Raw genomic sequence first — 57,671 nt, forward strand, 5'->3', positions numbered from 1 at the left:
GAATAGGGGGTCGCGGGGGTCTACACCGCGGGGGCGGGCGGCGGGGGGGCCGCCGGCCAGCCCGCCTCCACACCCGAAGCCGACCCCGACACCAACCTGCCAGCCGCCGCCACAACGATCACGTCCGCCTGACTCGGCACATCCAGAACAGGCCCCGCCGGCCGCCGTGCCCACGCGCCCTCGGCTGGGCGCGGCCGGCCCCGGGCGACGTTAACGGGCTCGTCTGGCCAGCCGGTCGCGGTCGAGTAGCACCACGGCCCGGGAGTCGAGGCGCAGCCAGCCGCGGGTCGCGAAGTCAGCGAGCGCCTTGTTGACCGTCTCCCGGGAGGCCCCGACAAGCTGGGCCAGCTCCTCCTGGGTCAGGCCGTGCTCGACGCGGATCCCGGCGGCCTCGTTACCGGGCTGCGCCGGCTCACCGAATCGCACCGCGAGGTCGAGCAGCGCCTTGGCGACCCGGCCGGGCACGTCGGTGAACACCATGTCGGCCATGGCGTCGTTGGTCCGGCGCAGCCGGGCGGCCAACACCCGCAGCAGCAGTGAGCCGGCATCCGGCCGAGACCGCAGCCACGGGCGCAGCGCCGAGTGCTCCAGCGACACGAGCGAGGCGTCCGTCACAGCGGTAGCCGTCGCGGTCCGCGGGCCAGGGTCGAAGAGTGACAATTCCCCGAAGATGTCCCCGGGGCCCATGACATACAGCAGGTTCTCGCGCCCGTCGGCAGACTGGCGTCCTATCTTCACCTTGCCGGACAGCACCACGAAGACGCGATCACCGGGCTCGCCCTCACGGAACAGCACGTCACCACGGGTGACGTCCCTCCGCTCCAGGTGGCTGGAGAGCGCCTGGCGGTCCAGGTCGGACAACCCGACGAACAGCGGAACGCGAGCAAGCAGATCGTCCACGGTGTGAGCATGCCAGGACAGCGCGCGTAGAGCACGGCCAGGGCACCCCGAGGCCGCTCGCGCCCGCCCAAAATGACCAGATCAGCGACGGAGAAACACGATAAGTAACCAAGCCCGTCAGGGCTGAGACGACGGCCCGCGCGGCCGTAGCATGGCCAACGTCACTGGATGCTGTTGCGACACACGGTGCGTGACACGCCCCACCCCACGTTTCACGCGCGGGCGCGCGTCGTCCACCATGTACTCGTCATGTTTCTCTTCGCCGCCATCGCGTTCCCCGTGGTGCTCCTCGGGCTTCTGCTGGCGATGGAGCGGGTCGAGCGCCCGCTGAACGCCGCGGACACCCGCAAGGGCATCGAGGGCTTCCTGGACAATGCCCGCCCTGACGAGGTGAACACCTTCGTCAACCAGGGCATGGCCGCCGCCCTCGATCGTTACCGCAGGCGCCTGCGCCGCCAGCCTCCCGGCAAGCACCGGGCGGCTTGACCGCGACGGCCTGGCCGGTCGGCCAGGCCGTCCTCAGGCAACCCGCCAACTCTCGCCGGCGCTGGCGCCCCACCCGATCGAGCCAGGCATCTCAGGGCCCCGTCGCCAGGGGGAATAGGCTCGGGACATGCCGGCCATCGTCGACGCGTCTGCCGAAACCGCGCTGGCGCGGACCAGGCGGGCTCGGCGGATCGTCCGGATCCTCGGCGAGATGCATCCCGACGCGCGGATTGCGTTGAACTTCTCCAACCCGCTCGAACTTCTGGTCGCGACCGTGCTGTCCGCGCAGTGCACCGACAAGAAGGTCAACGAGGTCACCCCCGCGGTCTTCGCGAAGTACCCCACCGCCGCGAGCTACGCGGGCGCCGACCGGGAGGAGCTCGAGCAGCAGCTGCGCCCGACCGGTTTCTTCCGCGCCAAGGCGAATTCGCTGATGGGGCTCGGGGCCGCCCTGGTCGACCGCTTCGGTGGCGAGGTGCCCCACACGCTCGACGAGCTGGTCACCCTGCCCGGCGTCGGCCGCAAGACCGCCAACGTCGTGCTCGGGCACGCCTTCGACACGCCGGGCATCACGGTCGACACCCACGTCGGCCGCCTCGCCCGGCGGTTCGGCCTGACCACCAACGACGACCCAGTCAAGGTCGAGGCCGACCTCGCCGCGCTGATCGAGCGCAGGAACTGGACGATCGCCTCCGATCGAATGATCTTCCACGGCCGGCGTGTCTGCCACGCCAGGCGGCCGGCATGCGGCGCCTGCGGCGTCGCGAAGCTGTGCCCGTCGTTCGGCGAGGGCCCGACGTCGGCCGCCGACGCGGCCCGGCTGGTCCGCGGCGACGCCGAAGCGGCCAGATGACGGATCCCGACGGCCTCCCGCGCGACGGCGGGCCGCCCAGTTGGCTCACCGCGCTCGCGGCGGCGGTCACGCGCGACGGCCTGCCGGTCCGCGAGGAGGGCTGGCCACCGCCGCCCCCGGACGCACGGCCCGCCGCGGTGCTGATCCTGTTCGGTCGGGGCGAGCACGGCCCGGACGTACTGCTGCTCGAGCGGGCGGCCGACCTGCGCAAGCACGCCGGCCAGCCGGCCTTCCCGGGCGGTGGCGCGGACCCGGCGGACGGCTCGGCGATCCACACGGCGCTGCGCGAGGCCCGCGAGGAGGTCGGGCTGGACCCGGAGGGCGTCGAGATCCTCGGCGCCGCGCCACGGCTCTACCTGCCCCACAGCAACTACCTGGTGACGCCGGTGCTGGCCTGGTGGCGCGTGCCATGCCCGGTCTACCCGGTGGATCCCGGCGAGACGTCGGCGGTCGCGCGGGTACCGGTCGCGGACCTCGTCGACCCGGCGAACCGGGTGCGGCTGCGCCACCCGCGGACCGGGCAGCCAAGCCCGGCGTTCCGCGTCGCCGGCATGACGACGGTATGGGGCTTCACCGCTGGCATCCTCGACGCGCTGCTACGCCTCGGCGGCCTGGAGCGGTCGTGGGGGGAGGGCCCGCCGGTGGAGGACCCGGCCGTCAACGCCTCGATCGCCCGCGCCGCGGCCGAACTGGCGCAGGCCGGCGGCGTGGACGCCGCCGGCGAGATCGACCCCGACGACCTCACCCCGGACAGTGCCGAGCCCGACGGCCTCGGCGCGGCTGAGTTGAGCCAGCCCGGCCACGACGTGCCCGACCGGAGCGCCGTCGGCCTCGCCGCTCGCGGCCCCGGCACGGCACACGCCGGGGCACCCGCCCAGGGCGATAGCCGGCCGGCCGGCGGCGTGCCGCCCCACCAACCGGACGCCCCCGGCGACCGCGACCGCACCGCCGGCACCGGGACTGGTGCCGGCCCGACGAAGGGCTCGGCGGCTTGAGGATGTCGACGGCGGGCAGGCGGCTGGCCGTGACGGTGATCGGGGCGCTGACGCTGGCGACGGCCGGTGCCGGCTGCACGGCCGAGCACCCGGACACGCCGAAGCCCACCGCCGTGCTGGCCCCGACGACTGCCGGCGGTGTCCAGGTGTTCCACCTCGTCGGCCTCGCCGACCTGCGGTTCTCCGCGGCCACGTTGAACGCGAAGCCCGGGAAGATCCGCGTCGACTTCTCCGTCGCGGACGGCTCGGCGTCTCACAACTTCGTGATCCCGAAGATCCCCGCGGCGCGCACCGACATCATCGGCGCCGGCGCGTCACAGTCGGTGACCTTCACCGTGACGGCGCCGGGTGACTATCCGGTGATCTGCACGCTGCACCCGAACATGTCCGCCACGCTGCACGTCGCCTGACACCGACCGAGACACCCGAGACGACCGAGACCGAGACGACCGCCGTTCGTGATGAACATCCTGGATATTGTCCTGCTGCTCGTGGTGCTGGCGTTCGCCGTGTCCGGGTACCGGCAGGGCTTCGTGGTGGGCGCGCTGTCGTTCATCGGATTCATCGGCGGCGGCATCCTCGGTGCCCAGATCGCCCTCCCGCTCGCCAAGTTGATCGGCCAGCGTGAGCATGGCGCGGTCATCGCCCTGGTCACGGTCCTGACGCTCGCCTGTCTTGGCCAGGTGGCCGGGACAGGCGCCGGCGTCGCCCTGCGCAGCCGGCTCACCTGGCGGCCCGGCGAGACCGTCGACTCGCTGGCCGGCGCGGTCCTGTCGGGGCTGTCTGTGCTGTTGGTCGCCTGGCTCATGGCGACCGCGCTGGAACGGTCCCCGTTCACCACCGCTGCCCGCGAGGTCCGCGATTCGGCGGTGCTGACGACAGTCGACGACGGCATGCCCGCGAGCGTGCGGGACACGTTCTCCAGCCTGCGCCAGCTCGCGGACGGCAACGGCTTCCCGGCAGTGTTCTCCGGCCTCGGCAACGAGTCGATCGTCGCCGCCGACCCGCCCGACCCCGCCGTGGTGAACGCCGCCGGGGTCACGTCGGCCGCCGCCAGCGTGCTGAAGGTCCGGGGCATCGCGCCGTCCTGCTCACGGCAGGTCGAAGGCACCGGATTCGTGTATGCGCCCCAGCACGTGATGACCAACGCGCACGTGGTGGCCGGGGTCCGGGAACCGGGAGTGGAGGTCAGCGGGCGGCTGTTGCCGGCACAGGTGGTGGTCTTCGACGCCGCGCGCGACGTGGCCGTGCTCTACGTCCCCGGCCTCAACCGTCCGCCGCTGCGGCTGCAGACCTCGCCGCCGGGACACGCCGACGACGACGCCGTCATCGCGGGCTTCCCGGAGGACGGCCCATACCGGACGGAGCCGGCGCGGATCCGCAACCACCAGAAGGCCAGGGCGCCTGACATCTACTCCCAGGGCAGCGTGGTGCGCGACATCTACGCCGTGCGCGGCACCGTGCTGCCGGGCAACTCGGGCGGGCCGCTGCTCTCGCCGGGCGGCAGCGTCTACGGCGTCGTCTTCGCCGCCGCGACCGACGACAGCGACACCGGATACGTGCTGACGGCGGCCGAGGTCAGCGGCGCGGCGCAGGCGGGCGAGCGCGCCACCACCCCGGTCAGCACCCAGGGCTGTCGCTAAGCCCCTTCCCCGTCCCCACCTTCCCCACCGATTGGCTAGACGGGGACTGATACTCACCCCTCAGGTTCGACGCCGATCCCGGCTTGGCAGCCAATCCGGACCTCCCAGCAGACCTCCCAGATCGCCGATCCGGCAGGGACCCCGGCTTCGCGATCCGGCAGGGACCCCGGGGGACCCCGCGGGCAGCTCACCGCAGAAGAGGCGCCGGGGTGGGCCGTCAGGGTGGGGTGGGGAGCCAGCGCAGGAGCAGGTCGCTCACCAGGTCGGGAGCCTCCTCGGGCAGGAAATGGCCGGCGCCGGGAAGCAGCTGCCAGGTGTAGAGCCCGCTGACGTAGCGGCCCGAGCCCTGGGCCGTGTCCGGCAACAGGAACGAGTCCGCGCCGCCGTGCAGATGCAGAACGGGGCAGGTCACCGCCCGTCGCAGCGCCTGCGCGAACCGGGCACCATCGGGCCGGAACAGCGAGCGGAACACCCAGCGGTGGTACTCCAGCGAGCTGTGCGCCACGCCAGGAATCTGCATCGCCGCGCGGTAGCGCCGTTCTTCCTCGTCGCTTGGGAATCCCGGCCCGCCCCAGTCGCGCAACAGCTCGCCGATCCGGGCCGCGCCATCGGCGGTCAGATGGCGCTCAGGCAGCCAGGGGAGCTGGAAGGCGAACAGGTGCGCCCCGGCCAGGCCCTGTCCCCGGGGGCTCACCGCGTACTGGTGGCGGACCCGCAGCGGGTGTGGCATCCCGAGAACCGCTATCCGGCGAACCTGCCGAGGCCAGAGGGTCGCGGCCGTCCAGCAGGCGAGCCCGCCCCAGTCCTGCCCGACCAGGACGGCGTCGCGCTCACCGAGAGCGCGGATCAGCCCGGCGACGTCGTCCGCGAGGGTGAACGCGTCATACCCACGCGGTGGCTTGTCGCTCCCCCCATAGCCGCGCAGGTCGGGCGCCACCACCCGGTAGCCGGCTGCGGCCAGCGTCACCAGCTGGTGGCGCCACGCCCACCAGAACTGCGGGAAGCCGTGCAACAGCAGCACCAGCGGGCCCTGGCCCAGCTCGGCGACGTGCAGCCGGGTGCCGTTCGCGGAGACGTCGCGATGCCGCCACGGCCCGTCGATCAGCACGCTGGCGGGCTCCGACGCGAACACCTCTCCCACCGATCGGCTCCCGAAGGTTCAGCGCCCACCCGCACGTTCGGCGGCCCCCCGGGTGACAACCACGTTCGCGGGCCCAGCCCTAAAGACGTCGCTCACAGGCTAGCCGGGCGCAAGGCGGGGCCGGTCGGTGCGCACAGCCGAGAGCGGTCCTGGGCCCGCGCCGAGGAGGCGGTCAGCCTCACGGCTCGCGCCTGCCGGGACGGCCTGGTTGACCACCCTCCCGCGACGGCGGGATCGCCGGGGCCGCGCCGACCGGCGCGCTGGCACCCCCGGCACGGCCCGCCGCGCTGGTCCCGACGGGGTGCCGCAGCAGGGCCACGTCCTCGCGGACAGAGGAGATCGTCCGTCGCGGCGGCCGCAGCTTGCGCAGCCGCATCGCGCCGACCAGCACGAGCAGCCCGGCGAGCGCCAACAGCAGCACCGCCGTGATCAGGAAGGACCAGAACCGCTCGAGCCCAGCCCAGGTGAACAGCTCACCAAGGAAAATCGTCAGCGCGATCAGCGCGCCGAGCCCCAGCCCGGCGGCGGCACCGATCAACCCGGCGCCGACGGCGGCCGACGCCGCCTGACGGCCAAGCTCCGCCTTCGCGAGATCGATCTCCTGGCGGACGAGCATGGACATATCCCTGGTCGCGATCGCGACCAGCTCGCCCAGCGAGGCTTCCTTCCCCGCGCGGCGATCCCCGTTCTCGAACGTCACCGAAGTCCCTCCCCATCCCCCGGCTCCGGGAAGGCATATGCCGGCCGGTCACCGCCAGCCTGCTCACGCCCGTGGGGCCGCGCTCGCGGGCGACCGACCCGCCCCCTCGCCCGGTCCGCTCCCCGGTCCCCTGCCTTCAGTCTGACGCCCTGGGCACGCGCACGGGGGCCGTAGCGACGAGTGGGCGGGCGTGTGGCCCGGATTACCACTTTCCCCCCGATTGGCGGGACCTCGCGGAAGCCACGGAGCGGACGCCGGCCGGTCGGGGCGGAGCAGGCGCGGAACGCGGGTCACCCAGCTGGACGGGTAGCGTCGGCCGCGTGTCGACAGCGCCCAGCCCACACGCCGGTATCGAGGCTGACCCGTTCGCCAGGGTCGCGGCACTTCCCGGTGTGGACGAGGCGGTGGCGGCCGCCCGCTCGGCGGTCGACGCCCTGCTGCGCCACCGGGTGCTGCGGCGGCGCAGCGCTGAGGTCACGGCCGAGGCGTCGCTGCGCTCCGCCCGGGCGAGCGCGGCGCTTGAGGGCCACGGCGTCGCGATGGAGACGCTGCGGGAGCGCCTCACCGCCGGGGAGGACGGGGACAGCCACGACGACGCCCCCACAGCGGTCGGCCGGCCACCCGCTCCCGCCGACGATGACCTCGCGGCGACCCTGGGGGCGGTCCGGCTGTACGCCGAGCTGGGCGGCCTCAGCGCGGCCTGGGAGCGGGCCCCCCGCCAGGCGCTCGCCCGGATGCACACCCTGCTCGGCCGGGGCATCGTCCCGGACAGCGAACTTGGCCGGCCGCGCGCGGGCGCGGCCGTTGCCGGCCTGCTCGGGCTCGGCCCGGCTCCGGGTCCGGCCGAGGTGTCCGCCCGGCTGGACGGGCTCGTCGGCCTGCTCGTCGGGCGAACGGCGGCACCGGCGATCGTGGTCAGCGCCATCGTGCACGGCGAGCTGCTCGCGCTGCGCCCCTTCGGGAGCCTGGACGGGATGGTCGCGCGGGCGGCCGCCCGGCTGGTCCTCGTCGGACGCGGCCTGGACCCCAAGGCGGTGACGGCGAGCGACGTGGGCCATCTGGAGGCCGCGCTCGGCGACGGAGATGCCGGCTCCGCCGCGCCGGACGCCGCCTACCGGACCGCCGCCGCGGGCTACGCGCACGGCGGGGCGGATGGCGTGCGCGTCTGGCTGCTGCACTGCGCCCGCGCCGTCGAGCTCGGCGCCCGCGACTCACTCGCCGTCTGCGAGGCCCTCAGCAGGTCATGAGGGACGCCCCGGGCACCCCTCGGCGGAGGCCCGGGCCCGGCCGGCTGAGCCCGGTAGGCATCCCGCAGGGCCCGTTCCCGGTCCGGTGTGGACGACGTGGGACGGGCACGGGCAACCCTCCTTCGTACCGCGCCGGATGGCCTGTGGATGACGCTCATCCACAGGTGCTCCGGCGGGGCACGGTGGTGCGCGACCGAACCGTCCGCTCCGAAGGGACCAGGGCGCCATGGCCACCGGCCCACCGATCATCCTCGTCGCACCCACCGCCGCTCCGCCGGGTATCGCCGCTCCACCGGGTATCGCCACTCCACCTGCCCGCCGGGCCGCGCCCGCGGCCGGCCGGTGCTGGCGACCGGCCGGCCTGGCGGCGTCACCGGCGCCGGTGGCCGGCGAGCTGGTCCGATGACGGCCCCCGTCCGTGGCGTCCCAGCGGCGACGATCGACGGGGTGCGCGACCGACTGGCCGACGTGGTCCACCCGCCTACTCGGGCGGACGTGGCCCGGGCGCTCGCCGAGGTCGCCGGGCCGCTGCGTGAGGAAGATCGGGAGGCGACCCGGCGGGTGGTCACCGCCGAGCTGCTCGGCGCCGGCCCGCTGGACGAGTTGCTCGCCGATCCGGCCGTGACCGACGTGCTGGTGAACGGCCCGGCCGAGGTTTGGGCCGACCGAGGCGGGGGGCTGGAACGCGCGGACGTCTGGTTCGCCGACGACGACACGGTGCGCCGGCTCGCGACCCGGCTCGCGGCCAGCGGCGGGCGGCGACTGGACGCGGCGGCGCCCTTCGCGGACGCGCGGCTTCCGGACGGCACCCGGCTGCACGCGGTGCTCACGCCGGTGGCGATCGGTGGCACCTGCCTGTCGCTACGCCGACCGCGCCGGGTGCCGATCGGCCTCGCCGAGTTCGTCACGGGTGACGCCGGGGACGCCACCGGAACGCCTCCCCGGCGATCCGCCGGCACGGAGTCCCCGGAGGCCCACGCGGCGACAACGAAGCCCAGCGCGGCCGGAGGCCGGTCCGCCGGCATCGCCGCGAGGCGTGACGGAGAGACGCTCGTCGACGTACTGCGCGCGCTCGTCGACGCCCGGCTCGCGATCGCGGTCACCGGCGGCACAGGCACCGGCAAGACGACGCTTCTCGCCGCGCTCCTCGGCTGCGTGAGCCCGGCCGAACGTGTCGTGATCGTGGAGGACACAACCGAGCTGGCACTGGAGCGCGACAACCTCGTCCGACTGCAGGGCCGGCCGCCCAACATCGAGGGCGCGGGCGCCATCACCCAGCGCGACCTCGTCCGGCAGGCGTTGCGGATGCGCCCTGACCGGCTGGTCGTCGGCGAGGTCAGGGGACCTGAGGTGCTGGACCTGCTGGTCGCCTTCAACACCGGCCACGAGGGCGGCCTGACGACTTACCTCAACTGACGAACATCAGTGGAGGCACCAGGATGACCAGGACCGATGAGGTCCGCCCGGTGATTGACGATCACCAGGAGCGCGCCAACCTAGACGATCTTGAGTCGGGCATGCCTACCGATCTTGGTTGGCTGGACTCCGTCAGTCGCCACCCCAGCGGAGCAGTCGTGTACTTCCGGCCCTTCGACCAGTCAGACCTGACGTGCCGGGGCTACGGGCATGACGGGCGGATCACGCTGGTCCCCTGCCCGCACATCGAGTCGATCACTGACAAGCTGTTCGGCCTCCCGATCACCTGCGCCCACTGCGGGGTGTCACTGTGATCTTCCCCCGTCGCTACTCATACCGCCTGGAAGCGTTCGACCCTCGCAGGCCGATGGCCCCGGTCGTGATCAAGAGTCGGGAGCCGATCGACCAGGAGCTAGCGGACCTGCGGACACAGGGTTACGTGATCACGTCCTACCGTGCTCCGGGCATGACGATCACTGGGGCTCAGAAGCCCGAGAAGCTCGCAGGTGAGGCAAGGACACCTACCGTGATGGGAGACGCTCCTGTGGCCGATCTGGACGCCACTGCGCCGGTGTCTGCGCCGTTGTCCAAGCGGGCTCAACTCGCGGCTCTGGTCAAGGACATGCCTGGTGACGGCCGTAGCGATGCGGCGTTGGCCAGAGAGCTAGCCCCCAAGATCGGGGCACATGAGAGCACCGTGCGCAAGTACCTGACTCAGTTGCGCCGCGATGGCTCAGGGGCGGCGCAGGCCGCATAGACGATCAAGAACGGCTGAGGGCTCCCCGATGATCGGGGAGCCCTTCGTCATGAGATGACCTCACCGTGGCCCGAGGATCCTGAGCAGAGTTCGGGGGGTCCTGGTGGTCCTCATCGGTTCCGTGGGTGGTCCGGGGTCCTGCTCGTCCTGGTACCAGCCTCGGAGATCGGCAGGGGTCCATATGCGCCCGGGGCCATGAGCGGGATAGCTCTGGTCGATGGCCTGGTGTAGAAGCTCCCGGACATCAGAGGGGAGCCTGTCTCGACTAGTCACTACCGGCCCACTGGTCGATCTGGGCTGATCGGTACCAATCTCGTCATCTGGCCTGCCTATGGGCTCCTCAGCGGTTCCCATGTCGGCTAGACCGGCGGGGTGTCGCCGTAGTGAGCGGAGCGCCAGGGTGGCACGGTCGAGTCGTTCACAGATGCGGATCTCCAGTCAGTGATCCATCCCGGGGGTTCCGGGGTCGGGGTATCCGCGATCGCTTCCAGGCCGGCTTCTAGATCAAGGATCGTCGCGACGTCGGCCACGTAGGCGTCATGCGATGCCTGTAGGTCGTCGTCCACGGGTGCTCCCTGGACTCTGCTGGCATCGGCGTCAGGCTCGTCTAGAAATGATCTACCCGAAGTCCAGATGCGAACCCGCGTCACACCCGGCAGCACCATGAGCACTCCGGCAGCCACTTCCGCAGGGGTGACGTCGTGCGGATCGGGCACAGTGGTTTCCATCTGCGCGCCGGATTCGTGGTTCATCCGGATGATCACGTTGCCCCCGCCTTGCCGTGGTCCTGGTGGTCGGTCATGACCCCGTCCCTCCCGTGCTGTGGCGTAGCGCGTAGGCACGCCTAGGCCCTGCCAACATACGTGCACGTACATTGGCAGAGCCAGTGTCGGGTACGTGGCGCCATCTGACAACAGGCCAGAAGTGGCCACCGTCGGCGCTGTCGCGACCGTGCTGGGCCTCACGACGCACCGGGCGGATCAGCTCACCCGCGTCAAAGGCTTCCCTGAGCCGCTCCCGTCGCCGGACGGCGGTAACCGCGTGTGGCTCGTCAGCGAGATCAGGGAGTGGGCGCACCGAACCGGGCGCATCCTGCCAAAGCCGTAGATGCCTCGTGTGCGCGCCGTCGGCATGGAGTTACGATCATGCTAAGCGACGCAAGATAGGGCTTCGGGGGATACGGTGCCGCCTGATTCACGACCATCACGATCAGAGATACCAGCACGATCAGAGATCAAGCAGAGGCGGTTTCGGCCAGCCGGTCTCGTGGCAATATTGCTCGCAATTTCTGGAGTAGCTGGTTTGCTATTCCTTGCACGATCGTCCCCCAGCGGGCCATCGGCTCAATGCCGAGATCCGCACCTCTGCCGTAACCTCGGCGACGCCGCGACTTCGGGACAGTTTGAATATCAACAAAGAATCGCTGGCGACCGGGCGGATCTCATATTGGGATGGATTTATTACCCAAAGGAAGTTGTCGCCCCGCCCGCCGAAGACGTTCAGGTGATTGCGCGGATATCTGGCGAGAGACTGATCTGCAACTTTCGTGCGCATCTTTGCCCGTCAGGCGACGCACCCTCCCCCACTGGAAGTATCATCCAGGTAGGAGGACTTCTACGAGTGAGCCTTCTTTCGGTTGCACAGGACGGAGTAAGCATCCAACCGCTGTCCGCCAACGCACAGAACGTTATAGGTGTCGGCGACTCAGCCGAGTGGAGATGGTCAGCCAAAGCAGCCGCGCCTGGTTCGTACAGTCTGGTACTAAAAGTCGATATCGAGCAACAGGATAGCGACATTCCTTTAGAGTCCATACACCTTGATCTCGTTTTGAAGGTGCACGGATCCTTGAAAAATTCCGCGAAGTCCTGGTGGGGCAAGTTTGGAGGGCTCGTCGCGGCTGTCTCTGGAGCCGTAGCCGGGCTCGCCGGGATAGTGGCCTTCCTACTGGTTGTGCCGAACCGCATATCGAGTTGGCGCAAGCAGCGACGCCTCGATAAGGCCGCCCAAGAGGAAGATAAAGCCGCGCGAGAGAAGAAAGATGCTGACGAACGCTATCGGCAGACAGGCTATCTATAGATCCCCGGCTTCCCCTACGCAGGATCCATATGCATGAGTCGATACGGCTCCGCGTGAACCACTACCTGGACAGACGCCCAACCCCGCACATCGGGTAGCCCGCGCCCCTCAAGAGGGTCCTGTCTGGCCGAAGCTGGCATGGGCGTACAACGATGACATGAGCAACGGGGGATCTGCTCGGCCTCAGAGCCGACGTCGGACGCTTTGGGTGCTGGCTGGGGTCTCGCTCGCCCTGGCCGTGATCGCCGTCGTATCGATCTTCGTTCTACCCAGGTGGATGTACGGCTCTGGAGCAGAGGATGCCCGAGCGACGCTGCAAGGCGGGCTCCTGACAGCCGCTGCGGCTCTGCTCGCGGTCGCGGGTGGCCTCATCGCCCTAGACGAGACTCGGCAGGCCAACGCCGAGGTACGGCAGTCGAATGCGAACACCCACGTCCGGGAGCTGTACACGTCCGCAATCGAGCTGCTCGGACACGATAGGGTCGATGTCAGGCTTGGTGGGCTATACGCGTTGGAGCGCGTCGCCAACGACTCCCCGGATGACCAGCGCACCGTGGTCGAGGTGCTCTCAGCATTCGTGCGGGAGCACTCTCCCCAGAGAATACTATCCCAAATACTGCCGCTGCAGCTAGCTACCGACATCCAAACAGCACTGACGATTCTCGGGCGCCTTCCTTCTTTGCCGGGCGTCTCACGCGCCGATTTACCCCAAAGGCATCTAAATGGCGCCGGCCTATTCAGAGCTAACCTGGCCGGCGCGAATCTATTGGCTGTGAACCTAATGAATGCAGTGATGACCGACGCCAATATGACTGGCACCCTAATGGCTGGCGTAGATCTAACCGGTTCATACCTTGACGGTTGCAACCTATCCGGTGCAGACCTGACAGGAGCTATCTTGCAACATGCCGATATTTCCCGTGCCAACTTGCGGGAAGTTGTCGGTCTAACCCAGGTGCAGGTCGATAGTGCCAGAGGTGACGAGCAAACCCAACTTCCAGACGGCCTAAATCGCCCCGCGCATTGGATCTCATCCCCGTGAGGCCACTGCCTGACACTGCCCTGCTTGGTTTCTGGAAATCCTACGCGAGAACCCTGGCAGCCTTCCTCCCCGCAAGATCATTTAACTATGGGGGGTCCATTCTCGGGAAGTCAGAGCCAATTACGGAATTGTCAAGACCCAAGAATGAATGCCTTTCTTGTCACATAACTGAGAGTGACAGTCATGCGCAGTGTTCCTACGCGGCCGTCAGACGGGCCAGGCAGCGAGCCACGGTCGTTGGGTGCCAGCGATCTCCGCGCTTGGGCTTGTGGCCTGCGGCGTGCAGTGCGTCAACGATCTCCCGCAGCGACGCTCCATCAGTGTGCTTGGCCTGCATGAGCGACAGCGCGGCCTGCTCGCTGTCGACGGGAGCCAGCTCCTTCTCAGGCGTGGTCTGCTGGCCGTACGCGGGGGCACCGTAGGCGTACCCGCCCCTGCTGGACTTAGCTGCGCGGCCCATCCGCAGACGTAGGGCAATGACCTCCCGTTCGTACTCGTTCACGGCACCAAGGACTTGCCTGATGAGCTTCCGCGACGGGTCGGCCTGGTCGTCAACCAGAAGCTCAGCTTCACCAGGCACAGCCGAAAAGATCAGCTTTCCGGCCTTCCAGATGTCCCCGATGATCGTCTCCTGAACGATCAAGTCACGAGCAAGTCGGTCAAGCTTAGGGACGATCAGCCCGTCGGCCTGGTTGGCCTTGAGTGCTTCCATGGCCTCAAAGAGCGCCGGACGGTGCTCTAGATCCTTGGACCCGCTGATGCCTTCCTCGCGGTAGATGTGGATCAAGCGGTGCCCGTTGGCGCGTGCCCAATCCTTGATCGCTTTCGCCTGGACGTCCAGGCCGAACCCATCAACCTGTGTCTCCGTGCTGACCCGAATGTAACCGATCACCTTCATGGAGCTACCCCCCGTCTGACCTGCTCTGTTACCGTTACTTCAGTAAGTGTAACAGCTTGATCGGGTCGGACAGCACAACCGAGGGACAACCAGACGGATCGACGCACAGGGAGTAGCGGATCGTCGCTCGTTGTAGTGGGCCGGATAAGGCCGACCGGACGATCAAGGTCGAATAGACCCCTGTGGCGGTCTCGCGCCCTTGCCGCCTGGCAGTGGAGACCACGGCGGGGAAGCCGAGTAGCTGGCATATCTGGACTACCGATCGGCCCGAATTGGCAGTAATTTTGTGATCTGCGACACACAATGAGAGCTTGATCGACAGGCATTAGAAATGCCATCCGCGCAGGTCAGGCCAGGTCTCCAAGAATAGTAGGTATTTGCGTCAAATAGCTACGTCGGGGACTATCTAGATAGTCTGCCTACGGACCGTCAGATATGGTCCTCCCGAACGATCACAGAGGCCCCCGAGTAGGGGCCACGAGCGATGTAGGGAGTACCGCATGGTGTGGCCTGCGCGTCTGCACGATTCCGAGAGGGACCTCTACCAGGCAATGATAGTGCTGGTAGAAAGGGGGGCGCCCTTCATCCCCACGTGGTATTTGATGGACGACAACGAGATCTTCCCCTGGTGGGAGACCACCTTGGAGGGTCGGGACACCGACGATGTCATGGATGACTGGCGGCCCGCGCTGTACGAAGTCATGAAGGAGCTGAGGGAACTAGCAGGGGACTCTGTTGTAGCCCCAGGTTCACAGATGCCCAGTTCTGGCTCTGAGTGCCCTACGGCCTCGGTAGAACCCTTGACGACAGGCTGAGCCAAGGGGGGTGCACCGGTCTATTCTCCGAGAGAATTGGCCACTGCCCTCGGGGCCATTCCTTGTGATCATGGCAGTGAACCCAATGATACACAGGCGCTAGATTCGAAGGTAGTTGCTACATGATGAGTGGCCTAGCTAGCTGACAGATCGTGGAGATGTTGCCAGTGCCGACCGGTTCTGATCCGATTGGCTGTTGAAGTGGCTATTTCATAAATCCTCGCTATCGCAGCGCCAGAGAGATTTCCCCGATCAAATAGCCGCCGAATTTCGTACACCTGTTCTGGTGTCAGGCGACCGCTGGGAGAGCTACCCCGTCCAGCCATTTCACGATCGGCTACGTTCTCCCGATTGGTGCCTTCGCGAACATGCCCAGGATGGACACACCCAGATGCCCCCGACCCACCTCCGCAAATGTGAAGGAGGTACTTTCCTGGTTCAATCTTTCTGCCCCAGAACTTCTCATATACGTAGCGGTGTGCCCGCTCAGGCTTTCCCGTCGCTGGATCGTAGAGGACCCCGTAACCCTTCCTGTTCCTACCGAACGGGTAGATGATGCAGTCGTTGCCAAGTTCATCCAAGGTCTTGGACAGGATGGTCTCCTGTGTCCAGCGGAAGGCCGATCCCCTCTTTGCTCTAGTCATGATTCTATTTTCGATCAAGCAGAGGGTTTTATTGCACTTCTGCCCCTCACGCTCGCTCCGCTCACTGAGGGGACGTCTGTGCTGGAATGGGTGACTCCAGGCTAGGTAAGCTGCCGCACTTCTTACCAGAAAGACAGATCCCCCGATCGGCTCGTCAGAGCTTGTCGGGGGATGTCTTCGTTGGAGAATGGTTGGCGTTCCTAGGTACGCCCATGGGACCTACATGAAGTAGCGGCCAGATCCACCTGCGAACTGAGCAGGAGCAGGCCAGGTGCAACCGCTACAGCGAACGCGATAGGAGTTGTCCTGGCGAGGATCAGTCTTGTACATGTACGCCGCGTAGCCCGTGTCCGTGGTCGGCCTGTAGCTCGGATCAGGCTTCATGCCGTACTCGAAGACGGCGGACCCACATCTAGGACATACGCCTTCCTCGTGTTCCTTCGGGTCTGGGCGGAATCCCAGACGACGCAAGGATAGCTCCCGGTGGTCTATGGCCTGAATCTGCGCCAGGGTGGCCTCTCTTTCCCGCATAACGGTGGCCATTCTTGCCTCTAGTTCGGCGATCCGCGATTCGTTCTGCTCGTACATCTGCTACTTGCCCACTCTCATACTGTGTCGTTGGACTTGCTGTTCCGTGCACTCGATAGTCGGTCGGAGTTACTGGGACCTAGGCTCCCGATAGCTAAATGTGCTGGTAGATCGCCTGTTCACCCGTTCCTGATACGGCTCGGGGTTCCATCGTTCGGTGAGGGTCATATCAACTCGAAGATCGAGAAGTTCCGTGTTCTCGCCCATCGCGTATTCAAGGTCCTAGTAACTCAGGTGCGATCTTCTATGGTGATCACGCCTGATCGGGCGCACGGTATCCGGACGAGTAATTGACAGCTGCCGACTTGAAGGAAACCGGTGTGTACGTAGTGGTCGGGAGACTGGCAACGCGAGTAGAACCTCCCGAGCCAGTGGATCCCCCGCCTCCACCGCTACTGGACGACCCGCTGCCGAGCTGCACGTCTACGCCAATACCTCGGCCTTTGTTCGGCTTATTCAGCTCAGCCGTCAAACCAATCTCGAAGCGGCCCGGTCGTCGGTACGTTCCCGAAACGCGAGTCGACGACGCCCACTCGGGATGGAGTGATCCACCCCCTAGAGCACCAGCCCGTTCCCGCTGTAGGTCATGGGGGGTCTGAGGGGCCTCACTGTAGCCAGATAGGTCGTTTGTCCCGCGAACTTGCTCTGTCATTATCCTCGCCCCTGCGTTGCTCCCGGACTTACCCCTGGTTGACCAAGTGCCCAGCCAAAAGCTGCTCCTGGCTGCTGGTTTGCCGGCCCTGATCCCAACGGTGGTGACAGGTCCCCGTTTACGAAGAATCTGTTACTGGAACCGGCGGCGTTCCACGGGTTTTGCTGGACATTAAAAGTGATCGACGCTGTGGCCCTCATCGGCACCATGTCTGCGGACCAATGCGTGTACTGGATTCCAAGGCTGGCAATAAATCCGTAGTACGACATCCCCCACAATCCTGTGCCCGCGTTGAGAAGCAACCAGGAGTAGGTCGGGATTAGAGGACCGATGTCGCCGGAGGACGTATGGCCCGAGGGAAGAATACCCGCCACGTTGTAGAGCACGCTGACGTCGTGCCAGACTCCGTCTGACCCAAGGACGTTGTCCCATTTCTCATACGTACGATCGATGAGTAGGTTCATCGATAGGGTGGTGTTTGTTGGCGATGTTGGTCTGTCGATGCCGCTGTCTGGAGCTTGCCCAGCAGGGAGGACCGCCGCATCGCCCGAGAAGTCCGCGGCATGAGACAGCGAGATAGCAGAGGGGTTCATATGGAAGTGGAAGGTGTGCTGGTCGTCCACCGTAATGATCCTGCCGATGTACGACGGACCATTGGCATTCGGACTCCAGCCCGTTCCCTCCCGTGGGGTCATGGGAGCGGACAGCCTGGGGTCGGGGAGTTTGTTCTCGATTACATCCACCCCCCTGCCGACGGACTGTACTTTGCCCCGGCGTAAAAGGCTTGGATTCGAGTCTCGTTAGTGGGCAGGTGTGGCTTGGTATCGATCCTGTCTCGCTTCATAATTGCTGGCAGGCGCGGTGCGGCTCGCGCTCCTGGGTTGACTCTCGTTCGCATTAATGTCCTTTCCGTCAGGGAACTTCTCCTTGAGATTCAGTGTCGCACGAATTGCAATGCAATTCGTACATCAGATCTACGATGGAGGAAACGAAAGCTCGACGAAAGGACTTATGCATGCGGCAGAACAGGGAATCGAATAGACGGCTCTACAGGGCGTACTCGGGCCAGGTGGTGATCCGCATGACGGCCCCGCAGATCGAGTACTTGAACAGCTTGAAGAGGGACAGCGGATGCTCCACGTCCGATGCGGTGCGCGGCCTGGTGGAGGCTGCCCGGACCGGTGGTCAGGCGACAGTGTGAGACGCACCCGCGAAGCTCAGCTCCAGGCCGACGTAAGCGGTGCCCACAGGCCATGGAGGACCAGGCGAACACGCGCGGAGCTAGCTGACGGTGGAGCACTCTCGGGCAGGGAAGTGCTCGACGCTGGAGCCGAGACGGTGACGCTGATGATCACACTGCCCGCTGATACGTACGGCTGGTTGATGGAGCAAGCGCGGGAGACAGGCGCCACGGTGTCTCAGGTGACCACAGAGGCCCTTGAACTCCTCAGTGCGTGCTTGGACTACCCCGCCGTCTCCAAGGTGCTGGGAGCCCGAACGGGGCAGTAAACAAGATCACCCCGGCTAAGGAAGGCCGGGGTGATCTGTGGGGCGGGTCGACACGTGCGAGCAGCGTTTCTAGATCAAGTGTAGCCCGGATGGACCCACTGATCGTTAATGAACCCGCGTGAGGGGCGCCCATAGAGATGGCTCCAGCAGCCACGTAGAGCCCTCAGAACGGCTTGCCGGTACATCGGGGTTGCCCCGAGCATCTGAGAGCCCCAAACCTGCTCGATCGTAGGTTGGGGGTCCCCGCTGTCCTCAGCTTCGTGGATCTTCCCGCATGGCCCAGGTCGCCGTACACGGCGTGGCCGGGCCGATCGGGGTAGCTGGTGGCGTGATCCAGGAGCCCGGGGAATTAGTCACTCCACCAGGAATAGATCCCCAAACAACTACCGAGAGTCACCAGCGGACCGAGCGGTACTCCAGTGAGGTCACCAGTGGGGTCAAACTTCCCTATCAACCTCAGATTTGGTCCAACTGGACTGTTCAGAGCCGAAAAGCCTTGTGCCACAGGCACTCTCCAGTTGGACCAGGCATGAACCCACTGGATGGTCCAACTGGAGAGCAGTAACCAGGAACTGACTACCGAGAGTCACCGGTGGTGAATACCGGGGACAACCCGCTAAACCACTGGCCTCAACCTTCTATTCTTAGTTTTAGTCCCTATACGTAGTATCTTCTAGTATTCTAATGATTCCTTAGCGTTATCCCTGGTTCCCTCAGTGGGATCAGTGGGGCCAGTTGGACCATCCAGTTGGACCAAGCATGAACCCACTGGAAAGTGCCTGCGGCACAAGGGATATCGCCCTGGATTCCTCCAGTTGGACCAAGTCTGAGGTTGATAGGAGACCTGGTCCCACTGTGAGCCGACTGCGGGCTATGACGCCCGCTTGGCGTTGAGTGCCTCCGCAAAATCCTCATCGGAAGCCGTCTCAAACGGGTTGCTCAGCTTCCACACGGTGCCGCTCGGGAATTCCTTCTTCTTCTCCATCTTCACCCCGAGATTCTGTGCGGCCCTCTTCAGAGTCATCTCCGAGATCCCAGCCTTCTTAGCGTCTTCCTTGACCTGCTTGGATGAGGCACCGTCGGGCTGGTCTCCCAGGTAGGCAGTCAACCATTCCTCGGCGCGATCGCCCTTGCTCTGAGACTTCGGCCCCGCCACCAACTCGTCGGCCGTAAGGTGCCATGGACCGATCCAGTCAACCCGCCCAACGCTCTTATCTGGGTCGCTCACCAGGCGGTACGCCATGGCTGTCGGTTCGGGACCAACGTTGATCTTGGCACAGGCCATAACCCGGATATCTGGGTCTCCAGGGTCACGGCCGATGATGTAGCCAGCACGGGCAGCGCCAATGATGCCGATGGAGCCTCCCCCGGCATAAATGGCCTTGCCACCGCTGGAGTTCTTGGGCATGTGTCGGATGACAACGAATGTTGCCCCGGTTTCCTCAGCTAGCTTGCTCATCCGGCTCAGGATCGGTCGCATGTCTTGGTCCTTGTGGCTATCGATCCTCCTTCCTGCGCTCTCCAGGAAGGCCATCAGAGGATCGATGATGACCAGCCCGACACCGCGCTTTCGGATCACCCTTTCGATCAGCTCAACGTCGTTCTTCAGGCTGATTGGCCGTTCCCCACTCTCCTCATCGGGCACCATCGACAGGATATGGACCCGCGAGACGTTAGCACCTGCGGCATCTAGTCTCGGGCGGATTACCTGTGCTACAGGGTCCTCCACGTTGATGAGCAGCACGTCTGCTGGCTGCCTCCGCCCACCGGAACCATCCGGCATTGTGGCCCCAGTCGACACACGAGCGGCAAGATCCAGGGTGAACGTCGATTTGCCGGATCCGGGGTCACCATCGATGACGGACAACATGCCCTTTGGGAAGAAGCCGTCCCACAGCCATTCCACCGACTCGGGCTCGACATCGGACAACGTCACGAGTCCGCCAGTAGACCCCCGGTCTCCGACCAGGTCTAGCCCTTCCTGCATGGCCCGGCGGGCAGCGGTAGTGTTGCCCCGGTCGTACTGTTCGACACTCTCGGCGAGTGTCCTCTCCAGGATGGACCGATCCCGCATGTCCTGGATCTCATCGATCAGTGCGGCGTACGGCTCCTCAGCAACGGAGATCAGGTCATAGCGTGGGTAGTCTTTCTTGACCCGCCGTACTTCCGGAACCGCTCCATACTCTGCGTGGTAGCCGACGATCAGCTCGAAGACCTTGCGGGCATCCGGATCTGGGAAGTAATCCCGAGTGATCCCCGCTTCCAGAACTGGCGAAATGTCTCTCGTCTCAAGGATCTTGCAGATGATGAACTGCTGGTAGTCCATCAGATCCGCCGTCCATCCTGGTGACGGGCGGTCCGATTGTGTACAATGTTGTAAGGCATTTTGTTCTTTCTGTCGCGGCCGAGCCGGTTACTCGGACCATTTGGGTTACTTTCAACATCGTTCGCCCTCTCCCTCTGAGAACCTCTCCCGCTTGATCGGGCGGGGTTTTCTCATCTCTCCCTGAGGACTGCTGTACTACTACTCGCTGGTCTGTCTGGCGAGGTCCAGTGCGTATCGGATGACCTCGCCTACCGAGCAATCGTTGGCCCGTGCGTAGGACTTCAGCCACTCGTCCTGGTCCTTGGTTACGCACACGCCCCGCTGTGCGGTGAAGATTCCGTATCTCTTGCCGTACTCTCGCCTGGTCTTCGTGCTGTCCATCGGTGTCACCTCCAATCCGTGCTCTGTTGATCTTGCATATTCAGTATGACATAGGCAGCGAGATGCTTACGCATCGGGGATCCTGGTCCTGGAATCTCCGAGGATCTCGGCCCACCGTTTTCTCGGTCCGATCAGGGGCCACTGTTCCCTTCGACCGGCCGCAGGTCGGGTACTGACCCACAGAGAGCCCGACTCCCGTCGTTGGTTCCCAGAGTGCCGCTCCACCGCTGCCTGCCAGACCTCCCGTAGTCGATCAGGCGCGTTCAGTAGCGGAGCTAGCTCCCGAGCCTGGGACTCACGGGTGGGCTTGAGCGCAATTGCGCTCAAACGATCTACAACCTCAGCACCCTGGATGAACTGATCCGCCGATCGTCGGGCCATGTCCCACCGGTCACGGCAGTAGTCCTCGAAGGTCCCGTAGCCAGCGATCTTGTAGGCCCGCTCGTCCCGGATCGAGGGCAGGATCTCCGTCGTCACGAGCGTGATGAGGGGCTCAGCCTTGGGCGAGTCCGACCGCAGGACCACGCGGTAGAAGCCGGCCTCGTTGATGATCGTGGTCTGCTGACGATGCCCACGAGCATCCTGGATCGCAGCCTGACTGCGGTCTACCTCAGGTAGTCGCCTTGCCACCATGTGTGGCGTTACGATCCCCAGCACTGCACAGACATCCGCGAGCACGAACCACGGCTCGCCGTCCTGCATGACCAGTCGTACGGACTGGTCGTTGAAGGCACCATCCACGGGGCTCAGATCGACGCTGAGCCTGTTTCAGCGCTTCGGGGTACCTCATGTGGGTCGACTCGTACTCGTAGATCTGCCGCGCCGTGAGGATCAGCTGACACTGCTCGGACTTCGGGTAGGCACGTGGGATACCGGCACTGTCCAGATCGATCAGACGTGGCTGGGTGGCATGGCCCCGATAGCAAAACAGGCCCCCGAGTGGGGGCCTGAGGCTCTCTACGCGGCTACGGCCAGCGCGCGTGTTCTGTCTGCTCGGGGGATTGGACCGAGGATGCGGTTGATCTCTGCTACCTGCTCATCCGTGGGATCGGGTGCCTTCTGGATCAGCCAGCGGACGTACATGCGGGACTCCCAGGTAGCCACGCGGGACTCCCAATCTCCCCATCCCGATCTTGTTGGTCTCTCTGCCACAATCCTCCCATGTGATTTACATCACCCGATATCGGTCACTTCGACCTCTAGACCATACCAGACACTGCGTGATAGAGGGGGCAGTCGAATCTGCGCCATCACTCGTAGTCGGCGAGCCACTCCGCGAAGTCTTCACGGCTCTTCTCAATCCCGCCCGTCAGGGCACCCTGCGTCTGGTCAGTCTCTGGCTGTAGCAGTCCTCGGGATCGCTTCCGCTCGAAGTCCACGTCGATCAACGTCTTGTCGAACTGAGGCTTCTTGTTCGCAGCGAAGATCGTGATGTCCGCGAGTGCCTTGATCAGCTCCCGCTTGCGCCCGAGCACCAAGCCAGCCCAGTACGCATCGATGTCGATCACGGCCACCAGGTCCCCGAACACCGACGCCTCGGTGGCTTCAGCCCTCCGACGCTGGAGGTCCTCCAGCTTGGCCAGGAGCTTGGTGTTCGCCGCCCGGAACTGCTTCTTGCCGATCTCGTCCGTGCGGTCCGCAAGCTCCTCGGCGATGTTGATCAGAGCGTCCTCGGTCTGCTTGATCTCCCGCTCCAGCTTGATCAGCTCACCCGCATCGGGGGCATCGGCGGAGATCAGCTTCTGCCGGAACCTGCGGTCCTTGAGTCGGGCCTTGATCACGCTCTCCACGTGATCGTCGGTCTTCTCGATCGACCGGAAGACCTTCTGACATCCGCCTTCGACCTTGGGGACACAGGCGTAGTACAGGTACCTCTTGCCCCTGATCTTGGTGGACTGGCTCCACATCTTGGCCCCACACGTGCCACAGCGCGCGATGCCAGCGAGGAGGTACTTGACCTGGTTGGAGTGGGGCGCCCGGTTCGGGGCGAGCTTGACCCGTACGGCCTGCCACGTGTCGTCATCCAAGATCGCGCCGTGGTTGGCCACTCCTACCTCGACACCCTTGTGGAGGCGCTTACCGGCGACGTGAGAGGCCGTCAACACGTTCCGCAGGCTGGTCCTCTGCCACCGCTCAGCCTTGGGGGGCTTGATCCCCTGATCGTTGAGCCACCGCGTGATCGCAGAGAGGTTCTCTCCAGCGAGTAGCCGACGGGCACACTCCCGGATGACGTCAGCTTCCTCGGGCTTGATCTCCATGCCGTGGGCAGTGAAGCCGAACCGTCGGGTACCGCCGTTCGGCCTGCCTTCCTCCGCCCGCTGCCTGGCTGCGCGTTCCACCCGTTCGGCCATACGTTCAGTTTCGGCCTGGTCAACCTCACCGACGATGCCCGCGAGCATCCGGCCGTCCGCCGTGTCGTACCGGAACTCGGCGCCCTGCGTCGGAATGAGCCGCGCACTCTTGGCCGTGAAGAGGTTGTTTACCCGAAGCCTGTCCTTGCGGGAGCGGAGGAACCGCCCAGTCTTGTAACAGATCACAGCGTCGGCTTGTCCCGACTCAACCATGCGCATGACGGACTCAAACCCGGGGCGAGGTCTGTCCTTCGTCGCACTAGTGTCGTTGTCGACGACCGGCGGAGCAACGAGCGTCCACCCAGGGTTGCGGACTAGTAGCTCTTGGCAGTCCTCTTCCTGCCGAGTGACTCCCGCCTCCACACCCTCCCGATCTTCACTGATCCGACAGTAGACGGCTACCCGCAGTGTCCTGGTGTCGATGTTCGCCATGTCGTACAGTTTAGTCATTCGCGGTAAGTCGGACTGACGACCGTCCACGGGAACGCGCCCGGCGCGCTGCCGGCCAGGATGGAGGCGCTGGGGGCGCTCGCGGGCCTGTCCCGGCCCGCCCTGCACAGCCTGCTGGCGGCCGCCGTGCAGGTCACCGTCCACCTGCGCAGGGATGACGCCGGCCGGCGCGTTGTCGCCGCCGTGGGCGTGCTGCGCCAGGACCCGGGCGGGCTCGTGCGGGTCCGCCCCGCGCTGGTCGCGACGCCGCCCGCACCGCCCGAAGCGCCCGGCGGGCGCATGCTCCCGGCGGACGGCCTGCCGTGGCTGCGCGACCTGCTGCGTGATCGCGGCGTCGCCCTTCCGCCACCGTTCGGGTCACGGCCATGAGCACCACAGCGAGCGTGCCACGGCTGGCCGCCCGGCTGGTCGGGGTGACGGCCGTCGCCGGGACCGTGCTCGGGGCCGCCATGGTCGCGGGGCGGGCCGGCGCCATCGTCGCCGCGCTGGTCACCGTGGTCACCGCGACCGCCGCCCGGGCGGGGCGGCGGGCGGCGGCACAGCGCCGGACGACGGCGGCAAGAGCGGCCGCGGAGGACCTGTTGGCCGCGTTCGCGGCCGAGCTCGACGCGGGTGCCGACCCGGACGCGGCCCTGCGAGCGGCCGCGGCCGCCGCCGGGCGACAGCCGTCCGGCGACGCGAATGGCGACATCCGGGAAGTCCTGGACGGGACAAGCGGTACCGCCGGCGACGCGGACGGCCATGCCGCGGGCGCGGGTGAGCTGGTGTGGCTCTCAGCCGGGCTGGCGGCCGGCGAGGACCCGGCCCGGCTGCTCGCCGGCTGCCGGACGCCGGCGCTACGCCAGCTCGGCGCGGCCCTGTGGGTCTGCCGGACCGGCGGAGCCCGGCTGGTGCCGGTCGCGATGACGCTCGCCGCGCAGGCGCGGGCAGATACCCGGCGAGCCGGCGAACTCGCCGCCGCGCTGGCCGGCCCGCGTTCATCCGGGCGGTTGGTCGCGGGCCTGCCGGTCGTCGGCATCGTGTTCGCGGGCTTGCTCGGTGCCCGTCCGGCCCACGTGCTGCTCGCCACGCCGACGGGCTCGGCGTGCCTCGCCGCCGGGGTCGCACTCGATCTGCTCGGCCTGCGCTGGCTGCGGTGGATCGGCGACCGAGTGGTCCGAGACGTCGAGTCGGTGGCGCCCCGGGACGCACACGTGGACGAGCACGCGCGCCGGCCGCGGGCCGGCCCGGCGAGGCGCCCGGGGTTCCTGCCGGATCGGCGATCCGGGAGATCGGCGATCCGGGAGATCGGCGATCCGGTAGGCCGGCGATCTGGGAGGTCTGCTGGCAGGTCTGTCGGGCGGCCGGCACTCGGGGCCGTCCTGACCAGCGCGATGGGGGCTTGCGCCGGAGTGCTCCTCGCTCACGGCCAGCGCGGGCCCGGAGCCATCGCCACGGTGGGGGCGGCGGCGCTGCTGGTCGGCGCGGCGTTGCCCGCCGACCCAGGCCGGGCGCGGCGGGCGCGGCTGTTGGCCGACCTCCCGCTCGCGCTCGACCTGATCGCCGCCTGCCTCGCCGCGGGCGCGACCGTGCCAGCGGCGCTGGAGGCCACGGCCGCCGGAGTGGCCGGCCCACTGGGCGTCGAGCTCAGGGCAACCGCCCGCGGGCTCCGTCTGGGGGCGACGGCGGCAGGGGCGACGGCCCGACTGGTCGCGGCTGGCACGGGACCGACCAGCCTCCTCGACGCGCTGCGACGGCGAGTCGGCGCAGGTCAGCGCGCAAGTTCCGCGCGCCCGCTGATGGCGGCGGCCCAGGCGCTCGGACGGGTCGAGACCAGTGGGGCGCGACTCGCCGACGGGCTCACCAGAATCGCCGCGCGCGCCAGGGCTCAGGCCCACGACGAGGCGATCGGCGCCGCGCGGCGGGCGGGCGTCGCCGCGGCCGCGCCGCTCGGGTTGTGCTTCCTGCCCGCGTTCCTCCTCCTGGGCGTGGTCCCGACCATTCTCGGCTCACTGCCCGGCGCGCTGCCGGCCTGATCCACCGCCTGTGGATACATCGGCTATATCCACAGGTCGCGGGCGAGCCATGACATCGGCGCCAGTCCCACGCACGATCACGATGCTCCTCGCGCTCCCAGGTCTCGGCCCGCCGGCTACCACCAGCCCATCACGGGCCGCGACCGGCGCACCCACCCCACGCGTTCGCTCCTCGCATCCCACCCATGGAGGTGTCAGCCGGTGTCTCCGCTGTCGGTTCTGTTCCTGCTGCCCGCGTTGCTCGCTGGCTGCGCTCTGCTGGCCCACGGGCTCGCCCACCGCCCTGACGACACCCGTGCCCGGCCCGAGGACACGGCGCACCGGGACGCGGTGGGCCGCGACTCGGGCATGTCGACCGCCGAGTACGCCGTGGGCACCGTCGCCGCGGTCGCGTTCGCGGGCGTGCTCTACGCCGTCGTCAGCAGTTCGGCCACCCAGGAGATGATCATGTCGGTCGTACGACGCGCGCTGACGCTGCCCTTCTGACGGCCGGAGGTACCCGATGACACGTTTCCGCGTCTGTCGGCCGATGGCCGTCCGTACCGCTCCACGTCGCCGTAGCCGCGGCCGGCTCGGCGGAGCCTCATCGCACGGGGCACGCTCCACCAGGTCCCGGCCCGGCCAGCCATGGTTCGAACCAGGCGGCGCCGTACCGGCCCGGTCTGGGTCGGCCAGCCGCGTGGCGGCCCGCTCGGGTCCTCCCGGATCCACGCCGGCGCCAGCCAGGCGCGCGCGGCTGGCTCGGCGGCCGGACGGCGGGCAGGCGACCGCCGAGCTGGCGCTCGGCCTGCCGACCCTCGGCGCCGTCGTCCTGCTAGCGCTCTGGCTGCTCGCCGCGGCCGGCGCGCAGGCCCGCGCCCAGGAGGCGGCCAGGATCGGAGCTCGGGCCGCCGCGAGGGGTGACGACGACCGCCAGGTCGCGGCTTGGGCACATCTGGCCGCCCCGGCGGGCGCCACGGTCACGATCTCCCGGCAGGCCGGCGAGGTCACGGTGACGGTTCAGATCCGGCTGTCCGTAGCGGGCTCCCCGCTGCCACCGGCCCACATCGCGGCCAGCGCCGTCGCCCCGACGGAACCTGCCGCGGCCGGCGCGAGCACCGCCGGCCCAGCCGCGGCCGGCTCTGGCGGCCAGGTGGCCGGTGGCGACCCCGAGGCTGGCGAGCGAGACGAGGAGGCTCCCGGATGAACCCGGCGGCCAGGCGGTCAGCCTGGCGCGGCGCCGATCGCGGGTCGGCGACGGTGCTACTGCTGGGCTGGCTGATGGTCCTCGCGATGTCGGCCGGGATCCTGCTCGCGGTCAGCGCGGTCTCGCTCACCCGGCGTCAGGCGGCCACGGGTGCGGACCTCGCGGCACTCGCGGCCGCCTCGGACCGGACCGGCGACCCGGCGGCGGCCTGCGGCCGAGCGCGAATCCTCGCCATCCGCAACGGCGCCGAGCTGGTCGTCTGCCGGGCCACCGGCGACGCGATCGAGGTGGTCGCACAGGTACACCCGCCGCCTGCCCTGCGGCTGCTCGGCCCGCTGGCCGCCACCTCCCGCGCTGGTCCCTGGATCGGCGCGACCGGCCAGACCGAGACGGGACCCAGCGGATGATCACGACTGGGTCACCGTCGATCGAAGCCCTCGCCGAACCCGCCAGGACCATTGCCAGCCACCCAGCACCCCCTTGAGAAGCCAGACGGGACGGCCAAGGCCGCCGCCGGTGCCCGGTGGGTCACGGTCCGTCCAGCCTCCCGAGGATCGTGGTGAGAAGCCGGACCGCGGCGGCCTTGTCGAGTGGCTCGTTGCCATTGCCGCATTTCGGTGACTGCACGCACGACGGGCACCCGGCCGGGCACTCGCAGGCGGACACGGCGTCGCGGGTCGCCGTCAGCCAGGTGCCAAAGCGCCCGTAGCCGCGCTCGGCGAAGCCGGCGCCACCCGGATGACCGTCGTAGACGAACACGGTCGTCTGCTCGGTGTCCGGATGCAGCGCGGTCGACACACCGCCGATGTCCCAACGGTCGCAGGTGGCGAACAGCGGGAGCAGCCCGATCGCGGCGTGCTCGGCGGCGTGTACCGCGCCGGGCACGTCGGCCGGCTCGACGCCGGCGTCCTCCAGCAGCCGGTCCGAGACCACGTACCAGACCCCTCGGGTACGCAGGTGGCGCGGCGGCAGGTCGAGCGGGACGTCCCCGAGCACCTCACCGGTGGTGATGAGCCGCCGCTGGTAGCCGACCACCTGGCTGGTCACCTCGACGGTGCCGAAGTACACGGCCAGGTCACGGTCGACGACCCGTGCCCGGGTCTGCCCGACGATCCGGATGTCGGTGTGGTCGCGGGCCGTCGTCGTCCAGTCCGGCGCGGCATGGACGACGAAGGCGACCGACTCCTCCAGGTCGAGCTCCTCGACGACAAAGCTCACGCCCTGGTGCAGATAGACGGCGCCGGGGTGAACGGTCGAGTGCGAGGTCGCCGCGTCCACCGTGCCGAGCAGCCGCCCCGTGCCGGACTCGACGATGCGCACCGGCGGGCCGCCGACGCCCCGGATGTCGACGTCGGGCCGACCACGCTGGGTCCAGTACCAGCCGGCCGGTCGCCGACGCAGCCGGCCGCGCCGGACAAGGTCATCGAGCACCGGTCGCGAGGCGGCCCCGAACAGTTCCAGGTCGCTCTCGGTGATGGGCAGCTCCGCGGCGGCGCACTCCAGCTGCGGGCCGAGCACGTAGGGATTGTCGGGATCGAACACGGTCGCCTCGACGGGCCTGCCGAACACCGCCTCGGGGTGATGCACCAGGTAGGTGTCAAGCGGGTCGTCCCTGGCGACCAGCACGGCGAGCGCTCCCTGCCCCGACCGGCCGGCGCGGCCGGCCTGCTGGCGCAACGAGGCCAGCGTCCCCGGATAGCCCGCGATCACGGTGGCGTCCAGGCCGCTGATGTCGACACCGAGCTCAAGCGCCGAGGTCGCGGCGACGCCGAGCAGATCACCGGAGCGCAGCCGGGCCTCCAGGTCACGGCGCTCCTCGGCCAGGTAGCCGGCCCGATAGGCCGCGACCCGCTCGCCGAGCTCGGGCGCCACCAGGCCCAGGGCCCGGCGGGCCGAGTTCGCGACCACCTCGGCCGCCCGCCGCGAACGGACGAAGACCAGCGTGCGCACGCCGTCGGCCACCAGGTCCGCCAACAGGTCCGCCGACTCGGCGGTGGCCGAGCGCCTCACCGGCGCCCCGTTCTCGCCGGCGCCCGGGCCGTCGTCGCCCTCCGTGCCCTCAGCCGCCGTGGCCACGCCACCACCAGCGCCGGCCCTGGTCGGGTGGTCCCCCCCAACCGATGCGCCCCTTCCAGCCACACCGGCCACGCCAGCCATACCGACAGCCCCGGCTCGTCCGGCGACCCCGGCGACCCCGGCGAGCTTGCCCGCGCCGGTCAGCCTGCCAGCCCCGCCAGGTCCGGGGCCGGCGGCGGCCAGCCGCCCGCCCGCGGCGGCGTCCGGCTGGCGCCGGCCGGCCGTGAGGAACAGTGGCGGCTCGTACAGGACGAAGTCGGTCGCCCCGCGCGGGGAGCCGTCCTCATCAACCACGTCGACGTCGAGGCCCGTCAGCCGGGCCGCCGCGACCCCGGGGTCGGCGACGGTGGCCGATGCGAGCACGAAGACCGGGTCCGACCCGTAGCGGGCACAGACCCGCCGCAGCCGGCGCAGCACCTGCGCCACGTGCGCGCCGAACACCCCGCGGTAACCGTGGCACTCGTCGATCACGACGTAGCGCAGGCCGCGCAGGAACGGCCCGAACCGGCGATGGCCCGGCAGGATCCCCCGGTGCAGCATGTCCGGGTTGGTCAGGACGAAGGTGGCATGCGCGCGCACCCACTCCCGCTCGCCGGCGGGCGTGTCGCCGTCGTAGCTGGCCGCGCGGACGGCCGTCAGCGCCAGCGAGCGCACCGCGCGAAGCTGGTCGTGGGCCAGCGCCTTGGTGGGAGCCAGATAGAGGGCCCGCGCCGACGGGTCGGCGAGCAGCGTGGTGAGCACCGGGAGCAGGTAGCCGAGCGACTTGCCGGACGCCGTTCCGGTCGCGAGCACGACGCTTCGGCCGGCGAACGCCGCCCCCGCCGCCGCGGCCTGATGGCTCCACGGTGCCGTGACGCCGGCGGAGCGCAGCCGCCCGAGCAGCAGCGGGTCCGCCCACTCCGGCCAGTCCACCGCCGTTCCAGCCCGCGCGGGAACCCGCTCGACGTGGGTCACGCACCGGTCCCGCCGGCGGTCGGCCCGCAGCCGGGACAGGATCTCGGACCCGCGGTCGTCACCCACCTCGGACTCCCGTCTCCCGCGCTCGCCGGCGCGCGTGGTCAATCGGCCGAACCTCCCGGACCGTTCCTGCCAGCCCTGCCAGTCCCGTCAGCTCACGCCTGGTGGCTTGTCGGCACGAGCGGGCCCAGCACCGGCTCCCGTGGTCCTCGGATGCCCCAGGCGTTCTCAAGAGTAGGCAAGCCGCACTATGCCGCACTGTCCTGGCCGTTCGCCGCGCGCGACCGGCGCCGCCCGCGGCCCCCGGACCAGCGGCGCGCCGCCGACGCCGAACCGGCCGAAAAGCCGCATTGGCGTCTTTCGGCCAGACCCCACCGACAGGTCACCGAGAGTGGCAGACGGCAACGGAAGATCCGGCGTAGATTTCCGGTGGCGTCGGTACGCGTCAGGTCCGGCGCGTCGGGCCATTCCGGCGCACTAGGACCATGATGGTGTGGGGTCATGCCAGCCCGTGGAGCCATCTGCTCGGCTGTGTGATGCAGCGGTCGGATTGGCCCTCCACGCCGCGGGGTAGTGGCGCCTGCAGTCGGGTCACTCAGACCCGAACGCCCCATGCGCCTGACCGACAAGTCGACGTAGTACGCAGGAGGATCCGTGGACCTGTCCCTCACGACCCGCCAGGAAGGCGACCACACGGTCGTCGTCGTGGGCGGCGAGATCGACGTCTACACCGCGCCGAAGCTGCGTGAGCAGCTCATCGACCTCGTCTCAGCCGGCTCCTACCACCTGGTCGTCGACATGGAGGGCGTCGAGTTCCTCGACTCCACCGGTCTCGGCGTCCTCGTCGGTGGCCTCAAGCGGGTCCGGGCACACGACGGCTCGCTGCGCCTCGTCTGCACACAGGAGCGCATCCTCAAGATCTTCCGGATCACGGGCCTGACCAAGGTCTTCCCGATCCACGCCTCTGTAGAGGAAGCACTCTCCGCCAGCGACTGAGGCGCCTGGCTGGCCACCCGGCCCACCGTCCCCGTGACGGTGGTGTACACGGGGTGGCCCACCAAGGACGTCGCGCCGGGGTCCCGCCCCGGCCGCTCTGGGACCTTGGTCGAGCATCGCCCGACGGGGCGGGACCGATCGGCCTCACCGGCCGGCGCGGGTTCCCGACGAGGCTCGAGGCACCCGCGCGCCGCCTCGCCGGCACTGGCCAGGCACGGCCGCTCGGCGATGAGATGGTCGGGGCCGCCCCAGAGACGATGCTCACCAACAGGACAGAACCCCGGAGGCCACATGTCCACCGTCGAGTTGCGCTTCGCCGCCCTGCCGGGGCACGTCCGCACCGCCCGCAGGATCGCGATGGCGGTCGCGCGCCGCGCCGGGGTACCGACCGGCGTGCTCGACGAGATCGGGATCGCCGTCGGCGAGGCCTGCCTGCGCGCGGTGAACGTGAACCGCCGCCGCGCGCCCGAGAACCTGGTCGAGGTCCAGATGACGGGCGTCGACGGCACCTTCACCGTCGCGGTCGCCGACTCGGGTGAGCCGGGCGACGACGTGGCGCCGGGCCCGGACGGCGGCCTGCTCGGCGCCCCGGCGCTGCTCGACCTGGGCACCGGCGACGCCCGGCCCGCCGGCGACCCGCTGACGGCTCTCCCCGGCGACCAGGAGCCCGGGGCGGCCGGTTCGGCTCTGCCGCCGGGCATCGGCCTCGCCCTCATCGAGGGGCTGGTCGACGACGTCCAGATCCGCCGCCGCCCAGACGGCGTCGGCACGGTGGTGACGATGACCTGGGACACCGCCACCTTCGTCGGCAGCGGCCTGGAGGGCGACATGGCGACGGCGGGCAACCCCGCCCACTAGAGGGCCGGCGGCCATTGTCCCAGGATCACTGACGGCGAAACCCGCCGGCCGGCCCCGCGGGATCCCGGAGGCACGTCGCTCGCGACATGTGCCCCTACGGACCCGCAGAGGGCGGTCGGCGGCAAAAACGAGCGCACGCCGCAGACGTGTGGATAGACTCCGCCGCATCTCACAGACGGTGTAGCTGGCCGTCCGTGACCGGAATTGGTGCTCCTGGTGGAGCGCGGTGGAGGTGGGGCAGGGACCTTCCGCGAGACGGCAACGCAGGCGCCGAGTCAGCCGGCAGGCGTGGTACTCCCCGAGCAAAGGGCGCCACGACGCCGGTCGATGTTACCTGCGCGCCGCCAGCCACGGTTTGACCCGCGAACCCACGACATCCCCGACTAGCCACCCGCGGCGTCGTCCGATGCGACGCTCTGCTGTGACCGTTGGGCCTGCGCGCACCGTCGAGCCACGACGGCGTGCGGACGCCCGACCGTCCAGGGGACAAATAGTGCAGACCGGGAGGAGCCATGTCCCCGATCCAAGCCGCGGAGTCACCCGCGGCCGCTGGGATCGACCTTACTGGCGGGCAACTGGGATTGGTCGCCGGTGTGGCGTTCATCGCAGCGTTGGCCCTGCTCGTGGCCGCTTTTCTGGTCCGCGAGGTACTCGCGGCCAGCCAGGGCGGACCCAAGATGATCGAGGTCGGCGCCGCGGTACAGCAGGGCGCCGCCGCCTATCTGCGCCGGCAGTTCAAGACCCTGGCCGGGTTCGTCGTCGTCATCCCGTTCGTCCTCCTGGCGCTGCCGGCGGACGACACCGGCGCCAGAGTCGGCCGCTCGGTGTTCTTCGTCGTCGGCGCGGTCTTCTCCGCGCTCGTCGGCTTCGTCGGCATGTCGCTGGCGACCAGGGCTAACACCAGGACAGCGGCGGCGGCCAACGAGCGCGGCGAGAAGGCCGCGCTTCGACTGGCGTTCCGCACCGGCGGCGTCGTCGGCATGTTCACCGTCGGGCTCGGCCTGCTCGGCGCCGCCGTCGTGGTGCTCGTCTTCCGGGACACCGCGCCGCAGGTGCTGGAGGGATTCGGTTTCGGCGCCGCGCTGCTCGCGATGTTCATGCGGGTCGGCGGCGGCATCTTCACCAAGGCCGCCGACGTGGGCGCCGACCTGGTCGGCAAGGTAGAGAAGGGCATCCCCGAGGACGACCCGCGCAACGCCGCGACCATCGCGGACAACGTCGGCGACAACGTCGGCGACTGCGCCGGGATGGCGGCGGACCTGTTCGAGTCGTACGCGGTCACCCTGGTGGCCGCGCTGATCCTCGGCGTCGGGGTGTTCGGCGCGCACGGGCTCGTGTTCCCGCTGCTGATCCCGGCTGTCGGCGTCATCACCGCCGTGATCGGCATCTTCGCGGTCAGCCCACGCGCCAAGGACCGCAACGGGATGGCCGCGATCAACCGCGGGTTCTTCATCTCGGCCGTGATCTCCGCGATCGGCGTCGTCATCGTCGCGTTCGTCTACCTGCCGACCAGCTTCGCCGACTTCCCCGGCATGGCGGGCAGCACCCAGGACGGCAACCCACGAGTAATCGCGATCAGCGCCGTGCTGATCGGAATCGTGCTCGCCGCGGCGATCCAGCTGCTTACCGGCTACTTCACCGAGACGGCCCGCAAGCCGGTCCGGAGCGTCGTCGAAGCCTCCACCACCGGCCCGGCTACCAACATCCTCGCCGGCATTGGCGTGGGCCTCGAATCGGCGGTCTACTCGGCGGTGCTGATCGGCGCGGCGGTGTTCGGCGCCTATCTGCTCGGCTCGGGCAGCATCACGGTCGCGCTGTTCGCGGTGGCGCTCGCCGGCACGGGGCTGCTCACCACGGTCGGCGTGATCGTGTCGATGGACACGTTCGGCCCGGTGAGCGACAACGCCCAGGGCATCGCGGAGATGTCCGGCGAGGTCACCGCGGAGGGCGCGGCGATCCTGACCTCGCTCGACGCGATCGGCAACACCACCAAGGCCATCACCAAGGGCATCGCGATCGCGACAGCGGTGTTCGCCGCGACCGCGCTGTTCGGCTCGTTCACCGACACGATCGTCGAGGCGCTAGGCAAGGCGGGAGTCAGCGGCGACGCGGCCCGCGGCCTCGGCGGCCTCAACGTGGCCTACCCGGACGCGCTGGTCGGCCTGATTCTCGGGGCGGCGGTCGTGTTCCTGTTCTCGGGGCTCGCGATCAACGCGGTCGGCCGAGCCGCCGGCCGGGTCGTCTGGGAGGTGCGCGCCCAGTTCCGCGACCATCCGGGGATCATGGAGGGCACCGAGAAGCCGGACTACAAGGCCGTGGTCGACATCTGCACCCGCGACTCATTGCGCGAGCTCATCACGCCGGGAACCCTCGCCGTGATGGCTCCGATCGCGGTCGGGTTCGGCCTCGGCTACCCGCCGCTGGGCTCGTTCCTGGCCGGCGCGATCGCCGGCGGCGTGCTGATGGCCGTCTTCCTCGCCAACTCGGGCGGTGCCTGGGACAACGCGAAGAAGCTGGTCGAGGACGGCGCACACGGCGGGAAGGGATCCGAGGTCCACGCCGCGACGGTCATCGGCGACACCGTGGGTGACCCGTTCAAGGACACCGCGGGCCCGGCGATCAACCCGCTGATCAAGGTGATGAACCTGGTCAGCCTGCTGATCGCGCCGACCGTGGTGAAGTTCTCGGTGGGCGAGGACAAGAACACCTGGCTGCGGATCGTCATCGCCGTCGCGGCCGTCGCCGTGATCGCCGCGGTGATCGTGATCTCCAAGCGGCGCGGCTCGGCACTGGACGCGGCACCGTCCTCCTCGGGTGCTCCGGCGGTGGCGGACTCGTCCAATGTCACGGTCACGGGCACCGACTCGACCGCGGCGGTGTCCCCGGACCAGACGACCGCCAACCAGGTGAACGTCTAGGCCGGGCGGCTTCCCGCCGATTCGCGCCACGCCGGTCCGGAGACTCGGCCCTGGCCTGGAGCGAATCGGCGGGGATCCACACCCGGGGGCTCCGACCCGGCAGTGCCTCTGAGGACTCGGCCGCTTGACCGAGGCCAGCCGCCCGGACTCCCCGGGCCGGGACTCCCCGGGCCGGGACTCCCCGCCCGTACCGGCCCGATCAGGGCAGGATTCCGACCGCCCGCAGCCGGCGCACCGGCGGCGGGCGGTCGCTGCCGTTAGGCGGCCCGCCATGAGGGCACCTCCCCGGCATGGGGAGGTCGGTCACGTGACGCGCTCAGGGGATGGCGTACCGGCACCGTGAGCCCTTACCGTGGCGGCGGTGTCCACCCCACCGGGCCGCCGTGGTCCGGCGCGGCCAGGCCGTCTCCACCCGCCCCGCCAGGCACGCGGGCGTGGGCGAGGCCGGCGGCTGGGTGCGCCAGGGCCATGACGGTCCGGTGGGACCTGGACAGGCACGGGCTGTGATGGCGGCCGGGCATCGCCGCTGTCGGGGCTGAGGGGCCGCGGCGCGGTGACCGTGGCACGGTGATAAGGAAGGTGAAGTCTGACCGGGGGGCCGGGCGCGTCCCCCCGGCGCACCTGCGTGCCACCATCGAACCTCGCCCGGCCGTCTCGGACGGGCGGCGAGAAGCCGGCTGGGACGGCGCGGCGTACCGTGCAGCACGACACGTGCACCGGTTGCGGTGACGGCTCACCGGTTGGGGTGGGGTGGGGCCCGGTGTGGGCGCGAGCGAGCGCCCTGCCGGTCATCCGGCCCACGGCGTCCGGTCACCGCGGTGGCCGGCGGCCAGCCAGCCGGGCACGTGCCAGCCCTCGACGTCGCCAGCCAGCGACGCCGCCAGCCATGAGACCGCCGACAGCGACACGAGAACAGCAGTACCGAGGAGACCAGTGCCACCGCGCGCGAAGACGACGGCCCGGACCCCGTCCCGGTCGTCCACCCCGCTAGCCGAGCCGCTCGACGTCGACGAGGACGTCCTGGATGCGGCCGAGCAGGTCGACGAGGCCGAGACGCCGTCCGGCACCGCCCGCGGCGGCGCCGGACGACGGCGGTCCACCGCCGGCGGCACGGGCACCCGGCTGGTGATCGTCGAGTCGCCGGCGAAGGCGAAGACGATCGCGGGCTACCTCGGGCCTGGCTGGCAGGTCGAGTCGAGCATCGGCCACATCCGCGACCTGCCACGCAGCGCCGCGGACGTGCCGGCGGCGCACAAGGGCAAGCCGTGGGCCCGGCTTGGGGTGGACGTCGACAACGGCTTCGAGCCCCTCTACATCGTCACCCCGGACAAGCGCCAGCAGGTCACCAAGCTCAAGGAGCTGGTCAAGGACGCGAGCGAGCTCTACCTCGCGACGGACGAGGACCGCGAGGGCGAGGCGATCGCCTGGCACCTGCTGCAGACGCTCAAGCCGACCGTGCCGGTCAAGCGGATGGTCTTCCACGAGATCACCCCGCAGGCGATCCGCCGGGCCGTCGAGAGCCCGCGCGAGATCGACGAGAACCTCGTCAACGCCCAGGAGACCCGGCGCATCCTGGACCGTCTCTACGGCTACGAGGTCTCCCCCGTGCTGTGGAAGAAGGTCATGCCGCGCCTGTCCGCGGGCCGGGTGCAGAGCGTCGCGACGCGCATCCTGGTCGAGCGGGAGCGGGCGCGGATGCGTTTCCGCTCGGCGGACTACTGGAACATCGAGGGCCGGTTCGCCGCCACCGTCGGCCACGACGGCAAGGCGCCCGACCCGACCGCGCTGCCCGCGACCCTGGTGGCGCTCGACGGCCGCCGCCTCGCCACCGGCCGCGACTTCGACGCCGCGGGCAGGCTCACGTCGGCCGAGGTCGTCCGCCTCGACGAGGCGGGCGCGACCGGCCTCGCCGAGCGGCTGGCCGCCACCGTCTTCGCCGTCCGCTCGGTGGAGACCAAGCCGTACCGGCGCTCGCCCTACGCGCCGTTCATGACGTCGACGCTGCAGCAGGAGGCGGGCCGCAAGCTGCGGTTCTCCAGCCAGCGCACCATGCAGATCGCGCAGAAGCTGTACGAGAACGGCTACATCACCTACATGCGGACCGACTCGACGAACCTGTCCGAGACGGCGCTGGCCGCCGCCCGCGAGCAGGCCCGCCAGCTCTACGGCCCGGAGTACGTGCCGGACAAGCCGCGTGTGTACACGAAGAAGGTCAAGAACGCCCAGGAGGCGCACGAGGCGATCCGCCCCGCCGGCGACACCTTCCGCACCCCCGGCGAGGTGCGCGCCGGGCTCGACGCCGACGGCTTCCGCCTCTACGAGCTGATCTGGCGGCGCACCGTGGCGAGCCAGATGGCCGACGCCCGCGGAACCAGCGCCACGGTCCGCATCGGTGGCAGGTCCAGCGCGGGTGAGGACGCCGAGTTCGCCGCCAGCGGCAAGGTCATCACCTTCCCCGGCTTCCTGCGTGCCTACGTCGAGGGTGCCGACGACCCGGACGCCGAGCTTGAGGACCGCGAGACGCGGCTGCCGGATGTCCGCCAGGGCGATCCGCTGACCACCCGGCAGCTCACCCCGCGCGGCCACTCCACCAGCCCGCCGCCCCGGTTCACCGAGGCGAGCCTGGTCAAGACGCTGGAGGAGCTGGGCATCGGCCGGCCGTCTACCTACGCGTCGATCATCGGCACGATCCAGGACCGCGGCTATGTGTGGAAGAAGGGCACCGCGCTGGTGCCGAGCTTCATCGCGTTCGCCGTCGTGGGCCTGCTCGAGGACCACTTCACCCGGCTGGTCGACTACCGGTTCACCGCGTCGATGGAGGACGACCTCGACGACATCGCTGCCGGCACGGCGGGCTCGACAGACTGGCTGACCCGCTTCTACTTCGGCGACGGCACCCCCGCCGAGGCCGGCGGGGAAAACGGCACCGCGGTCGGCGGCAGCGGTGCCAACGGCAAGGTGGCCGGCGGTGGCAACGGCAAGGTGGCCGCCGACGCGGGGCTCAAGCACCTGGTCAGCGAGCGGCTCGGTGAGATCGACGCCCGCGAGGTCAACTCGATCCCGCTCGGCGAGGCCGACGACGGCGTGTCGGTGGTGGTCCGAGTCGGCCGCTACGGCCCGTACGTCCAGTACGGCGAGCGGCGCGCCAGCGTGCCGGAGGATCTGCCGCCGGACGAGCTGACGATCCCGAAGGCGCTCGAACTGCTGGAGGCGCCGTCGGATGACCGGGTTCTCGGCGCCGATCCCGAGACCGGGGCGACCATCACCGCGAAGGCGGGCCGCTACGGCCCGTACGTGACCACCGACACCGACCCGCCGCGGACCGCGAGCCTGCTGTCGACCATGGCACTGGAGACGGTCACGCTCGACGACGCCCGCAAGCTGCTCACGCTGCCAAGGTTGCTCGGCGCGGGCGAGGACGGCGAGGAGATCACCGCCCAGAACGGCCGTTACGGCCCCTACGTGAAGAAGGGGACGCAGAGCCGCTCCCTGGAGTCCGAGGAGCAGCTGTTCACGGTGACCCTCGAGCAGGCGCTCGCGCTGCTGGCGCAGCCGAAGACGCGCGGGCGGCGCAGCGCGGCCGAGACCCCGCCGCTGCGTGAGCTCGGGCCCGACCCGGCGAGCGGCAAGCCAGTCGTGCTCAAGGAGGGCCGCTTCGGCCCGTACGTGACCGATGGCGAGACCAACGCGAGCCTGCGCAAGGGCGACGAGATCGCGACCCTGACGATCGAGCGTGCCGCCGAGCTGCTCGCGGACAGGCGCGCCCGCGGTCCCGCCACCCCGCGCCGCGCGTCCAGCCGGTCGGCCACGGGAACCGGCGCCAAGGCCGCCAAGCCCGCGGCGGGCGCGGCCAAGGCGAAGTCCACCGCGAAGGGCAAGACGACGGCGAAGGCGGGCACGGGAACGCGCGCCGCCACCAAGCGGTCGGCCGGATCCGGCGGCACCAGCGAGGCTGGCTGATGGTCCCCGACTACGGGGACGAGAAGGACACTCGGGCCACGGCGGGCCTGATGCCCGAGCCAGGCCACACGGGCGGCCTGGATGGGCCGCCCGTGGACGATGTGGCCGCGGAGGGGGACGCGCCAGCCCGGCCCGTCGGCAACCCGAGCGGCGAGTTAACGCCGCGCCGTCCGCGGCGCGCCGGCTGGGCCGTCAAGACAGTCGGCCAGCATCCGGTCACCAGCGTGCCGGAGCCACCGGAACGGCGTGCGCCAGCGAGCTCCGACGAGGGTGACGTGCGCGCGGTGCTGCGCATCCCGGAGTTCCGCCGGCTGTGGATCCAGCTGGGGCTGTCCAGCCTCGGCGACTGGATGGGCCTGCTCGCGACCACCGCGATGGTCACCCAGCTGCAGCACGGCTTCTCCGGCCAGGCGTACGCGCTCGGCTCCCTGCTGATCATCCGGCTGGCGCCGGCGCTGATCTTCGGCCCGCTGGCCGGCGCGGTCGCCGACAAGCTCGACCGCCGGCTGACCATGGTGGTCACCGACCTGCTGCGCTTCGTCCTGTTCCTGTCGATCCCGATCGTCGGCACGCTGACCTGGCTGCTGATCGCGTCGTTCCTGATCGAGTGCGTGACCCTGCTGTGGGCGCCGGCCAAGGAGGCGAGCGTCCCGCATCTCGTACCGAAGGAGCGGCTGGCGGCGGCCAACACACTCAGCCTGCTCACCACCTACGGCAGCGCGCCGGTAGCGGCGGCGATCTTCGCCCTGCTGGCGACCCTCTCGCGCAGCCTCGCGCCGGGGCACCCGTACTTCCGGGATTCGTCCGTCGACATCGCGCTCTACTTCAACGCCGTGACCTTCCTGCTGTCGGCGCTGGTGATCTGGGGGCTCAAGTCGATCGGCAAGGCGGCACGCCCGGAGCACGGCCCGGAGCCGGGCTTCTTCGCCTCCATCACCGAGGGCTGGAAGTTCGTCGGCAACGACCGGCTGGTGCGGGGCCTGGTCATCGGCATCCTCGGCGGATTCGCCGGCGCCGGCTGTGTCATCGCGCTGGGCAAGCTCTACGTCCAGATCCTCGGCGGAGGGGACGCCGCCTACGGCGTACTGTTCGCGGCCGTGTTCATCGGCCTCGCGACCGGGATGGCGATCGGGCCGAAACTGCTCGGCGACTACAGCCGCACCCGCCTGTTCGGGGTCTGCGTCACCGGCGCCGGCATCACCCTGGTGTTCGTCGCGATCATCCCGAACCTGGTGCTGGCCTGCATTCTCGTCGTCCTGGTGGGCATGTTCGCCGGGGTGGCATGGGTGACCGGCAACACCCTCCTGCAGGCCGAGGTGGCCGATGAGCTGCGCGGGCGCACCTTCGCGCTCGTGCAGTCGCTGGTCCGCATCGACCTGCTGCTGGTGCTGGCCGCCGCGCCGGCGCTGGTCGGCCTGATCGGCTCGCACAGCGTGCACTTGTGGGGCGACGTCAACGTCCGGGCCGACGGCGTGACCTTCGTGCTGCTCGGCGGCGGTGTCCTCGCCATAGTCGTGGGCCTGTTCGCCTACCGGCAGATGGACGACCACTCCGGGGTGCCCGTCCTCCCGGAGCTGTGGAACGCGCTGCGCGGCCGTAGGCAGAACCGCCGACCGCGCCATGCTGGCCTGTTCGTCGCGATCGAGGGAGCGGACGCCGCCGTGAGGGCCAGCCAGCTCGAGGCGCTGCGCTCGTGGCTCACCGAGACCGGGCGCGAGGTGGTAGTCGCCTCGGACGCGGTGATCGCCGCCCCCCTGGAGGCGTCGCTGCGCCAGCTGCAGGCGGACCCGTCGGCGGCGCTGCACCCCCGGACCGAGGCCCTGCTCGCGGCGGCGGCCAGGGCCGAGCACGTCGCCAGGGTGATCGAACCGGCGCTCGCGCGCGGCGCCGTGGTCCTCACCGACCACTACGTCGACTCGACGGTCGCGCACCAGAGCGCCGCGAGCTGCGCCGGCCTGGACGAGCTGACCGTGCTGGCCCAGTGGGCCACCATGTCGCTGCTCCCCGACGTCACGGTCCTGCTGGACACCGAGACGTCCGCGGACGCCGACGCCGGCACGACGGCGACGGACACGGACACGGACGTGCCTGGCTCCCCTGCCCCCGGGTTCCTGAACGGCTCGGCGGCAGGCCACGCCCCGACGTTCGGCGAGGAGGTCCGCGCCGCCTACCTGCGGCTCGCGGACGAGGAGTCGCATCGGTACCTGGTGCTCGACTGCGCCGCGCCGGCGGGCGAGCTGCACGCCCGGATCCGCCGGGTGGTCGCCCGCCGACTCGGGGACGCCACCCTCAGCGACATCGGCGACACGGACGGCCCCACTGTGACGGCCGCCGCCGCCGGCGGCCCGGAGCTGACGGCCGTCGCCGCTGGCGGAACCGGACCGGGCCGTCCGCCGGGCACCGGGCGCGGCGACGAACCCGACCGGCGCGGCGGCGTCGACCGGCGCAGCCCGATCATGGATACCGGAGCGCCCGACTCCACGCGGTTCCCCGAGGGCTCGGCGTGAGCGTCTGGGAGTCGCTCACCGGCCAGGACGCGGTCGTCGACACCCTCTCCACGGCCGCCAAGGCGGCCGCGCTCATCGGTGGCCCGGACGGCGCCATCGCCGCCGCCAGGGCAGGGATGACCCATTCCTGGCTGTTCACCGGCCCCTCCGGCGCCGGCCGCGTCGACGCCGCCAGGACCTTCGCCGCCGCGCTGAGCTGCGAGCGCGCCTCGGCGGCCAGAGCGGCGGGGGCGGCGGGGGCGTCCGGCGAGCCGGCGGGCCCACCTGGCTGTGGCGAGTGCGTCGGCTGCCACACCGTCCTCACCAACACGGCGGCCGACCTGCGCACGGTGCGCGCGGAGGGGCTCTCGCTCGGCGTGCAGGACGTGCGGGCGCTGGTCAGGGACGCGGCGAGTGCCCCGACCAGTGGCCGCTACCGGATCCTGCTCATCGAGGAGGCGGACCGGCTCACGGACTCCGCTGCCAACGCCCTGCTCAAGGCGCTGGAGGAACCGGCTGAGCGGTCCGTGTTCCTGCTGTGCGCGCCCTCGGTGGACGACGTGATTCCCACGATCCGGTCTCGATGCCGGGTGGTGGCGCTGCGGCTGCCGTCCGTCGACGACATCGCCAACGCGCTGCTGCGCGACGGCGTCGACGAGCGGACGGCACAGGTCGCCGCGAGGGCGTCGCAGGGCCACCTTGGCCGGGCCCGCCTGCTCGCCGTCGACGAGCGGGCCAGGGCGGGGCGTGCCCAGGTGCTGGCGGTGCCTGGCCGGCTCGGCCGCGCGGCCGACTGCCTGGGCGCCGCCGCCGACCTCGTGGCCGCGGCGAACGCGGACGCCGACACGGCGAACACCGAGCGGGACGAGGCGGAGGCGGAGGCCCTGCGCACGGCGCTCGGCGTCGGGGCGACCTCGTCCGGCGCCGCGGGACGCTCGAAACGGGCGACGAAGACGGCGCCAAAAGCCAAAACGATGATGATCCGCGGCGCCGCCGGGGCGCTCAAGGACCTGGAGAAGTCGCAGAAGAGCCGCGGCCGGCGCACGGTGCTCGACTCGCTCGACCGGACGTTGCTGGACCTCGCGGGTCTCTACCGGGACGTGCTCGCCCACCAGCTCGGCGCGACCGTCGACCCGGTCAACCCCGACGCCGCCGCCGAGATCAGCCGGCTCGCCGCCGCGGCGACCCCGGAGCGCACCCTGCGTCGACTGGAGGCAGTCCTGGCGACCAGGGACGCGCTCGCCGCCAACCCGGGCCTGGTCGCCCAGCTTGCCGTCGAGTCCCTCACCCTGACTCTCCGGGACGCCTGAACCGAAGGCGGCCGGCCGGGCACGGGAGCGCCCTCCCTCCCACTCCCTCTCATGAGCCGCTGACCGATCCGCGAAGCACTGGGTTCTGCCAGCAAGCCGGATCGGCCGCCGAGTGGGCAGGTAACGAGCTCACAGGCCGGGGCCGATTCCTCGACGGGTCAGTCGACGGGAAAGTCGCGGTCGACGGCGGCGGAAGGGCGCATTCAGGGTCCCGTTCCCCGACGAACCGGGTGCTTCGGTGAGAACGCGGACGTACGCTCAGGGCGAACGGCGACTTCCGCCACATTCGGTCAGGTCAGAGTGACCTGGTCGGATGTACGGCCAGGTCCCACGTGGCCGGGATGGCTGGCATGGCCGGCCGGTGCCGGTGCCGGGCCACTCCGCGGTGCCTCGCGGCGGACACGACAGGACGGCGGACACGACAGGACGGCGGGCACGCATGTCGATGATGTGCGCGGTGGCCTTCTCGCCCCGCGGGAAGCTGTACTACGCCGACCCAGGGCAGCTGGCGCCCCGTGTCGGCGACCGGGTGCTCGTCCCCACCGACGACGGCCCGGCGGTCGCGACCTGCATGTGGGCGCCGCAGTGGGTGAGCGAGGACGTCGGCCACCTGCCGGTCCTCGCCGGGTTCGCGGCCGACGACGACGTCGAGCGGGACCAGGTGTCCCGGCGGCGGCGCGCCCAGGCGAGGGTCGCGGCCAAGCGGCTGGTCCGGGAGCACGGCCTGCCCATGAAGATCGTCGGGGTGGACCACGTCGACACGTCGGACACCTTCACGATCTACTTCACCGCCGACGGACGGGTTGACTTCCGTTCCCTCGTCCGCGAGCTGAACCGGACGCTGGACACTCGGGTTCTCCTACGCCAGCTGTCCGCCAGGGACAGCGCAAAGCTGCAGGGCGGCATCGGGTCCTGCGGCAGGGAGCTGTGCTGCTCCACGTTTCTGACCGACTTCGAGCCGGTGAGCATCCGGATGGCCAAGGACCAGAACCTGGCGCTCAATCCGCTGAAGATCAGCGGGGCCTGCGGCCGGCTGATGTGCTGCCTGCGCTACGAGCATCCGCTGTACGAGGAGTTCGCCGCCGCGGTCCCCGCCGTGGGCTCCCGGGCGAGCACTCCCGACGGCCCCGGCAGGGTGATCGGCCACGATGTGCCCCGCCAGCAGGTGACGGTGGCGCTCGACGCGGGCGGGCGGCGGGCCTGCGATCGGGCCGACGTCTGCTCCTCCCGCAAGACCCACGAGGCCGCCTATCCGACCGCCGCGGGCTCCGGATGCGGTTCCGTCAGTCTTCCCGAGGATGGGAGCCGGAACGGTGCCCAGGCTGACGCCCCGGATCAGAACGGGGAGGAGAGCTCCGTCGCACACCAAAGCGCGGCCGCGCCGGACGCCGCCATCCGGGAGGCTGCCGTGCCCGCGGTCGTTTCACAGCCGGACGAGGCAAGCCAGGAACCGCCGGCCAGCGACGGTGGGCACCGCCGGATCCGCCGACGTGCACGCTCCCGCCGCTCCGACTCGGACTGAGACGGGGATCCAGCTATGACCCGGTGGAGTCCCCGGCCTTCTGGGCACGGAGAACTCCACCGGATCACGGAATCACGGAGCTGGGCTCACGGGTCGAAGCGGTAACCCATGCCGCGCAGGGTGGTGACCAGCCGGCGCTGCGGCGGCCGGCCCTCGACCTTGGTCCGGACCCGCCGGACGTGCTCCGTCACGGTCGCGGGGTCCTGGAACCGCGTGCCCCAGACCTGCTCGAGCAGTTCCTCCCGGCTGAACACCCTGCGCGGATGACGGGCCAGGAAGGCGAGCAGCTCGTACTCACGGGCGGTCAGGTCGATCCGCTCACCGGCGACCGCGACCTCGCGGGCACGCAGGTCGATCGACACGTCGCCGTAGATCAGCGGCTCGTTGCCGTCCCCGCTGCGCTGGGGCGGCGCCTCCACCGGCCGGCGGCGCAGCCGGGCGCGAACCCTGGCCACCAGCTCGCGCAGCGAGTAGGGCTTGACGACGTAGTCGTCGGCCCCGAGCTCCAGGCCGACCACCCGGTCGACCTCCTCAGCCCGACCGGTTAGCATGATCACCGGCACCTCGCTCGTCTGCCGCAGCCGACTGAGCACGGCGAAGCCGTCCATCCGTGGCATTGCTACATCGAGTACAACCAGGTCAATCTCCGTCGTCTGAAACAGGCGGAGTGCGGTCTCGCCGTCGGCCGCCTCCAGCACGCGGTACCCGAATCGCTCAAGACTGCGCGCGAGTGCGACGCGCGATGCTTCATCATCTTCCGCGACGAGCAGCGAGGCCCCTCGCGTCGTCGTCGCAGTTGCTTCCCCGGTCATGGCGAAACCCTACGCAACCTCTCCAGCGCCACTGCGAGCGGGGTCGCATTTGACGAATTTCGGTCGACTGGCGACACCATGCTGACACATACATGTGACCACGCCAAAGCTTTCCGTAACGGAACCCCTACCCAAATCCCAGGGCGCACATCAACCCGTCACCAGACGATCCGGACACCCACCATCACATCCAACCCACCGCCATCAGACGAGACGACCAGCGCCGCCAGCCCGGCGCTCGCCCCCACATCCGCCGTCGGCGACCGAGATCGAAGATCGAGGCCGAGGTCGTCCGTGCGACGGCGGACCGCCAGCGATGCACCCACCCGAGCCGCGAACCAGAGCCATCCGCCAGTCGCAAGATCGCAAAAACGCGGCCGGGCCACACACGTCGGCCTCGTCATCCCATCTGGCATACTCGGAGCCGCGCCAGCCTCGCTGGACCAAGCCGAAGTAGCTCAGTGGCAGAGCAATCGCCTCGTAAGCGATAGGTCGCGGGTTCAATCCCCGCCTTCGGCTCGCGCCGGGGTCGCCTGCTCGCAGCCCTGACGGGCCGCTTCGCCAAAGGCCGTCATGTAGCCCCGGGGCCGAGCCCCGGACCCCACGCCAAGGGGCTCCGCCCCCTGGACCCCCACCCGGGTCGGCCGCTCGCAGCCCTGACGGGCCGCTTCGCCATGGGCCGTCATGTAGCCCCGGGGCCGAGCCCCGGACCCCACACCAAGGGGCTCCGCCCCCTGGACCCCCACCCGGGTCGGCCGCTCGCAGCCCTGACGGGCCGCTTCGCCATGGGCCGTCATGTCGCCCCGGGGCCGAGCCCCGGACCCCACACCAAGGGGCTCCGCCCCCTGGACCCCCACCCGGGTCGCCTGCTCGCAGCCCTGACGGGCCGCTTCGCCAAAGGCCGTCATGTCGCCCCGGGGCCGAGCCCCGGACCCCACGCCAAGGGGCTCCACCCCCTGGACCCCCACCCGGGTCGCCTGCTCGCAGCCCTGACGGGCCGCTTCGCCAAAGGCCGTCATGTCGCCCCGGGGCCGAGCCCCGGACCCCACGGCCCCGGCTCGCCGTTCATGCTCGACCTCGGGCGATGACCACGCGGCATCCCGCCTCGCAGCCCGACTCCCCCGAGGTCCGAGAGTCTGGCCCTTATAGCCGGGGCAGACATGATCGCTCTTTTCCTCTCCCCTTTTGGGAGCTGGCCGGGGGTTCGGGGGTGGAATTCATTTCCCGGCCGGATCCGCTCGTGGCGGGTGGGATCGACCACCGGAAAGAGAGTGATTGACGGACCATGCTCAGGGTGCTGAACCGAGGATGAACCGATCGGTGGCAGGCTGATGGTGGTCGGTCGCAAGTAGTTATAGAAGAATGACCAGGTCGGCGGACTGAACGTCGGCTGGTTTTGCTGCTCGGCCGGCCGAAACCGAAAGGTGACATCACCACCAGACGGAGGAACCGCCATGAAGACTGCATACCACGCACCGACCCTCCACGACGCCGGATCCTTCCACGAGCGCACCGGATGGGGCGGCGGCGGATGGGGCTGGGGCGGCGGCTGGGGCGGCGGATGGGGCTGGGGCGGCGGCTGGGGTGGCGGCTGGGGCTGGGGCTGGTAGGCCCACCCACTCGCAACCGCGTCGTCCTGACGCATCCCGTGGCGGGGGGCCCGCGGCCCCCCCCCCCCCCCACCCCCCCGGCCGGGGCCCCGGGGCCGCCCGTGGGGGTGCCCCCTGAGGAAATTCACCGGTCCCTATAGGTCTGAGGCAGTTATGCGAAGCGTAGTGAACCCTCGGTGAACCGAGGGGTGGAAGGCTACTAATGGTCGGTTACAAGTGGCGCGACTAGCCGATTAGAACCGGTGGGTTGTTACCCAGATTTGTACGCGGATGGCCCGCCGAATGGTGACATCACCATAGAGGGAGGAACCGCCATGAAGGCTATGTATCGGGCGCCGGCCCTCCAGGACGTGGGGTCCTTCCGCGAGCGAACCCACGGCTTTAGCTTTGGCGGCTTCGGCGGCTTCGGCGGCTGGGGCTGGGGCTGGGGCTGGGGACGCGGCTGGGGCTGGGGACACGGCTGGGGCTGGGGACGCGGCTGGGGCTGGTAAGCCCACCCATCCCGCAACCGCGTCGTCCTGAAGCATCCCTGTGGCGGTGGCCTGTCGGCCACCGCCACCTCTATCTCCGAGGTTCCTTCCTATGAAGATCGTCTGCGTTGGCGGTGGCCCGGCGGGGCTGTACTTCGCGATCCGCGCAAAGCTGCGGGATTCCAGCCACGACATCGCCGTGCTCGAGCGCGACCGGCCGGGGGCCACCCACGGCTGGGGGGTCGTCTACTGGGAACCGCTACTAGGCAGCTTGTTCCGCGCTGACCCGGTCAGCGCGCGCGAGCTGCGGGCGGCGTCGACCCTGTGGCGGGGCCAGCACGTCAGCGTCGGCGGTCCACGACCCGCCTACCTGCCTGGCTACGGGTACAGCATCCAGCGCGCGACCCTGCTCGACGTGCTCGCGCGCAGGGCGGTCGAGCTGGGAGTCGACGTGCGGTACCGCCGGCATGTGGCCGACGCCGACGACCTGAGCGCGCTTATGGCGGAATCCGATCTGGTGGTCGCGGCTGATGGGGCGAACAGCCAGGTACGACGGCTCGCCGGCTTGGATGCCTTCGGCACCCAGCTCGAGGTCGGCGCCAACCAGTACATCTGGCTGGGCACGGACCGGCGATTCGAGAACTTCATGTTCGCGTTCGAGCGCACGGAACCCGGTTGGATCTGGTTCCACGCCTATCCGTCGGCCGCCGACATCAGCACTTGCATCGTCGAGTGCGCCCCCCAGACCTGGACCGGTCTGGGTCTCGACCGGCTGAGCGACGCGGATGGCTGTCGGCTCCTGGAAGGCATCTTCGACGGGCCGCTCGGCGGCCATCGGCTGATCAGCGACTGCCACGGCCGGCCGGCACGCTGGCAACATTTCACCCACGTCACCAATCGCACCTGGCAGCACGAGAACGTCGTGCTGCTGGGCGACGCCGCGCATACCACCCATTTCACCCTGGGCTCGGGCACGGCGCTCGCGATCATGGACGCGATCATGCTCGAACGGTTCCTCCACGGACGCGCGGACGTCACCACGGCGCTGCGGGACTTCGACCGGTCCGGCCACGCGGCGCTGGGGCCGCTGCAGAACCGGGCTCGGATCAGCATGTCGTGGTTCGAGGGTGTCGACGGCCAGCTCGACCGCCTGTGCGACGCCACCCAGCCCGCGGAACGCGGGCGCCCGCCCGTCGACGAGGCACCGGACCCTCTGGCGTTCGCGTTCAGGATGGCCACCCGACAGGGCGACGAGACGCCCCTGCGCTACCAGATTCTGCGAGCGGCCCAGCTGCCGGCGGTACAGGCCATCGACCAGCAGGCGGGCCGCGGCACACGCTGGCTGCTCGACAAGCGCCGCGCGCTGGTCACCCGGTAGCTCTCACGGCCGTGGCCACCCGGCCCGGCCTGGCAGCCCGGCGGCAACACCGACGCCGGGAGGGCGGAGGGTGCGGTCACCCGGCGCCGGTGTACTGGCAGTTGGCCGGTCCGGCACATCGCGGCTGGCCGTGGCAAGTCCGGCGCCGAGGAGGCAAGCCGCCCAGGCGACGAGACCGCGGCCTGCGCGCGATGACGACGGAATGGACGCGATGACGACGGAATGGAGATGACAACGGAATGGAAAGGCCCCGGTGGTTCGAAGAACCAGCCGGGGCCTCGCGATACGGGGTGGCGACGAGTCAGGCGGACTGGGCCTCGTCGACGACCGGCTCCGCCGGTTCCGCGTGCTCGTCCGCCTCGGTCTCCATCCGCTTGACCGAGGCGAGGATCTCGCGCTCGGCGTCGGCGCGGCCGACCCAGCTCGCACCCTCGACCGACTTCCCGGGCTCCAGGTCCTTGTAGACCTCGAAGAAGTGCTGGATCTCCAGCCGGTCGAACTCCGGCAGGTGACGGATGTCACGCAGGTGCTCCTGGCGGACGTCGGCCACCGGCACGCAGAGGACCTTGTCGTCCGGGCCCTTCTCATCGGTCATCTGGAACATGCCGATCGTCCGGCAGCGCACCAGGCAGCCCGGGAAGGTGGGCTCCTCGAGCAGCACCAGCGCGTCCAACGGGTCGCCGTCGCGGCCGAGAGTGCCCTCGATGAACCCGTAGTCGGACGGGTAGTGGGTGGAGGTGAACAGCATCCGGTCGAGCCGGATCCGCCCCGTGTGGTGATCCATCTCGTACTTGTTGCGCTGCCCCTTGGGGATCTCGATGGTCACGTCGAACTCGAGGTCCACGCCGCTCCCTGTCTCCTTCTTCTTCGGTGGCTCGGCCCTGGCGGGCCGGCTCGTCTTCCATCGTCCCGGCCCAGGCCTCGCGACCGGTACCGGCTTCCCGCGCGGACCGGCCCTGGGGCCGGCCGATGTCCATGGCGACCCGCCACACAGCGCGGCTGGTCGCTCAGGTTCGTGAAACCGCGCCTTCGTCCAGTGTCGGCGGACTTCCCACAGGCCGCAGCTCCGGCAATGTGGCCTATCCCACCCGCCGGGCCCTCGCCGGCGCGTGCCAGTTGTGCGGGTAGCCCCGACGCCGCCCAACCGCCAACGCTGACCCTGAAGTCGCTACCTGACCACTCCCCCGAACGCGTCGCCCCCACGCGGTCACCCGTGCGGGCCGAGTACCGAAATTCTCTCTCCAGTTCCACCCTGCCCTGGCGATCGACCGCGCCCTCCACCGATCTGCGGCGCCCTGCCGGTTGTCCGCCCCCCGTCGAGCAAAGCCCGACATTGGGGGTCTGGGGGTCGTCCCCGGAGCAATATCGCGAACCCTGGGAAGCTGACCACGTTCAGCGAACACACCTCGCCGCCGGCGCCTTAAGCTCGCCCAATGACGGGTGCTCGGGCTGGCGGCCTGACGGCGCTGACCGGCGCGTTGCTCGCCGGGTCCCTGTCCATATCGTCCACGCCGGGCGAGGCGCCGACACCGACGGTACCGCGCGTCACCGCGCCCGCCTTGGCCGGGCCGCGGGCGGACGGCCCTATGCCCGACCAGGCCACACTGGCCGCCCGGCTCACCGGGCCGCTGAGCAATCCGGCACTGGGCAGCCCGGCTGGGATCGTCGTCGACGCACTGTCCGGCAAGGTGCTGTTCGACGTCAGGTCCACCGTACCGACCGCGCCGGCATCGACGTTGAAGACCGCCGTCGCCACAGCCGCTTTGCGAACCTTCGCCCCGGACGCCCGGCTGACCACGCGGGTCGTCTACCTTCCGCCCGCCGGCACGTCCACGGGTGCCGCCGGCGCGCCGGGCCCCGCGACGCCGGCCGACAAGGCCTCGGCTGGCGGCACGCTCTGGCTCGTGGGCGCCGGCGACCCGACGCTGACCGCCGCGGCCGACCCCACCGGCTACCCCGCGAGCGCCAGCGCCCGCCTGTCGACCCTCGCGGCCCAGGTGCACGCCGCCGGGATCACGTCGGTGGACCAGGTGATCGGGGACGGCAGCCTGTTCTCCGGACCGGGGACGGCCGCCGGCTGGAACGACACCTACGTCACCGAAGGCGATGTCACCCCCGTCTCCGCGCTGGAGGTCGACGCCGGCCGCTCCCAGCCCGGCTCAGTCGGGCCCCGCAGCCCGGCCCCGGACGCGGCCGCGGCGGCCGCGTTCGCCACCGCGCTGCGAGGCGCAGGCGTGTCGGTCGGTTCAACAGGGACCGGAACCGCCGACAGGGCCGCGAGGTCGGTCGCCACAGCCGACAGCCCGCCCATCCCGATGCTGGTGGAGCGGATGCTGACCGACTCGGACAACGACCTGGCCGAGTGCCTAGGCCGGCTGGTCGCGCACGCCCGCGGCCTGCCGACGACATTCACCGGCGCGACGGCCGCTGTCGGCAAGGTGCTGGCCGGCCTCGGGATCGACACCACCGGGATGTCGCTGGCCGACGTGAGCGGGCTGTCCGTCAACAATCTGATCCCGCCGCGCACGGTGGTCGAGATCCTTCGGACCGCGACGCTGCCGAACCACCCCGAGCTGCGAACCCTGCTCACCGGCCTGCCGGTGGCGGGCTTCTCCGGGACGCTCGGAGACCGCTACGGCGGCGCGGACACCGCGGCGGCCGCCGGCGACGTCCGGGCCAAGACCGGCAGCCTCCGGATCGTCACCAGTCTGGCCGGGGAGCTCGTCGACGCGGACGGCCGGCTCCTCCTGTTCGGCTTCTTCGCGCCCGTCCAGGAGTCCCCCGCGGCCAAGGCGAGCCTCGACCGGGCCGCGGCGGCGCTCGCGTCCTGTTGCGCATCCGCCGGCGCCGACGGAGCCGACGGAAAGCCCGCCTCCGACGCGGGACCGCCGCCCACCAGGGAGGCCATCGGAGCGTCCAGCCCGCCGCCGGCCGGATAGCCGGACAGCCAGTCGGCCGGGTCCAAACAGGGCCAGGTTCGGACAGGGCTGTCTGGATAGGCCCAGGCCGGGATAGCCAGTTGGCCCGGCAAGGCCCGCTATCCACCTTTGGTCCACCCTTGGTGGACGGACTCGGATATGCATCGACGATTTTTGCCAGCGGACCGTCGAGGGATACCCAGGCGGGGCATCCAGTTGGTACCCATGGGTGGAGAACGGGTCAGGAAGCATGATCGGATAGCGCTCACCGGGTACCCTTGCCCTGTGGATGCGCAGCCGGTGGACAGGCAGCCCGTCGACTGGGACCTGGCGGTGGCGACAGCACGCAAGCTCGTCCGCCCGGGCCCGCAGCTGACGCGGGCCGAGGCCGACGAGGTCGTGACCGAGCTGCGCAGGCTGGCCGTCGAGGCCGAGCGGCACGTCGAGGACTACACACATCTAAGCCCGCCGGCCGCCGCGGTCACACCCATCGCCGTGGTCGACCGGCCCGAGTGGGCCCGGTCGAACGTCGCCGGCCTACGCATGATCACGACGCCGTTGCTGGAGCGCATCACCGACGCGAGCCGCGGGTCGCTGTCGACAGCGGTCGGCCGCCGGGTGACCGGCGTGCAGCTCGGCTCGGCACTCGCGTACCTCGCGGGCAAGGTCCTCGGCCAGTACGAGGTGTTCCTCCCACCCGAGGAATACGGGCCGACGCCCACCGTCGCCGCGGCTCATGACGGCGTCATCGCGGCCGACGGCACCGGACCGGTGGGCCGGCTGAGCCTGGTCGCGCCGAACATCGCGCACGCCGAGCGGCAGCTGTCCGTCGTCCCCCGCGACTTCCGGCTGTGGGTGTGCCTGCACGAGCAGACGCACCGCAGCCAGTTCACCGCGGTGCCGTGGCTACGGGCCCACCTCGAATCCGAGATCGGCGACTTCATCGAGGCGACCGACCTGGATCCCGACGTGCTCGCCGACCGGATGCGCTCGGCCGTGGCGGCGCTGCGCGGCGCCGTGCGCGACCGCGGCCAGGATGTCCCAAGCGTCGTCGAGGCGCTGCAGACCCCGGCTCAGCGCGCCGTGCTCGACCGCCTTCAGGCGCTGATGACCCTCCTCGAGGGGCACGCCGACCAGGTGATGGACGCCGTCGGGCCCAAGGTGGTGCCGACCGTCACCGACATCCGGGCGAAGTTCGACACCCGCCGCTCCGGCGGGTCACCGCTCGACCGGTTCGTCCGCCGGCTGCTCGGCCTGGACATGAAACTGCGCCAGTACCGGCAGGGCGGCGCCTTCGTGCGGGCCGTGGTCGCCGAGGCCGGCGTCGACGGGTTCAACCTTGTCTGGCAGTCACCCGCCACGTTGCCCAGTCAGGCCGAGATCGCCGATCCGGGTGCCTGGATGGCGCGCGTGCTCGGCAGCCGGCCGTCCATCTCGGCGTAGGCCCCGTAGTCTGGCCTCGATCGACGACGCCCTGGGCCTAGTCCCGCTTGGCTCGGAGTGGTCTCGGAGTGGTCAATGCCAGACGTGAGCGACGGGGGCTGTGGTAACCAGCTCGGAACAGCGGATGTACCCAACCGGATCGCCCGCGCCGGCGGTGGCGGCGGTGCGGCTGGCGGTGCGGCATGCCGTCGCGGACCTGCCGCCGGGCGCGCTGGTGCTCGTCGCCTGCTCGGGCGGCCCTGACTCGTTGGCGCTCGCGGCCGCGACGGCGTTCGTCGCGCCGCGACGGGCGCTGCGCGCCGGCCTGCTGACCGTCGACCATGGCTGGGATCCGGCGTCGGCCGCCCGGGCCGAGGAGGTCGCGCGGCAGGGCAGGGCGTTACGGCTCGACCCGGTGGAGGTGCTGACCGCGCACTCCGCACGCTCGGAGGGCGCGGCGCGCGATGCCCGCAGGGCGGCGCTGTTCGCCGCCACCGAACGGCTGGGTGGCGCCGCGTTGCTGCTCGGCCACACTCTCGACGACCAGGCCGAGACCGTACTGCTGCGGCTCGCCCGCGGTTCCGGCGCCCGAACGCTCGGGGCGATGAGCCCGCGCGACGGGCTGGTGCGCCGGCCGCTCCTGGGCCTGCGCAGGGACCACACCAGGACGGCCTGCCGCGCCGAGGCCTTCGAGCCATGGGACGACCCGACAAACGCCGACGAGGCGTTCGCGCGCGCCCGGGTCCGGCACAGCCTGCTGCCGGCGCTGGAGGAGCAGCTGGGGCCGGGCATCGCCGAGGCGCTGGCGCGCAGCGCCGACCTGCTGCGCGCGGACGCCGAGGCGCTGGACGCGCTCGCCGACGACGCCTACGCCCAGCTCACCGGCATCGCGGACGTCCCGCCCGGCGCCGGTCTCCCGGCCGGTCTCGATCTCGACGTCAACACGCTCGGCGCGCTGCCGAGCGCGCTGCGCACCCGGGTGCTGCGGCGGGCCGCGCTGACGCTCGGGGCGTCCGCGTCGGCGTTGCGCGCCGAGCACGTCTGGGCGATGGAGGCGCTGGTGACGCGTTGGCGTGGTCAGCAGCCTGTGCCACTCCCGTCGGGCGTCACCGCCCGCCGCCGAGGTGACAGGATTGCCTTGGTCGGACCTGGTAGGACCGGGTCCGGGCGCCGCGGGACGGCGGATGGGGACTCGCGAGGCGCCGGCCCCACGCCGGCGGATCCGCGGTCATCGCCGCGCCGGCGCGGCGCCGGCCGGCCCGACGCCGGGGCGGGCCCGCCGGTGAGCCACGCGGGGGTGAGCATGCCCGACTTCGACAACGCCCGCCTTGGCCAAAGGGTGCGCGATGATGCTTCTCCGTCGCGCGCCCGGAGGCCTGAAGAGACCCTGGGCGAGGGCGACGGGGAGGTCACATCGATCCAGGCGACCGTGACGACGATGCCGGGGGTCGCGCCCGCGCTCGCCGGCGACATCGGTGAGGTGCTGGTCAGCGCCGACGAGATCGCGCAGCGCATTGACGCGCTCGCGGCCCGGGTCGACGCGGACTACGCCGGCCGAGAGCTGCTGCTTGTCGGGGTGCTCAAGGGCGCCGTGATGGTGATGGCCGACCTGTCACGCGCGCTGCGTACTCCCGTGACCATGGAGTTCATGGCCGTGTCGTCCTATGGCTCGGCGACGTCGTCAAGCGGCGTCGTTCGCATCCTCAAGGACCTCGACCGCTCGATCGAGGGCCGGGACGTGCTCGTCGTCGAGGACATCATCGACTCGGGGCTGACACTGTCCTGGCTGCTGAAGAACCTGCGGTCGCGGCACCCGGCGTCACTCGAGGTGCTCGCGTTGTTCCGTAAGCCGGAAGCCATCACGGTCGACGTCGATGTCCGCTATGTCGGTTTCGACATCCCGAGTGCCTTTGTGGTCGGCTATGGCCTCGACTATGGCGAGCACTACCGGACCCTGCCGTTCGTGGGAACCCTCACCCCAGAAGCCATCGCTCGCGGCCCCCGCATCTGACGGCGAGCCAACTGCCCACTCCGTACCGTTACGCCTCACCACGTTGGACGACGTCGGACGACCAGGAGGCGGACCGGGGCGCCCAGCACCCCGGAACACGGTGGCGCGGCGAACCGTTGCTCACGTGTACGCACGAGTGAGAGGTGCGTGCCGGCGGTACCCTCGGCACAAGGGAATCCCCGATCGAGGGCAGAACACACGTCAGGAGGGCGGAGTGCGCGTGTCCCGCGCTCCAGGCAGATGACTCCAAGAAGAATCTTCCGTGGCTGGGTGGTCCTGGCTCTCCTGGTCCTCCTTGTGATCTTCCTGACGACGAACGTCCTGTCGGGCCCCAAGGAGTACTCCAAGGAGAACCTGCACTTCATCCAGGCCAAGATCGCGGCTAGCCAGGTCGAGAAGGCCACGATCCAGGACTCCAAGCAGATCATCCAGATCACGACCAAGGACAACAAGAAGTACGAGTCGTCCTACGTCACGAACCAGGGCCGCTACCTCGCGGACTCTCTCAATGACAAGAACGTCGCGTACGAGGTCAAGGTCGAACGCAGCAACGTCCTGGTCTCCCTGCTGCTCAACCTGTTGCCACTGGTCCTCGTGGTCGCGCTGTTCCTGTTCCTGATGAACCAGATGCAGGGCGGCGGCAACCGCGTCATGAACTTCGGCAAGTCCAAGGCCAAGCTGGTCAGCAAGGACACGCCGAAGACGACGTTCGCGGACGTCGCCGGTGCCGACGAGGCCCTCGAGGAGCTCGAGGAGATCAAGGAGTTCCTGGAGAACCCTGGAAAGTTCCAGGCGATAGGCGCGAAGATCCCCAAGGGCGTGCTGCTCTACGGCCCGCCGGGCACAGGCAAGACGCTGCTGGCCCGCGCCGTCGCCGGCGAGGCGGGGGTGCCGTTCTACTCGATCTCGGGTTCCGACTTCGTCGAGATGTTCGTCGGCGTCGGCGCGAGCCGCGTCCGCGACCTGTTCGAGCAGGCCAAGGCGAACGCGCCCGCGATCATCTTCGTCGACGAGATCGACGCGGTCGGCCGCCACCGCGGCGCCGGCCTGGGCGGTGGCCACGACGAGCGGGAGCAGACCCTCAACCAGCTGCTCGTCGAGATGGACGGCTTCGACGTCAAGGGCGGTGTGATCCTCATCGCCGCGACGAACCGGCCGGACATCCTCGACCCGGCGCTGCTGCGCCCGGGCCGCTTCGACCGTCAGATCGTCGTCGACCGCCCGGACCTGCAGGGCCGCGAGGCGATTCTCAAGGTGCATGCCAAGGGCAAGCCGATCGGCGCGGACGTCGACCTGCTCGTCATCGCCCGGCGCACCCCCGGCTTCACCGGCGCGGACCTGGCGAACGTGCTCAACGAGGCGGCGCTGCTCGCCGCCCGCGCCGACCAGAAGGTGATCTCCTCGGCGCTGCTCGAGGAGTCCATCGACCGCGTGCTCGCCGGCCCGGAACGCAAGACCCGGGCGATAAGCGACAGGGAGAAGAAGCGCATCGCCTACCACGAGGGTGGGCACGCCCTGGTGGCGCACGCGCTGCCGAACTCCGACCCGGTTCACAAGATCACGATTCTGCCGCGCGGCCGGGCTCTCGGCTACACGATGCAGCTCCCGCTGGAGGACAAGTACCTGTCCACCCGTTCGGAGATGCTGGACAAGCTGGCCGTGCTGCTAGGCGGCCGGACGGCGGAGGAGCTGGTCTTCCGCGAGCCGACCACCGGCGCGAGCGACGACATCGAGAAGGCGACCCAGATCGCCCGCGCGATGGTCACCCAGTACGGCATGAGCGACAAGCTCGGCGCGCTGAAGTTCGGCGCCGAGTCGGGTGAGGTGTTCCTCGGCCGCGAGGTCGGCCACCAGCGCGACTACTCGGAGGCCGTCGCCGGCGAGATCGACAGCGAGGTGCGCAAGCTCATCGAGGCCGCGCACGACGAGGCGTGGGAGGTGCTCAACACCTACCGCGACGAGCTGGACGCCCTCGTGCTTCGGCTGATGGACACCGAGACCCTCAGCAAGGACGACGTGCTGGAGACCTTCGCCACCGTCCAGAAGCGGCCGATCCGCGGCTACTACACGGGCGTCGGCCGGCGGGTACCGTCGGACCGTCCACCCGTGCGGACCCCCGCCGAGCTGGGCCTCGTCACCACGGACGTGGCCGACCTCGTCCACGGCGGGGGCAACGGCCACCCCGGCCAGAGGCCACGCGACAACGGCGGAGCACGCTCGGCCGGTGGCGGTCACGATGCGAACGGCGGCAACGGGAACGGCTCCCAGGGGCTGACCCAGCCGGCGGGGGCGGGTCCGGTCACCGACCCCGGCCAGGGCCATCACGACCCTGGCTCGGGCCCCGGTGCCAGCCCGATGGGCGGCCCAACCGCCCCCACCGGGCCAGCCGGTCCGCCAGGCGCACCCCCGCCGGACGCTCCGCGGATCTCCAACCCGTGGGCGCCGCCGGTGTGGCCGAATGACGACGAAAGGAAACACCGTTGACGTCCGAAACCGACCAGGCGGTCCTGTCCGCCCACCTCGACACGTCCGCTGAGCTGGCGGACGGGGTGGACGGATCAGAGACGGAAACCAGGTCAGGTTCTGGCGCCGCCGTCGCGGCCTTCCGCGCCGGCAACGGCCGAGTACGCCCGTTCGACCACGCCAGGGTCGCCGCGGCCGTGCGTGAACTGCTGATCGGTATCGGGGAGGACCCGGACCGCGAAGGGCTACGTAAGACGCCGGACCGGGTCGCCCGGGCCTATGCCGAGGCGGTCGAGGGCCTGGGCCGGGACCCGGCCGACGTGCTGACCACGGTCTTCGACGAGGGCCACGACGAGATGGTGCTGGTACGCGACATCGACTTCTCGTCGCTGTGCGAGCACCACCTGGTCGTTTTCTCGGGCAAGGCGCATGT

The 57,671-nt window shown here is 69.8% G+C and carries 43 protein-coding genes, 1 tRNA gene and 1 pseudogene (1 of these 45 running past the window's edge); 32 read left to right on the top strand and 13 right to left on the bottom strand.

What is annotated here, in order from left to right; genetic code table 11:
* Positions 1-210 precede the first annotated feature (210 nt).
* On the bottom strand, positions 211-900 hold the full coding sequence (locus QOZ89_RS19480; protein ID WP_071052162.1) for a Crp/Fnr family transcriptional regulator: 690 nt from the start codon (positions 898-900) through the stop codon (positions 211-213).
* Positions 901-1,149: 249 nt separating this feature from the next.
* Here QOZ89_RS19480 and QOZ89_RS19485 point away from each other — a divergent pair, with 249 nt between their 5' ends.
* The 5 genes from QOZ89_RS19485 (at position 1,150) to QOZ89_RS19505 (ending at position 4,877) form a co-directional block, all read left to right on the top strand.
* Positions 1,150-1,386, top strand: a complete 237-nt coding sequence (locus QOZ89_RS19485; protein WP_007512404.1) for a hypothetical protein — start codon at positions 1,150-1,152, stop codon at positions 1,384-1,386.
* 127 nt (positions 1,387-1,513) lie between these two features.
* The gene (nth, locus tag QOZ89_RS19490; protein ID WP_312624419.1) at positions 1,514-2,239 is read left to right on the top strand and encodes an endonuclease III; all 726 of its coding nucleotides are present in this window, start codon (positions 1,514-1,516) and stop codon (positions 2,237-2,239) included.
* Entirely contained in the window at positions 2,236-3,234 is a 999-nt protein-coding gene (locus tag QOZ89_RS19495) for an NUDIX hydrolase (protein ID WP_241842167.1), read from the top strand. Before nth ends, QOZ89_RS19495 begins: the two co-directional genes overlap by 4 nt.
* 29 nt (positions 3,235-3,263) lie before the next feature.
* Complete coding sequence (locus QOZ89_RS19500) at positions 3,264-3,644, top strand: cupredoxin domain-containing protein (protein ID WP_397428807.1); 381 nt, start codon at positions 3,264-3,266, stop codon at positions 3,642-3,644.
* Between the two features lie 51 nt (positions 3,645-3,695).
* Positions 3,696-4,877 (top strand): MarP family serine protease, encoded by a 1,182-nt coding sequence (locus QOZ89_RS19505; protein ID WP_071052165.1) that lies wholly within the window; start codon positions 3,696-3,698, stop codon positions 4,875-4,877.
* A gap of 217 nt (positions 4,878-5,094) precedes the next feature.
* Here QOZ89_RS19505 and QOZ89_RS19510 read toward each other — a convergent pair whose 3' ends face one another.
* Positions 5,095-6,018 (bottom strand): alpha/beta fold hydrolase, encoded by a 924-nt coding sequence (locus tag QOZ89_RS19510; protein ID WP_083419523.1) that lies wholly within the window; start codon positions 6,016-6,018, stop codon positions 5,095-5,097.
* Between the two features lie 178 nt (positions 6,019-6,196).
* Complete coding sequence (locus tag QOZ89_RS19515) at positions 6,197-6,718, bottom strand: phage holin family protein (RefSeq protein WP_071052166.1); 522 nt, start codon at positions 6,716-6,718, stop codon at positions 6,197-6,199.
* A gap of 320 nt (positions 6,719-7,038) precedes the next feature.
* Here QOZ89_RS19515 and QOZ89_RS19520 point away from each other — a divergent pair, with 320 nt between their 5' ends.
* From QOZ89_RS19520 to QOZ89_RS19535, 4 genes and pseudogenes are all read left to right on the top strand, one after another.
* Positions 7,039-7,965, top strand: coding sequence for a Fic family protein (locus QOZ89_RS19520; protein WP_071052167.1), 927 nt, complete (start codon positions 7,039-7,041; stop codon positions 7,963-7,965).
* Positions 7,966-8,367: 402 nt separating this feature from the next.
* Positions 8,368-9,369, top strand: a pseudogene (locus tag QOZ89_RS19525) (TadA family conjugal transfer-associated ATPase); the annotation flags it as partial.
* A 35-nt stretch (positions 9,370-9,404) separates the two neighbouring features.
* Positions 9,405-9,695, top strand: coding sequence for a hypothetical protein (locus tag QOZ89_RS19530; RefSeq protein ID WP_312624420.1), 291 nt, complete (start codon positions 9,405-9,407; stop codon positions 9,693-9,695).
* Positions 9,692-10,138 (top strand): hypothetical protein, encoded by a 447-nt coding sequence (locus tag QOZ89_RS19535; protein WP_312624421.1) that lies wholly within the window; start codon positions 9,692-9,694, stop codon positions 10,136-10,138. The genes QOZ89_RS19530 and QOZ89_RS19535 overlap by 4 nt, the downstream gene beginning before the upstream one ends.
* 359 nt (positions 10,139-10,497) lie before the next feature.
* Here QOZ89_RS19535 and QOZ89_RS19540 read toward each other — a convergent pair whose 3' ends face one another.
* Entirely contained in the window at positions 10,498-10,902 is a 405-nt protein-coding gene (locus QOZ89_RS19540; RefSeq protein ID WP_312624422.1) for a hypothetical protein, read from the bottom strand.
* An 856-nt stretch (positions 10,903-11,758) separates the two neighbouring features.
* On the opposite strand from QOZ89_RS19540, the gene QOZ89_RS19545 reads away from it, so the two are divergent.
* Both QOZ89_RS19545 and QOZ89_RS19550 read left to right on the top strand, forming a co-directional pair.
* Positions 11,759-12,214: a hypothetical protein gene (locus QOZ89_RS19545; RefSeq protein ID WP_312624423.1), complete on the top strand. Its 456-nt coding sequence runs from the start codon at positions 11,759-11,761 to the stop codon at positions 12,212-12,214.
* A gap of 208 nt (positions 12,215-12,422) precedes the next feature.
* A complete protein-coding gene (locus QOZ89_RS19550) occupies positions 12,423-13,256 on the top strand; it encodes a pentapeptide repeat-containing protein (protein WP_312624424.1) in 834 nt (277 codons plus the stop codon).
* Between the two features lie 196 nt (positions 13,257-13,452).
* On the opposite strand, the gene QOZ89_RS19555 is transcribed toward QOZ89_RS19550, so the two are convergent.
* The 6 genes from QOZ89_RS19555 to QOZ89_RS19580 form a co-directional block, all read right to left on the bottom strand.
* A complete protein-coding gene (locus QOZ89_RS19555; RefSeq protein ID WP_312624425.1) occupies positions 13,453-14,154 on the bottom strand; it encodes a recombinase family protein in 702 nt (233 codons plus the stop codon).
* Between the two features lie 2,698 nt (positions 14,155-16,852).
* Entirely contained in the window at positions 16,853-17,476 is a 624-nt protein-coding gene (locus QOZ89_RS19560) for a hypothetical protein (RefSeq protein ID WP_312624426.1), read from the bottom strand.
* A gap of 1,757 nt (positions 17,477-19,233) precedes the next feature.
* On the bottom strand, positions 19,234-20,688 hold the full coding sequence (locus QOZ89_RS19565; protein ID WP_312624427.1) for an AAA family ATPase: 1,455 nt from the start codon (positions 20,686-20,688) through the stop codon (positions 19,234-19,236).
* A gap of 198 nt (positions 20,689-20,886) precedes the next feature.
* The gene (locus QOZ89_RS19570) at positions 20,887-21,078 is read right to left on the bottom strand and encodes a hypothetical protein (RefSeq protein WP_312624428.1); all 192 of its coding nucleotides are present in this window, start codon (positions 21,076-21,078) and stop codon (positions 20,887-20,889) included.
* Between the two features lie 57 nt (positions 21,079-21,135).
* Positions 21,136-21,771, bottom strand: a complete 636-nt coding sequence (locus tag QOZ89_RS19575; protein ID WP_312624429.1) for a BRO-N domain-containing protein — start codon at positions 21,769-21,771, stop codon at positions 21,136-21,138.
* Between the two features lie 548 nt (positions 21,772-22,319).
* Positions 22,320-23,852: a recombinase family protein gene (locus QOZ89_RS19580; protein ID WP_312624430.1), complete on the bottom strand. Its 1,533-nt coding sequence runs from the start codon at positions 23,850-23,852 to the stop codon at positions 22,320-22,322.
* Positions 23,853-23,930: 78 nt separating this feature from the next.
* Here QOZ89_RS19580 and QOZ89_RS19585 point away from each other — a divergent pair, with 78 nt between their 5' ends.
* The 5 genes from QOZ89_RS19585 to QOZ89_RS19605 all read left to right on the top strand — a co-directional run bounded on the left by QOZ89_RS19585 (position 23,931) and on the right by QOZ89_RS19605 (position 27,478).
* Complete coding sequence (locus QOZ89_RS19585) at positions 23,931-24,239, top strand: hypothetical protein (RefSeq protein ID WP_312624431.1); 309 nt, start codon at positions 23,931-23,933, stop codon at positions 24,237-24,239.
* Positions 24,236-25,885, top strand: a complete 1,650-nt coding sequence (locus QOZ89_RS19590; RefSeq protein WP_071052168.1) for a type II secretion system F family protein — start codon at positions 24,236-24,238, stop codon at positions 25,883-25,885. The genes QOZ89_RS19585 and QOZ89_RS19590 overlap by 4 nt, the downstream gene beginning before the upstream one ends.
* Positions 25,886-26,086: 201 nt before the next feature.
* Positions 26,087-26,371: a DUF4244 domain-containing protein gene (locus QOZ89_RS19595; RefSeq protein ID WP_071052169.1), complete on the top strand. Its 285-nt coding sequence runs from the start codon at positions 26,087-26,089 to the stop codon at positions 26,369-26,371.
* A gap of 193 nt (positions 26,372-26,564) precedes the next feature.
* Positions 26,565-27,071 (top strand): TadE family type IV pilus minor pilin, encoded by a 507-nt coding sequence (locus QOZ89_RS19600; protein WP_071052170.1) that lies wholly within the window; start codon positions 26,565-26,567, stop codon positions 27,069-27,071.
* A complete protein-coding gene (locus tag QOZ89_RS19605; protein WP_312624432.1) occupies positions 27,068-27,478 on the top strand; it encodes an Rv3654c family TadE-like protein in 411 nt (136 codons plus the stop codon). The genes QOZ89_RS19600 and QOZ89_RS19605 overlap by 4 nt, the downstream gene beginning before the upstream one ends.
* 121 nt (positions 27,479-27,599) lie before the next feature.
* Here the strand turns inward: QOZ89_RS19605 and QOZ89_RS19610 are convergent, their stop codons facing one another.
* Positions 27,600-30,167, bottom strand: a complete 2,568-nt coding sequence (locus tag QOZ89_RS19610; RefSeq protein WP_312624433.1) for a DEAD/DEAH box helicase — start codon at positions 30,165-30,167, stop codon at positions 27,600-27,602.
* 591 nt (positions 30,168-30,758) lie between these two features.
* Between QOZ89_RS19610 and QOZ89_RS19615 the strand changes: the two genes are divergently transcribed.
* The 7 genes from QOZ89_RS19615 to QOZ89_RS19645 all read left to right on the top strand — a co-directional run bounded on the left by QOZ89_RS19615 (position 30,759) and on the right by QOZ89_RS19645 (position 44,154).
* On the top strand, positions 30,759-31,100 hold the full coding sequence (locus QOZ89_RS19615; RefSeq protein WP_007516571.1) for an anti-sigma factor antagonist: 342 nt from the start codon (positions 30,759-30,761) through the stop codon (positions 31,098-31,100).
* A 291-nt stretch (positions 31,101-31,391) separates the two neighbouring features.
* Positions 31,392-31,958, top strand: coding sequence for an ATP-binding protein (locus QOZ89_RS19620; protein ID WP_071052172.1), 567 nt, complete (start codon positions 31,392-31,394; stop codon positions 31,956-31,958).
* Positions 31,959-32,470: 512 nt separating this feature from the next.
* Positions 32,471-34,876 carry a sodium-translocating pyrophosphatase gene (locus tag QOZ89_RS19625; RefSeq protein WP_083419524.1) on the top strand — a complete coding sequence of 802 codons (2,406 nt, stop codon included), beginning with the start codon at positions 32,471-32,473 and terminating at the stop codon, positions 34,874-34,876.
* Between the two features lie 933 nt (positions 34,877-35,809).
* The gene (gene topA, locus QOZ89_RS19630) at positions 35,810-38,836 is read left to right on the top strand and encodes a type I DNA topoisomerase (protein WP_312624434.1); all 3,027 of its coding nucleotides are present in this window, start codon (positions 35,810-35,812) and stop codon (positions 38,834-38,836) included.
* Positions 38,836-41,343: a dTMP kinase gene (tmk, locus tag QOZ89_RS19635; RefSeq protein ID WP_241842168.1), complete on the top strand. Its 2,508-nt coding sequence runs from the start codon at positions 38,836-38,838 to the stop codon at positions 41,341-41,343. Before topA ends, tmk begins: the two co-directional genes overlap by 1 nt.
* Complete coding sequence (locus QOZ89_RS19640; RefSeq protein ID WP_071052174.1) at positions 41,340-42,632, top strand: DNA polymerase III subunit delta'; 1,293 nt, start codon at positions 41,340-41,342, stop codon at positions 42,630-42,632. The genes tmk and QOZ89_RS19640 overlap by 4 nt, the downstream gene beginning before the upstream one ends.
* A 439-nt stretch (positions 42,633-43,071) precedes the next feature.
* The gene (locus QOZ89_RS19645) at positions 43,072-44,154 is read left to right on the top strand and encodes a PSP1 domain-containing protein (RefSeq protein WP_071052175.1); all 1,083 of its coding nucleotides are present in this window, start codon (positions 43,072-43,074) and stop codon (positions 44,152-44,154) included.
* An 86-nt stretch (positions 44,155-44,240) separates the two neighbouring features.
* Here QOZ89_RS19645 and QOZ89_RS19650 read toward each other — a convergent pair whose 3' ends face one another.
* A complete protein-coding gene (locus QOZ89_RS19650) occupies positions 44,241-44,966 on the bottom strand; it encodes a response regulator transcription factor (RefSeq protein ID WP_071052176.1) in 726 nt (241 codons plus the stop codon).
* A 447-nt stretch (positions 44,967-45,413) separates the two neighbouring features.
* On the opposite strand from QOZ89_RS19650, the gene QOZ89_RS19655 reads away from it, so the two are divergent.
* The 4 genes from QOZ89_RS19655 (at position 45,414) to QOZ89_RS19670 (ending at position 48,424) form a co-directional block, all read left to right on the top strand.
* Positions 45,414-45,485 (top strand) — tRNA-Thr (locus QOZ89_RS19655).
* A gap of 935 nt (positions 45,486-46,420) precedes the next feature.
* Entirely contained in the window at positions 46,421-46,576 is a 156-nt protein-coding gene (locus QOZ89_RS19660) for a keywimysin-related RiPP (RefSeq protein WP_116271733.1), read from the top strand.
* A gap of 314 nt (positions 46,577-46,890) precedes the next feature.
* A complete protein-coding gene (locus QOZ89_RS19665; RefSeq protein WP_116271734.1) occupies positions 46,891-47,067 on the top strand; it encodes a keywimysin-related RiPP in 177 nt (58 codons plus the stop codon).
* A 91-nt stretch (positions 47,068-47,158) separates the two neighbouring features.
* The gene (locus QOZ89_RS19670) at positions 47,159-48,424 is read left to right on the top strand and encodes an FAD-dependent monooxygenase (RefSeq protein WP_071052177.1); all 1,266 of its coding nucleotides are present in this window, start codon (positions 47,159-47,161) and stop codon (positions 48,422-48,424) included.
* A gap of 301 nt (positions 48,425-48,725) precedes the next feature.
* On the opposite strand, the gene QOZ89_RS19675 is transcribed toward QOZ89_RS19670, so the two are convergent.
* On the bottom strand, positions 48,726-49,268 hold the full coding sequence (locus tag QOZ89_RS19675) for an inorganic diphosphatase (protein WP_071052178.1): 543 nt from the start codon (positions 49,266-49,268) through the stop codon (positions 48,726-48,728).
* 589 nt (positions 49,269-49,857) lie between these two features.
* On the opposite strand from QOZ89_RS19675, the gene dacB reads away from it, so the two are divergent.
* From dacB to folE, 5 genes are all read left to right on the top strand, one after another.
* A complete protein-coding gene (dacB, locus tag QOZ89_RS19680; RefSeq protein ID WP_071052179.1) occupies positions 49,858-51,363 on the top strand; it encodes a D-alanyl-D-alanine carboxypeptidase/D-alanyl-D-alanine endopeptidase in 1,506 nt (501 codons plus the stop codon).
* Positions 51,364-51,642: 279 nt separating this feature from the next.
* Positions 51,643-52,785, top strand: a complete 1,143-nt coding sequence (locus QOZ89_RS19685; RefSeq protein WP_071052180.1) for a zinc-dependent metalloprotease — start codon at positions 51,643-51,645, stop codon at positions 52,783-52,785.
* A gap of 124 nt (positions 52,786-52,909) precedes the next feature.
* Complete coding sequence (gene hpt, locus QOZ89_RS19690) at positions 52,910-54,775, top strand: hypoxanthine phosphoribosyltransferase (protein ID WP_312624435.1); 1,866 nt, start codon at positions 52,910-52,912, stop codon at positions 54,773-54,775.
* 240 nt (positions 54,776-55,015) lie between these two features.
* Positions 55,016-57,259 carry an ATP-dependent zinc metalloprotease FtsH gene (ftsH, locus tag QOZ89_RS19695; RefSeq protein ID WP_071052182.1) on the top strand — a complete coding sequence of 748 codons (2,244 nt, stop codon included), beginning with the start codon at positions 55,016-55,018 and terminating at the stop codon, positions 57,257-57,259.
* Positions 57,256-57,671 carry the 5' portion of a GTP cyclohydrolase I FolE gene (gene folE, locus QOZ89_RS19700; RefSeq protein WP_071052183.1) on the top strand. It continues 301 nt past the right edge of the window, so only the first 416 of its 717 coding nucleotides appear in the window; it begins with the start codon at positions 57,256-57,258; its stop codon lies beyond the right edge, outside the window. Before ftsH ends, folE begins: the two co-directional genes overlap by 4 nt.

Source organism: Pseudofrankia coriaricola (genome assembly GCF_032027725.1).
Taxonomy (GTDB): domain Bacteria; phylum Actinomycetota; class Actinomycetes; order Frankiales; family Frankiaceae; genus Pseudofrankia.

Bases quoted from the DNA above. Each gene is read 5' to 3' on its own strand.
- QOZ89_RS19485 (WP_007512404.1), top strand. From the start codon at position 1,150: ATGTTTCTCTTCGCCGCCATCGCGTTCCCCGTGGTGCTCCTCGGGCTT.
- nth (WP_312624419.1), top strand. From the start codon at position 1,514: ATGCCGGCCATCGTCGACGCGTCTGCCGAAACCGCGCTGGCGCGGACC.
- QOZ89_RS19495 (WP_241842167.1), top strand. From the start codon at position 2,236: ATGACGGATCCCGACGGCCTCCCGCGCGACGGCGGGCCGCCCAGTTGG.
- QOZ89_RS19505 (WP_071052165.1), top strand. From the start codon at position 3,696: ATGAACATCCTGGATATTGTCCTGCTGCTCGTGGTGCTGGCGTTCGCC.
- QOZ89_RS19530 (WP_312624420.1), top strand. From the start codon at position 9,405: ATGACCAGGACCGATGAGGTCCGCCCGGTGATTGACGATCACCAGGAG.
- QOZ89_RS19555 (WP_312624425.1), bottom strand. From the start codon at position 14,154: ATGAAGGTGATCGGTTACATTCGGGTCAGCACGGAGACACAGGTTGAT.
- QOZ89_RS19565 (WP_312624427.1), bottom strand. From the start codon at position 20,688: ATGGACTACCAGCAGTTCATCATCTGCAAGATCCTTGAGACGAGAGAC.
- QOZ89_RS19575 (WP_312624429.1), bottom strand. From the start codon at position 21,771: ATGCAGGACGGCGAGCCGTGGTTCGTGCTCGCGGATGTCTGTGCAGTG.
- QOZ89_RS19580 (WP_312624430.1), bottom strand. From the start codon at position 23,852: ATGGCGAACATCGACACCAGGACACTGCGGGTAGCCGTCTACTGTCGG.
- QOZ89_RS19585 (WP_312624431.1), top strand. From the start codon at position 23,931: ATGGAGGCGCTGGGGGCGCTCGCGGGCCTGTCCCGGCCCGCCCTGCAC.
- QOZ89_RS19590 (WP_071052168.1), top strand. From the start codon at position 24,236: ATGAGCACCACAGCGAGCGTGCCACGGCTGGCCGCCCGGCTGGTCGGG.
- QOZ89_RS19605 (WP_312624432.1), top strand. From the start codon at position 27,068: ATGAACCCGGCGGCCAGGCGGTCAGCCTGGCGCGGCGCCGATCGCGGG.
- QOZ89_RS19620 (WP_071052172.1), top strand. From the start codon at position 31,392: ATGTCCACCGTCGAGTTGCGCTTCGCCGCCCTGCCGGGGCACGTCCGC.
- QOZ89_RS19625 (WP_083419524.1), top strand. From the start codon at position 32,471: ATGTCCCCGATCCAAGCCGCGGAGTCACCCGCGGCCGCTGGGATCGAC.
- tmk (WP_241842168.1), top strand. From the start codon at position 38,836: ATGGTCCCCGACTACGGGGACGAGAAGGACACTCGGGCCACGGCGGGC.
- QOZ89_RS19645 (WP_071052175.1), top strand. From the start codon at position 43,072: ATGTCGATGATGTGCGCGGTGGCCTTCTCGCCCCGCGGGAAGCTGTAC.
- QOZ89_RS19650 (WP_071052176.1), bottom strand. From the start codon at position 44,966: ATGACCGGGGAAGCAACTGCGACGACGACGCGAGGGGCCTCGCTGCTC.
- QOZ89_RS19660 (WP_116271733.1), top strand. From the start codon at position 46,421: ATGAAGACTGCATACCACGCACCGACCCTCCACGACGCCGGATCCTTC.
- QOZ89_RS19665 (WP_116271734.1), top strand. From the start codon at position 46,891: ATGAAGGCTATGTATCGGGCGCCGGCCCTCCAGGACGTGGGGTCCTTC.
- QOZ89_RS19670 (WP_071052177.1), top strand. From the start codon at position 47,159: ATGAAGATCGTCTGCGTTGGCGGTGGCCCGGCGGGGCTGTACTTCGCG.
- dacB (WP_071052179.1), top strand. From the start codon at position 49,858: ATGACGGGTGCTCGGGCTGGCGGCCTGACGGCGCTGACCGGCGCGTTG.
- hpt (WP_312624435.1), top strand. From the start codon at position 52,910: ATGTACCCAACCGGATCGCCCGCGCCGGCGGTGGCGGCGGTGCGGCTG.
- ftsH (WP_071052182.1), top strand. From the start codon at position 55,016: ATGACTCCAAGAAGAATCTTCCGTGGCTGGGTGGTCCTGGCTCTCCTG.